This is a genomic window from Collimonas sp. GW821-FHT02H07, assembly GCF_059421505.1.
The window spans coordinates 56723-114393 of the sequence record NZ_JBWKVC010000008.1 but is presented as its reverse complement, the minus strand read 5'-3'; the positions used below and the strand labels follow the sequence as shown (position 1 = coordinate 114393).

The following is a 57671-nucleotide window of genomic DNA, read 5'->3' as shown; positions in this document are numbered from 1 at the left end:
AGCTGAGCAGCTGGAAAGTGCCCATTTCGACCGGGTGATCGATCAGCTCATCGTAGTTGGCGGCGACATAGCTGCCGAACGCGCCGCGCTTGGCTTTCAGCGTCGGCAAAGCGGTGGCGATCCGCCATGCTTCGTAGGCCTCGCCTTGCGGCCGCTGGATCTCCACGATGTGCGGGACATTTTCCTGACCGACCACGCGCAGGAAAACGCTGGTGCCATTGAAGAAAGCATGGGTCTGGTCCAGATGAGCGGTACGCACCGACAGATCCCAGGCGTACACCTGGTAATGCAAGGTCAGCGGACCATCGCAGGGCGCGGCTTGCCAGGAGTGCTTGTCGATTTTACGGAGAGCGATCTTGCGGCCATTCGATTCGGCGCGGATCTGCACGATGTTGCGGGCAAACTCGCGGATCATGTAGCTGCCCGGGATCCATGCCGGCAAGGCGACGATCTGGCCGACCGCGGCCGGATCGGCGATCGTCAGCGTCACGGCAAACAGATGGGCGGCCGGATCGGCGGCGACGATGGTGTACGACAATACGCCGCTGCCGGTTTTAGCGGCTGATTTGCTTGTATTCTTTTTCATCTTCTTATCCTCGAACGTTACCGGCGATTACGGTCAGCATCAGCGCCGCTACCGCGACGCAGGTCAGCCTGAAACGCAATTCAATAAACCAGGATGGCAAGCCGTACCATGGGAACAGGCGCTTGTCGGCCTGGTAAGCGGCAGTGAAACCGGCGATCAGCAAGGCGAAGCCGAAACCGCCTGCCATGGTCGAAAACCAGGCAATGATGGTCGGCGCCACGCCCCAGATCAAGGCTTTGCGGGTGTGATCCGGCGACAGGTTGGCGCGCAGCACCACCGCTCCCCAATGGATCCCGCCCAGGAAAGACAGCGCGGCGATGCCATAGGCCAGCTGGCCGCGGATGAAATCGCGCAGCCAATCGACGTTGACCAGCCAGCTCGCCAGCGTCAGCAGCACGAACGGAATCAGCCCGGCATAACCGAGTAAATGAATAATGCGTTTGTTCAGAAAATGTGGGTTCATCTGGTCAGGATAACGTCAAATGGGCTGCCGGGGCTGCGTAAAAAGACGATAGTGTAGCGGGATTGCGCCTGTTCAGCCGCTCCTCGGCGGCATCACGCTGAAAACACCTGCCGATTTCCTGCTTCACGAGGAGGATTGTCGTATATCGGCGACGGTGTCGATGTCCTGGTGTATGCCGGGATCGTCCAGCGCCACCTCGACCACGGGAAACGATTGCAGCAGACTGCGGGCGCCCTGATCGCCGCGCAAGGCCAGCAGGCGCGCCAGGTGCATACGGCTGAAGCCGACCGGATTGCCGCGCCGCCCCTGGAAAACCGGCGCGGCGATGTCGGCGCCCCGGCGCAGCGCCGCCGCCAGCGCCTGGATGGTTGAGGTTTCAACATACGGCATGTCCGCCAGTGCGATGATCCAGCCGGCCGCATCCGCGGTCTGCTGCACGCCATACGCCAGCGAAGCCGCCATGCCGTTGTCGGCGTTTGCACACTGCACCCAAGGATATTCGGCAATTTGCGCGGTCTGCTCCGGCACATCCGGACGCAACACTATGCAAAGAGGAAGCGCCGCGGCAAGCCTGGCGGCAGCGCTGGCGAGCACCGTCCGGCCGCCGGCCGTCGGCAGCTTTTGCAGCAGCTTGCTCTGGATGCCGGTCGGATCGAAGCGCCGGCCACGGCCGGCGGCCAGCAACAAGCCGACGATCTGGCCGCTATAGCGAGAATGGCTCATGGCGGACGGTGAGCGGCAGGATCCAACTCCAGGCCGATATCTTCATCGACGATATTAACCATGCCGGAGCCCGATGCTGTATGGCGCGAAAATAATAAACCGCGAATTACTTCAAAGAGGAGAATTTAGCTTCCATGGTCTTGGCATCGATCCAGCCCGGCACACGCGAACCATCGGCAAAGATGATCGTCGGCGTACCGGTCACATTCAGCTTTTGACCGAGCGCCAGGACTTTGTCGTTAGGCGCCTGGCAGGATGTCGGCGCGGCGACGGCGGCCTTGCCATCCACCATCAGGTCGGTCCATGCCTTATTGCGGTCGGCGCTGCACCAGACGTTGCGCGCCTTGACCGACGAGTCGTCCGCCAGGATGTTGAAAAGGAAGGTATAAACAGTGACGTTGTCGACTTCCTGCAAAGTGGTCTTGTGGAAGCGCTTGCAATAGCCGCAGTTAGGATCTTCGAACACCGCGATCACGCGCTTGCCGTTGCCCTTGACCCTCTTCATGGCCAGGTCCAGCGGCAGGTCGGCGAACTTGACCTTGTTCAACTCATCGACTCTTTCACGCGTGAAGTCGCGCGAAGACTGGGCGTCCATGATGCGGCCGACGAACACATACTTGGCTGTCGCATCGGTATAGAAAATATCGCTGCCGACGCGTACTTCAAACAAGCCGGCGTACGGCGTCTTGGTTACTTCATCGACCTTGGCTCCCTCGCCCAGGCGCGGCTCGATCAGTTTCTTGACCGCGGCTTCCTGCAAGGTTTCGGCGGAGGCCACGCTGGCCCACAGGGCCATCAACGCCGCCAGCATCACGCTTGTTTTTTTCATCGCTATCATCGCTATTCCAGTTATTCGCTTGTCCGACCCAAAGCGTGGGTCATCAGTTGTCTTTTTAAGACCGGTATCTTGTCCAGCAAGTTCAAACCCGCGTTGCGCAACAGCCGCAATGGGCTGAAATCGAAACCGAACAGCCGCTCCAGGCCATCGGTGGTCATTTGCATCAACAATATCTCTTCCTTGCGCGAACGGGCGTAACGCGCCAGCAGGCGCTCGTCGCCGCAATCGCGATGTGCGCCGCGCTCGGCCAGCACCTGGATCAGCGCAGCGACATCGCCGAAGCCCAGGTTCATGCCATGTCCGGCCAGCGGATGCACCACGTGGCCGGCATCGCCGATCAGCGCGACCCGCGGCGCCACCAGGGCATGCGTCTTGAGCAAAGACAAAGGAAAACCTTGGGCCAGCTCCGGCTGCAACGGTTGCAGCTGCCCGAGCTGGTCTGCCGCCAGCAATGACAGGCGCGCCGCCACCTGCGACAACGGCTCATCCAGCAATGAAAGCGCCAGCGCTTCCGGCGCCGACCAGACCAGCGACACACGCTGGCCGGGCAACGGCAGCAAAGCGACGATGCCTTCGGTTTCGGTGAACCACTGATAGGCAATGCCGTGGTGAGGCCGCTCGCAGGAAAAGTTGGCGACCACGCCGCGCTGTTTATAAGAGCGGTAATCGATGCCGATGCCGCACTGGCTGCGCACCCAGGACTGCGCGCCATCGGCGCCGACGATCAGGGCCGCTGCGATGGTCTCGCCCGAATCCAGCTGCACCATCGCAGCGGCAGCATCGGCCTGCATGCTTTGCACGCGGCCGGTAATCGCGCGCACGTTCGAGGCAAATTTCAGGGCGGCATCCAAGGCCTGATTAAGATTCCGGTCCTCAACAATCCATGCCAGCGCGTCGACGTGTGCGCTATAAGCATCGAAGGAAAGGTTTCCAGTGCCGCTGTCGGTTCCGCCCTTGATTGCCATGCCTTCGACCGCGGCAACCCGCGCCGGGTCCAGTGCGTCCCAGACTTTGACGGTAGACAACAAGGTACGCGCGACATGGTTCAGCGCATACACACGCGTGTCCCAGGCATCCGGCGCGACAGTTGCAGCGGTTCCCGGCGCCATCCCCAGCAAGGTGACGCGCAAGCCCATTTGCGCCAGGCCAAGCGCTGCCGCTTTGCCGACAGCGCCATTGCCAACGATACAAATATCGCACTGATGTTTTGCCATCGGCGATGCGCCAGCAGTTTTCGACATTGATCCGATATCTTTCATGCCGCCATTATAGCGATTACGCTCACAAGGACTCGCGAGCGCCATGAAATAAGGGCCGCCAGGCCGCCGAGGCCGGGCCGGAACGGCTTGCACAGCGCCATGCAAAGTTTTTTTAAAAAAATTCAACAATGGGCTTTGCGGATTAAAAATGTTTTGCTATACTCCTGTCCCTTGGCCTGGTAGCTCAGTCGGTAGAGCAGAGGATTGAAAATCCTTGTGTCGGTGGTTCGATTCCGCCCCGGGCCACCAAAACATCAAAAAGGGCTTAGCTTCGGCTAAGCCCTTTTTGCATTTGCGCGACGATTTCAAACGAGGGCAATCCTCGTGCCGGACTTGCCGGCATTCTATATATCGCCACAGATTGCAACAACAAACGGCAATCCTTTTTTGTGATCCCCCCGAGATTTGGTAAGATCACAAATTAAGACAATATTTTCTATCCCTTTAAAACGAACCAATTGCCGTCTAAACGTTCCTATAAGCCAATCGCCGGCGCTTTTCGCTGCACTACATTAGGCTCATACACCACACTGCTTTATGCTCAAAAACAAATCCCGCAAGCCGATTGAAATAAAAATTGCAACCGTGGTCGCTGTCTCGGCGATCTTGCATGATTCCGATCCCATGGCCCTGGAAGCAGCCTTGCAGGAAATGACGGGCGGCACCGCGGATTTCTTTGACAACGAATTTGCCGTCATCGATGTGGCCGCGCTGGGAACGGACAGACCGCCGATAGATTGGCCGCAATTGATCTCGCTGCTGAAAAAATACCGTTTGAACGCGGTTGCAGTACGCAATGCGCCGGCCGATATGGAAGAAGGCATCCTCGCCAGTGGACTGAGCATCGATCAGATGGTGGCTGCGCGCCAGGAACCCGCCGCAGCGCCGCCTCCCCCGCCAGCCCCAATCGCGGCCCCGGTCAAAGCCGCGGCCAGCACCATGATCATCGATACACCGATACGCGCCGGACAACGCATTTATGCGCGCGACGCCGACCTGGTCATCACCGCCACAGTTAACAATGGCGCCGAAATCATCGCCGACGGCAGCATCCACGTTTACGCGCCCTTGCGCGGGCGGGCGCTGGCCGGCGCCAGCGGCGACACTTCGGCACGCATCTTTGCCGCCAGCATGGAAGCCGAACTGGTCTCCATCGCCGGCGTCTACCGCACTTTTGAAAACGGCCTGCCGCCGGAACAAAAGGGCCAGCCCGCACAAATTCGACTGAGCGGCGACCGGATTGACGTACTATCGCTCAGTTCCGCATCCCGCACTTAGTCCGAACTTAATTACTGAATATCCGCATATCGAACAAGGAGCTCTTCGTGGCAAAAATCATCGTTGTTACCTCCGGCAAAGGCGGAGTTGGCAAGACCACCTCCAGCGCCAGTTTTGCATCGGGTCTGGCCATGCGCGGCCACAAAACCGCCGTGCTCGACTTTGACGTCGGCCTGCGCAACCTGGATCTGATCATGGGCTGTGAACGGCGCGTGGTGTACGACCTGATCAATGTCGTCAACAAGGAAGCAACGCTGACCCAGGCGCTGATCAAGGACAAGCATTGCGAAAACCTGTTTATCCTGCCGGCCTCGCAAACCCGCGACAAGGATGCCTTGACCGAAGAAGGCGTCGAGAACGTCCTCAACGACCTGGTCAAGATGGACTTCGAATACATCATCTGCGACTCGCCGGCCGGCATCGAGCGCGGCGCCGTGATGGCGCTGACCTTTGCCGATGAAGCGATTGTCGTCACCAATCCGGAAGTTTCGTCGGTGCGCGACTCCGACCGCATCCTCGGCATCATCCAGGCCAAGTCGCGCCGTGCGCAAAACGGCGGCGAGCCGGTCAAGGAACACCTGCTGATCACCCGCTATTCGGCGAAACGGGTCGAAGCCGGCGAAATGCTGTCGTATACCGATGTCCAGGATATCCTGCGCATCCCGCTGGTCGGCATCATCCCTGAGTCGGAGTCGGTGCTGCACGCCTCCAACCAGGGTAATCCGGCAATCCACATCAAAGGCAGCGATGTCGCCCTGGCTTATGAAGACGTAGTCTCGCGCTTCCTCGGCGAAGAAGTCCCTACCCTGCGCTTCACCTCCTACGAAAAGCCGGGTCTCCTGCAGCGCATCTTCGGAGGAAAATAAGATGGCATTGCTCTCGTTCTTGTTTCCCAGCAAGCCAAAAACCGCATCGGCCGCCAAGGAGCGCCTGCAGATCATCATTGCCCGCGAGCGCAATGGCCGTTCGGGCCACGATTTCCTGCCGGCGCTGCACAAGGAGCTGATCGAGGTGATTTCCAAGTACACCAAGGTCAATGCGGACGACATCAAGATTTCCCTGGATCGCCAGGGCAATCTTGAAGTGCTGGACGTGAATGTGGTGTTGCCGGACGCCTGAACGGGCGCTGGACGCCGCAGCGCACCAAGCGCTTCACAAAAATCTGCTCACCGGATAGTCAGCAAAGTGCTGCAGCTGATTCTGTTCCCCTTGCAGGCGCAGACCATGGCGCGCTGCCTTGAAGGTGGAATTTTACAATTCCCGTCGTACACTGTATGACAATCGGACCCCAACAAGCCCTGCGTCATCCAGAGTTTTGGCGCATGCTTTGTTAAATTCATCCGACACCGCTTTTTAAATTGATTTGTGGCAATTGCAAGACACTGGAAATATATAGAACATTTATCTACAGCAATGTAGCAATAAGAATAATATACTCCTTGTACACGCCACAACACCGATGCCGGCCCACCATGCCTGGCTCACCTAACATATATAAAATATGAGAATTGCTGTCCTTGATGACGATCCCAGTCAAACCGATCTAGTTTGCCAGGTGCTCACATCCAGTGGCCATATTTGCCACCCGTTTCAAAGCGGGAAAGAAATATTGAACCAGCTGCGGCGGGAAAGCTATGACATGCTGGTTCTGGACTGGCAGGTCCCGGATCTGAGCGGGCCCGAGGTATTGCGCTGGGTAAGAGACAAACTGCCGCGGACCATTCCGGTCCTGTTCATCACCAGCCGCTCCGGCGAGGATGACATCGTGGAAGGCCTGGCCGCCGGCGCCGACGACTACATGATCAAGCCGATCCGGCGCAGCGAACTGGTGGCGCGGGTGCAAGCCCTGCTGCGACGCGCCTATCCGATCCAGAACACCAGCGAACAAATCGTTTTCAACGACTATTTGTTTGAAACCCGTTCGGGTCGCCTGACCCTGGCCGGCAAGCCGATCGAGATTACCCAGAAGGAATTCGACCTGGCCCTGTTGTTTTTTCGCAACCTCGGCCGCCCCCTCTCACGCGCATATATCCTAGAGGCAGTCTGGTCGCGCGATGTCGACATCCCCTCCCGTACCATGGATACACACGTATCGCGGGTAAGGAGTAAGTTACAATTACGACCAGAAAACGGCTATCGGCTAGCACCGGTTTATAGCTATGGGTATCGATTGGAACAACTAACAGGATAAGGCGCGTTGCGGTTGCGCTGATAGACAAATATGCGCAGCACATTCACCAAACTAGCTCTATTGGCGCTGTTGTCGGCGCCTTCCTCGCTGTTATTTGCCGCCCCGCCAGCGCTCGACCCGGCAGCGCTCCAGGTCGATGCCGCCACTATCACCTACCGAGCACAACAGGGCGACACCTTAAGCGTCATCGCCGACCAGCTCACCGGCAACAAGAGCAACTGGGTGCCGCTGGCGAAACTCAATCACATTGGCAATGACCGCGCCATTCCGATCGGCACCGCCATCATCATCCCGGTAGCGCTGCTGCCGGACGATCCCAGCTCGGCCCAGGTGGCAGCCATGTCCGGCACGATCGACGCCACCGGCGCCGACGGCCGCCCGGTCGCTCTCAGCATCGGCACCACACTGACCGAAGGCGCCATCATCAATACCGGCAGCAACAGCTTTCTGACGCTGAGCCTGCCCGACCAGTCGCATATCGCGATCCCGTCCAACAGCCAGGTGAAACTCAGCAAGCTGCGCAGCGCGCGCTATACCAAGAGTCCGCGCACCGAGATTACCTTGTTGAAGGGCCGGGTCGAATCCAAGGTCTCGCCGCTGGAAAAGAACAAAGGCCGCTTTGAAGTTCATTCGCCGCTGGCGGTGGCGGGTGTGCGCGGCACCGATTTCCGCGTCGACCTGGTCGGCGACAGGGTCCTGACCGAGGTCTTGAGCGGCGGCGTCGCCGTGGCGAAAAAGAACAAGCCGGCCGCCCTGACCCTGCGCGCAGGCCAAGGCAATATCACCAGCACCAAGGGTGTTGGCAAGGCAGTAGCACTGCTGCCGCAACCGGAATTCACCGACAGCCGGCCGCAGCTGCAGGAACGGCCGACAGTACGCTTTACCTTCAATCCAGTCAGCGGCGCCGGCGGCTATCGCGCGCAAGTCGCCACCGACGCCAGCCTCAGCAACGTCATCAGCGAAGCTGAGTCGGACAGCCCCGAAATCAAGATCAACGGACTGGAAGACGGCAAGTATTTCGTGCGCATCACCGCGCTGGACCAGGCCGGTTTGCAAGGCAAGCCGCTGATCGCTGCGTTTACCCTGAAGGCCCGGCCGGAACCGCCGATCTCGATCGAACCGAAAAACAAATCGCGCAGCGAAAACCTGATGTTCAGCTGGGCCGAGGTCAGCAATGCACAGGCTTATCATCTGCAGGTAGCCAGCGACGCCGAGTTCAGCCACGTCATCATCGACGAAGCAGCATTGAGCGCAGCGCAGTTCAACGCCGGCAAACTGGCCCTCGGCGCCTACTACTGGCGCGTCGCGACCATCGTTGAAACCGCAGGCGGCCGCGACCAGGGACCTTACGGCGACCCGCAAGGCTTCAGCCTGCTGCCCGCCTTGCAGATTCCTAAGATTGCCGACGCGGTCGACGGCGACCTGTCGTTCCGCTGGACCGGCGAGCCAGGGCAGAAGTTCGTGGTCGAGATCGGCCGCGACGCCGGCTTCTCCAGCCTGCTGCTGACGCAGGACACCGCCACGCCGGAAATCAATGTCCCGCGCCCGGCCAGCGGCACTTACTTCATCCGCATCAAGGCGATCGATCCCGACGGCTACGTCAGCCCGTTTTCGCCGGCGCAAAAAGTGTATATCGGCAGCCGCTGGGTCACCAGCGACGGCTCGCCCTTGCTCAACGTCGGCGGCACTACCCAGGCCGGCTATTAAACCGGGGCCCGCCATGCAAGCACTCGCACAGCGTCCATGATCAAACAGGTGATTCCACTCATCAAACGGGTGGCGTTTCGCCAATGGCTGGCGATTACCGTACTGATGCTGATCGTGGCCGGCAGCATGGGCTATGTGAATGGACTGGGGCGGCTCGACACCACCCTGTATGACCAGTTCATGCGCGCCGACTCGCGGCCGGCGCGCGACGACATCATCATCGTCGCCATCGACGACTACAGCATCAGCAAACTGGGGCGCTGGCCATGGGAACGCAGCCTGCACGCCAAGCTGCTGAACCGCATCATGCACGCCAATCCGCTGGCGATCGGGCTCGATGTCATCATGTCGGAAGCGGAACAGGGACAAACGCCGGGCCAGCGCGCCGACGACCGCGCGCTGACCAAAGCGCTGACCGCCAGCAAGCTGACCGTGCTGCCGATCGTGGTCGCCAGCGCCGGGCCAGGCTTGAAAGCATTGCCGCCGACTCCCGAATTCATGGACGCCGCGCGCGGCCTTGGCCATATTCACCTGGAACTCGATTCGGACGGCGTGGTGCGCAGCGTCTTCCTGCAAGAAGGCCAGGATGGCAAATGGTGGCCGCATTTTGCGGTAGCGCTGGCAGGCGTAGCCGGACAAAAGATCACCGATGCCGCCGGCAACCTGCCCGGCGCCCGCCTGGGTGCAATGCCGCCCGAGGTCGAACAGCACAAGGCGGACAGCTGGCAGCGCGACTACCAGATCCAGATCCCGTTCGCCGGCGGCACCGGCCATTTCCGCTCCGTGCCTTATGCCTCGGTATTGCGCGGCGACGTCCCCGATCAGTTTTTCACCGGGAAATATGTATTGATCGGCGCCACCGCGCTTGGCATGGCGGACACATTTCCCACGCCCGTCTCGGGCACCTCGGGCGTCATGCCGGGCATAGAAATCAATGCCAATATCCTGGCCGGCCTGCTTGACCACAAGGCCATCAGCATCGCCCGTCCCTTGCAGACGGCGCTGTTCAGCATCATTCCGGTACTGATCGCGCTCTCTAGCTATCTGCTGTGGACGCCGCGCATCTCGCTGCTGATTACCGCCGCCCTGATGGTGCTGACCATGGCGGTCAGCTATTTCCTGCTGACGCTGGGGATATGGATCGCACCGACCGCCGCCCTGATCGCGCTGGCGATTGCGCATCCGATATGGAACTGGATCCGCCTGGAATCGGCGATTTCCTATCTCGGGCAGGAATTCATGCTGCTCGACCAGGAGCCGCATCTGCTGCCGGAAGTGAACACCGAACGCGCTCCGCAGCAGGTGGAAGACTTGCTTGAGCAGCGCATCAACGCCATGCGCGTGGCGGCGCGCCGGGTGCGCGATTTGCGCCAGTTCATCTCCGACAGCGTCAACAGCTTGCCGGATGCGACCCTGATCACCACCATCGACGGCCACGTGCTTGTGTCCAATCAATTTGCGCGCGACTACTTCGCCGCCGCCGGCATCCGCAATATCGACGGCGCGCTGCTGCCTTACCTGTTCTCCAACATGAGCACGCCGCAGGCGACCAATACGTCGGCCAACCATACCTTCAGCTGGTGGGACCTGATCGACCTGGAACACGTTTCCACGCTCACCAGCGGCACCGCGGTGCAGGACCAGCAGGGACGCGACCTGCTGATCAAGAGCGGCCCCTGCCACTCGGCACACCAGGTGCTGACCGGCTGGATCGTCAGCATCGTCGACATCACCATCATCCGCGCCGCCGAGCGCAGCCGCGATGAAACCCTGCGCTTCCTGTCGCACGACATGCGCGCGCCTCAGGCTTCGATCCTGGCCTTGCTGGAACTGCAAGGCAACGCCGCCTCAGCCTTGCCGCAAAAAGAATTCTTCGCGCGCCTGGAGCAAGCGGCCCGCAAGACCCTCGGACTGGCCGACAATTTCGTACAGCTGGCGCGCGCCGAATCGTCGGAATACCGGCTGGAAGAAGTGGATTTCCAGGACGTGCTATACGACGCCGTCGATGAAATGTGGAGCCTGGCCAACAACAAGAAAATCGAACTGATCACCGACATCGAGGGGCCGGAGTTCCTGACCAATATCGACCGTTCGCTGATGGCGCGCGCGCTGTGCAACCTGATTTCCAACGCCATCAGCTACAGCCTGCCGGACACCCGGATTACCTGCACCCTGCGCCTGAAATACGTCAAATTGCTGCCGCAGGTGATATGCCGCATCAGCGACCAGGGCTTCGGCATTGCCCCGCACGACCAGGTCAAGCTGTTCCAGCGTTATCAAAGAGTCAGCGCCCCCGGCCAGCCGCACTCGGACGGCACCGGCCTCGGCCTGGTGTTCGTCAAAACCGTGGTGGAACGCCATTTCGGCGAAATCTCGCTGGAAAGCACTTTAGGCGAAGGCAGCACATTTATTGTCACTTTGCCAGCCATCAGCTAAGCCAGGCGCGGCTGTATTACTGGCGGGCATAGCTGGTATTGGCCGCTTGGCGATTCGATCCCGGCGACTAAGAGTATAATCACGCGTTAACAATATTGTTGCTCGAATAAGCACCCTTCCCGTCCGTAACCGTCTCTATGCACCTGCTAACCGTCGGACTCAACCACACCACCGCGCCTGTTTCCCTGCGCGAAAAGGTGGCCTTCCCGGCTGACCAGATCGGTCAGGCGGTGATGGCGGCGCGCGCCTGGTTCAGCGGCGGCAACGACGTCAACATGTCAGACGAAGCGGCGATCCTGTCGACCTGCAACCGCACCGAGCTGTATGCCGCCGGCAACCTGCAGCATGGCGTCGATACCGCCATCGATTCCACCGCGCATTTCCTGGCCCACTATCACCAGCTGCCCTACGCCGACCTGCGTCCGCATCTCTACACGCTGCCGCAGGACAATGCCGTGCGTCATGCCTTCCGCGTCGCCTCCGGACTGGATTCGATGGTGCTGGGTGAAGCGCAGATCCTGGGGCAGATGAAAGACGCGGTGCGCCACGCCGAAGCGGCGGGCGGGCTCGGCACCTATCTGCACCAGCTGTTCCAGCGCACCTTTGCAGTCGCCAAGGAAGTGCGCAGCACCACGGAAATCGGCGCCCACAGCGTTTCCATGGCAGCGGCGGCGGTGCGCATGTCGGAACGGATTTTCGATACCGTCGCCGGCCAGCACGTGCTGTTCATCGGCGCCGGCGAAATGATCGAGCTGTGCGCCACCCACTTTGCCGCGCAAAACCCGAAATCGCTGACAGTCGCCAACCGCACCATGGAACGCGCCGAACTGCTGGCGCATCGCTTCAACGGCCAGGCGATCCGGCTGATCGATTTGCCGACGCAGCTGGGCAAATACGACATCATCGTTTCCTGCACCGCATCCAGCCTGCCCATCATTGGCCTGGGCATGGTCGAGCGCGCCGTCAAGGCGCGCCGCCACAAGCCGATGTTCATGCTGGACCTGGCGGTGCCGCGCGATATCGAGACGGAAATCGGCCGCCTCGACGATATCTTCCTGTACACCGTCGACGACCTCGGTTCGATCGTGCAAACCGGCATGGAAAACCGCCAGGCCGCCGTGGCCCAGGCGGAAGCCATCATTGAAACCCGCGTGCAGTCGTTCATGCACTGGGTCGATAACCGGGTCGTGGTGCCGGTGATCCAGGACCTGCAAGAATCGAGCGAAGCCATGCGCCGGCTGGAACTGGAACGCGCCCGCAAGATGCTGGCCAAGGGTGAAGATATCGAAGTGGTGCTGGAAGCACTGTCCAAAGGCCTCACCGCCAAATTCATGCACGGCCCGCAACAGGCTTTGCACAATGCCCAGGGCGACGAACGCGCGCGCCTGGCAGCCCTCCTGCCGCAACTGTTCCGCACCAAGCGTTAGCGCATCTGCGCTACTCCCGTGCACAGACGCGCTTCGCCGCGTCAAGCTGCCGGCGCTTTGCTCTCCAACGCTTCAACCCGTCTACCTCTGACTGAAATACGCCATGAAACCATCAATGCTCGCCAAGCTCGACCAACTCGCCAACCGTCTGGTCGAAGTCAATGACCTGCTCATGCAGGAAGACGCGACCGCCAGCATGGACAACTATCGCAAGCTGTCGCGCGAACATGCTGAACTGGGGCCGCTGGTGGAACTGTACCAAGCGTATCAGCAGGCCGTCGGCGACATCGAAGCGGCGCAGGAAATGCAGTCCGATCCGGACATGAAGGAATTCGCCCAGGATGAAATCGCGGCGGCCAAGGCGCGCATGGAGCAGCTTGAAGGCGACCTGCAAAAAATGCTGCTGCCGAAAGACCCCAACGACGAACGCAATATTTTCCTGGAAATCCGCGCCGGCACCGGCGGCGACGAATCGGCGCTGTTCGCCGGCGACCTGCTGCGCATGTACACCCGCTTCGCCGAACGCAACCGCTGGCAGGTCGAAATGGTGTCTGAATCGGCGTCGGAAATCGGCGGCTACAAAGAAGTGATCGTGCGCGTGCTCGGCTTCGGCGCCTATTCCAAGCTCAAGTTCGAATCCGGCGGCCATCGCGTGCAACGCGTGCCGGCGACCGAAACCCAGGGGCGCATCCACACCTCGGCCTGCACCGTCGCCATCATGCCGGAGGCGGACGAAGTCGGCGACGTCGACATCAATCCGGCCGATATCCGCATCGATACCTACCGCGCCTCGGGCGCCGGCGGCCAGCACATCAACAAGACCGATTCCGCGGTGCGCATCACGCATATGCCGACCGGTATCGTGGTCGAGTGCCAGGACGATCGCAGCCAGCACAAGAACAAGGCCTCAGCCCTGAAGGTGCTGGCGGCGCGCATCAAGGACGGCCAGCTGCGCGAGCAGCAATCGAAAGAGGCGGCAACCCGCAAATCCCTGATCGGTTCGGGCGACCGCAGCGAACGGATCCGCACCTACAATTTCCCGCAAGGCCGCATGACCGACCATCGCATCAACCTGACCTTGTACAAGCTCGATTTCATCATGGATGGCGATCTCACGGAGCTGACCAATGCCCTGGCGGCGGAACATCAGGCTGACTTGCTGGCGGCGCTGGGAGATGCTGTTTAATAGTAAGATAGAATTTGGCCCCCTAGGGTGCGCACCCAGTGCCCATCGGCCGACGAAAAACATGCAGGCGTAATACATTCACGCGTGGGCACGCTGTGCCCACCCTACGACTCACCATACACCGATAAAAAATGAAAACATCCAAATCCATTTTGCTTGCAGTCGCTTTCATCTGCCTGGTCATCCTCGGCGCTGCCCTGTACTTGCAGCACTACCAGAACATGCAGCCTTGCCCCTTGTGCGTGATCCAGCGCTATGCTTTCGCGGCGATCGCGCTGATCTGCCTGATTTGCGCCGGCCTACCTGCGGGCGCCCAGAAAGCCGGCGCCGGTCTCGGCATCCTGGCCGGACTGGGCGGCGCCGGCACCGCCATCTGGCACCTGTGGATCATCGCCCATCCAGCCATCTCTTGCGGCCGCGATGCACTGGAAGCGCCGATGAACGCCTTGCCGCCCGCGACCATGCTGCCATCGGTATTCCAGGTGGATGCCTTCGCGCTCTGCACCACTGCCTACGATCCGATCATGGGCCTGTCGATACCGCAATGGTCTTTGCTGGGTTTTGTCATACTGCTGGTTATCCTTGTGGCGACTTTGTTCAAACGCGGTAACGGCAGCAATCGCCGCTACTGACCTGCTCTCGGACTGAAGCTGATATGACAGGGATTGCCGACACATTCACGGTAGAAGCCGGCTGCAGTATCGGCGCGCTCTTGAAACAAGCACCGCTGGCGCCGCTGGAAAACCGCATCCTGCTGATACATGCGCTGCAGCTGACCCGCATCCAGCTGATTACACAGGATGAGCGCTGTATCGATGCGCAACAGGCGCAGCAGTTGTCAGCCTTGTTTGGCCGGCGCCTGCGCGGCGAGCCGATTGCCTACATTATCGGCCAGCGCGAATTTTACGGTTTGCAGCTGGAAGTCACGCCGGACGTCTTGATTCCCCGCCCCGAAACTGAACTGCTGGTGGACCTGGCCTTGCAGCATCTGCCGTCGGATAGCAGGCAGCAGCTGAGCGTGCTTGACCTCGGCACCGGTTCCGGCGCCATTGCCATCGCCATTGCTCACAGCCGCCCCGATCTTGAGGTGACCGCACTGGACGTCAGCGGCGCTGCGCTGGCGGTGGCCGGCCGCAATGCGACGCGCCATCTGCAGCCTGAGCACGGACCATTCCGGCTTCTGCAAAGCAATTGGTACAGCGCGCTGGGCGAACAGCAATTCGATATCATCGTCGCCAATCCCCCCTATATCGTCGCCGGCGACCAGCATCTTGTCCAAGGCGACTTGCGCTTTGAACCGCAGGATGCCTTGACCGACCATGCGGATGGCTTGAGCGCTCTGCGCAGCATTATCGACGGCGCCGGCCGTTATCTGAAGAACGGTGGCTGGCTGCTGATGGAACACGGCTACGATCAGGCGCCCGCAGTGCGCGCCCTGCTGCAAGCGAAACAGTTCGATACGGTCCAAAGCTGGCAAGACCTGGCTGAAATTGAACGCGTCAGCGGTGGCAGACGGCGCACCGCAGGCTGATCAAAAAATAAAAAAAGCGCGGCATGCCGCGCTTTCTATTTTCTTGCCGGACCAGAAAATCAGTCCTTCTCGCCCCAGATTGCCGGATACACAACCCCGGCAATGACCGCACCGACCAGCGGCGCCAGCCAGAACAGCCACAGCTGCTGCAATGCCCAGCCGCCGACGAACAGCGCCTGGCTGGTGCTGCGCGCAGGGTTGACCGAGGTATTGGTGACCGGGATGCTGATCAGGTGGATCAGGGTCAGGCACAAGCCGATTGCAATCGGCGCAAAGCCGGCCGGCGCACGCTTGTCGGTGGCGCCCAGGATCACGATCAGGAAGACGAAGGTCATCACGATTTCGCAGATCAAAGCAGCACTCATCGAATACAGGCCAGGCGAATGTTCACCGTAGCCGTTGGCGGCGAAGCCACCGATTTCCGCACCTGGCTTGCCGGTGGCGATCAGGTACAGGATGCCCGCGGCAATGATGCCGCCCACCACCTGGGCGACCCAGTAAGGCAGGATTTCACTCTTGGGGAAACGGCCGGCGGTTGCCAGTCCAAGCGTCACTGCCGGATTCAGATGGCAACCGGAAATATGGCCGATGGCAAACGCCATCGTCAGCACGGTCAGGCCGAAAGCCAGCGCGACGCCGTGGAAACCGATACCGAGGCCCGGAAAACCAGCCGCCAGCACGGCGCTGCCGCAACCGCCGAGAACCAGCCAGAAAGTGCCGAGTGCTTCGGCGCCCAGACGTTTAGAGAGATGCATATTTGACTCCTGAAGAAATACTACTGTGTGATTTACCTGAACGGGCAACGGGCTAGCAGGTTGCATAGCATCGCCCAGTCGCATGCGGCCACAAGCATATTTGCTGACTCATCGACAAACAAGAAAAAAAATTATCATTTAACAATAATTTTCATTTTTCCAGCTATCCTCTCTCAGACTGGATCAATCCTACGTTCTGATAACAGAAATAATATTAATCAGACTAGATAAACCCTACGGTCCGACGGCACAAATAATACCATCGAGAAATATATTGTGGCGGCACGGCAAGCAATTCCGAAGCCTTCAGGCATGCAGAAATTCCGGGGCGCTTACTTTTCGGGCTGTCAAGACTAGCGAAATTATCTGGATTGCGTATGATCCAACGCTTGATTTTCATTCTTAAGAATTCATTCTCATGCTGCCTTCGATCGAACAACGCCTCGCCCTTGAACTTGCCGCCAAACCGGCACAAGTCGCCGCTGCCGTCGCCCTGCTGGACGAAGGCGCGACCGTGCCTTTTATCGCCCGCTACCGCAAGGAAGCCACCGGCGGCCTCGACGACATCCAGCTGCGCCTGCTGGAAGAACGCCTGCGTTACCTGCGTGAACTGGAAGCGCGCCGCGGCGCCATCCTGGCTTCGATCGAAGAACAGGGCAAGATGACGCCGGCGCTGCTGCAGGCAATCACCCTGGCGGAAGACAAGACCCGGCTGGAAGATCTCTACCTGCCGTACAAGCTCAAGCGCCGCACCAAGGCGCAGATCGCCGCGGAAGCAGGCCTGACCGTGCTGGCCGATGCGCTGCTGGCCGATCCGGAACTGAATCCGGAACAGGAAGCCGAGAAATATATCAAGCCGGCCTTCAACACCGACAACGGCGACAACCCCGGCGTCGCCGACGCCAAGGCCGCGCTGGACGGCGCACGGCAAATCCTGATGGAGCGTTTTTCCGAAGATGCAACGCTGCTGCAGGCGCTGCGCGAATACCTGACCGAGCATGGCGTGGTCGAATCCAAGGTAGTGGAAGGCAAGCAGGATGCCGGTGAAAAATTCGCCGACTACTTCGATTATTCGGAAACCATCGGCACCATTCCATCGCATCGCGCGCTGGCCTTGTTCCGCGGCCGCCGCGAAGAAATCCTGAACGTGGTGCTGCGCCTCGATACCGAAGAGGACAAGCCGAAGTGGGATGCGCCGCACAATCCGTGCGAAGGCCGCATCGCCGCCCGTTTCGGCATCAGCAACAAGAGCCGCAACGCCGATAAATGGCTGAGCGACACGGTGCGCTGGAGCTGGCGCGTCAAGGTTTTCATGCACCTGGAAACAGAGCTGATGACCAAGCTGCGCGAAAAGGCCGAAGTCGAAGCGATCAATGTCTTCGCCCTCAACCTGAAAGCCTTGCTGCTGGCGGCGCCGGCCGGCCCGCGCGCCACCATGGGCCTGGATCCGGGCCTGCGCACCGGCGTCAAGGTGGCGGTGATCGACGCCACCGGCAAGGTAGTCGCCACCACCGCGATTTATCCGCACCAGCCGCGCAACGACTGGGATGGTTCTCTGCACACGCTGGCGCAGCTGGCCGAGAAGCACCAGGTCTCATTGATTTCAATCGGCAACGGCACCGCGTCGCGCGAAACCGACAAGCTGGCGCAAGACCTGATCAAGCTGCGGCCGGAACTGAAGCTGACCAAGATCGTGGTGTCGGAAGCCGGCGCTTCGGTCTATTCGGCCTCCGAATTCGCTTCTCGCGAACTGCCTGACATGGATGTCTCGCTGCGCGGCGCAGTGTCGATTGCGCGCCGCCTGCAGGATCCGCTGGCGGAGCTGGTCAAGATCGATCCGAAGTCGATCGGCGTCGGCCAGTACCAGCACGACGTCGGCCAGACGCAGCTGGCGCGCTCGCTCGATGCGGTAGTAGAGGATTGCGTGAATGCGGTCGGTGTCGACGTTAACACCGCATCGGCGCCGCTGCTGGCGCGCGTCTCCGGCCTCAATGCCAGCGTCGCGCAAAGCATCGTCACCTATCGCGACATGAAGGGTATGTTTACTTCGCGCGCGGCGTTGCGCGAGGTGCCGCGGCTGGGTGAAAAAACCTTTGAACAGGCCGCCGGCTTCCTGCGCGTCATGAACAGCGACAATCCGCTGGACGGCTCGGCGGTGCACCCGGAATCCTACCCGCTGGTGGAAAAAATCCTGGCTGACATCAAGAAGGACGTCAAGGGCGTGATCGGCGACAGCAGGCTGCTGACCTCGCTCAATCCTGCCAAGTACGCCGATGAAAAATTCGGCGTGCCGACCATCGCCGACATCCTCAAGGAACTGGAAAAACCGGGGCGCGACCCGCGTCCGGAATTCACCACCGCCACCTTCAAGGACGGCGTCGAGGAAATCCGCGACCTGCGCCCCGACATGATCCTGGAAGGCGTGGTCACCAACGTGGCGGCCTTCGGCGCCTTTGTCGACATCGGTGTGCACCAGGACGGCCTGGTGCATATTTCGGCGCTCTCCAACACCTTCGTCAAGGATCCGCACAGCGTGGTCAAAGCCGGCCAGGTGGTGAAAGTCAAAGTGCTTGAAGTCGATGAAAAGCGCAAGCGTATCGCGCTCACCATGCGCCTGTCCGACAGCGCGCCGGTCGCCGGCGCCAAGCCGGAACAACGGGCCGACCGCAACGACGCCAAGCGCCTGTCCCAGCATCAGCAACGGCAAGCCGCGCCGGCTCCGGCCAATAACGCCATGGCCGCCGCATTCGCCAAGCTCAAGGGATAGCAGTTAAGCAACTTCGTCAGCCGACGCCGGCATACCCGGCGTCGGCTGAATCTCATCACGCCGACAAAATCAGTCTGGACCTAATGCCGGGCCCCTTGTCATCGTATAATCACGGCACAATCGATTTCCAACAGGTTTTATTTTGTCAGCCGCTCCCAACACCTCATCCTCACAATTCATGATGTCCCCGATCGCGGCCGATATGGACGCGGTCAATGCGGTGATTCGCCGTCAATTGCACTCGGAAGTGCCCTTGGTGAATCAGATTGCCGAGTACATCATCAGCGCCGGCGGCAAGCGCCTGCGCCCGGTGCTGGTCTTGCTGATGGCGCGCGCTTGCGGTTATGCCGGCGACAAGCATCACGAACTGGCGGCGGTGATCGAATTCATCCACACCGCCACCCTGCTGCACGATGATGTGGTGGACGAGTCGTCCCTGCGGCGCGGCCGGCAGACCGCCAATGCCCTGTTCGGCAATGCGGCCTCGGTGCTGGTGGGCGATTTCCTGTATTCGCGCGCCTTTCAGATGATGGTGGCGGTGGATAACGCGCGCGTGATGCAAATCGTCGCCGACGCCACCAATGTCATCGCCGAAGGCGAGGTGCTGCAGTTGCTGAACATGCACAACCCGGATGTCTCCGAAGAAAACTATCTGCAGGTGATCCGCTCCAAGACCGCCAAGCTGTTCGAGGCGGCGGCCCAGCTGGGCGTGCTGATCGCCGGCGCCGATGACGCAGCGACTGAGGCGGCAATTGAGGCGGCAGGTGAATACGGACGTTCTCTGGGCACCGCGTTCCAGCTGATCGACGACGTGCTGGACTATTCCGGCAACGCCAGCGATATCGGCAAGAACGTCGGCGACGACCTGCGCGAAGGCAAGCCGACCTTGCCCCTGATTTACCTGATGAGCCACGGCACGCCGGAACAACGAGAGCTGGTGCGCAGCTGCATCGAGAATGGCGACGAACAGCATTTCGATGAAATCCTGGCGGCCATCACCACTTCCGGCGCCCTCGACTACACCCGGAAGGAAGCCGAAAAAGCAGCACAACGCGCCGCGGCAGCAATTGCGGGCTTGCCAAATAGTCAGTTCAAAGATTCTTTGCTACAATTATCCGTGTTCGCAGTGGATCGCAATCACTGAGCGCAATCACTAAAAAATTTGCAAGGGGACTGCCACACCGCCACCGTACGGACGGGCAGCCCTAAAAACCTGTTCAAATCATTGAACGGCTAAATCGGGGTGTAGCTTAGCCTGGTAGAGCGCTACGTTCGGGACGTAGAGGCCGGAGGTTCGAATCCTCTCACCCCGACCATATAACACTTGGTTTATTAACCTTTTCTTTACGGTGACCCTTTGGATGCCGTGCCCATTTGGGTGCAGATTCTTGCACTAGTCGTACTCATCTTCCTCTCAGCATTTTTCGCCATGGCGGAAACTGCTTTGATTGCCGCCAACAAGCATCGCCTGCGTCATCTGGCGAAGCGCGGCAGCAAGTCCGCCACCACCACTCTATGGCTATTGGAACGCACCGATAAGCTGCTGTCGCTGATCCTGATCGTCAATACCCTGGTCAATGCTCTCGCCACCGCGCTGGTGACGGCGATTGCCATTACGACATTCGGCAACCACCAGAATGTGATCACGATTGCCACCGCCGGCGTCGCTTTCCTGCTGATCGTGTTTGCCGAAATCACCCCGAAGGTGATTGGCGCGACCTATCCGGAACGGATTGCGCTGCCGACCAGCTTCGTCCTCAAACCTCTGATGGCGCTGGCCAAGCCCTTGATCTGGTTCGTCAATCTGTTCGTCTCCGGCATCCTTAAAGTACTGCACATCAAAACCGGCAAGCACGCGCAGGAACAGCGCGTCTCGCCGGAAGAGCTGCGCTCGATCGTGCTGGAAGGCGGCAATTTCATGCCGCAAAAGCACAAGAGCATTTTGCTGAATCTGTTCGATCTTGAAAAAATTTCAGTAGAAGACGTCATGACGCCGCGGGCGCAAGTCGAAGCGCTGAACCTGGCGGCATCGGTGGACGACATCAAGCATCAGCTGACGACCTGCTATCACAATAAATTGCCGGTGTACGAAGGTGAAATCAACCAGATCGTCGGCATTTTGCACGTGCGCAAGGCCATGGCGTTGCTCAACCAGGAAGCTGAGCTGACCGTTGATCATTTCCGCCAGCTGCTCAGCACGCCGTATTTCATTCCGGAAGACACTGACGTTTTCACGCAGCTGCAATATTTCCAGGAGAATCACGAGCGGCTCGGCATCATCGTCGACGAGTACGGCGAAGTGCAGGGACTGGTCACGCTGGAAGACATCATTGAAGAAATGATTGGCGAATTCACCACGTCGAAACCAGGCGCCGCCCGCGCCGACAGCTTTGCCTGGAATGCCCAGGGCCAGTGCCTGCTGGAGGGCGCAACAACCCTGCGCGACATCAACAAGCGCCTCGGCCTGAATTTCCCGCTGGACGGCCCCAAGACACTGAATGGCCTGCTGCTGGAATGGTTGCAAGATATTCCAGACAATAATGTCAGCCTGAAAATTGCCGGATGCATCATAGAAATCGTGCAGGTGCAAAACCAGGCGATCAAGGTTGCTAAGTTGATGCGGCCGAATACACTACAAGAACGATAGGAAAACTGCCACAAGGCAATTTTTTCGACACATTTCTTCACAAAACCTTTACAAGTGAGTTTCCCCTAGGGCATCATTGGTCGGTTGTAATGGTTCCGCACATCTTTTGATATTGATCCCCCTATGGCTGCAGTATTTCCGAACGCTAGTACCACCGGTCCGATCTCGGGACTTGCCCGCGCATTGTTGCAAGCCGGCCGCCTGTCGACGGCGCAGATGGAAGCCCTGCACAAGAAAGCCAGCGGCGACCAAACACCGTTCATCGCGGCTTTGCTGGATAGCGGCCATCTCGATGCACGCGCGCTGGCGCTGTTTTGCGCCGAGACATTTGGTTATCCGCAGCTGGACCTGAGCGTACTCAATCTCAGCACGCTGCCGGAAAAAGCCATCGACGCCAAGCTGATGGAAAGCCACTCCGTGCTGCCGCTGGCGAAGCGCGGCAACAAGATTTACGTGGCGCTGTCCGACCCGACCAACATCCAGGCGCTGGACCAGATCAAGTTCCAGACCGAACTGATGGTCGAGCCGATCATCGTCGAGCATCCAGTGCTGGTGAAGCAGATCCAGAAGCTGGTCAAATCGGCCGAACAGAGCCTGAGTGAAATGGTCGGCGACGAACAGGAAATCAATTTCGTCGAAGAGGATACGGCAACGGTTGCCGATCCCACCGCCGATATTGACGATGCGCCGGTGGTGCGCTTCCTGCAAAAAATCCTGACCGATGCGATCAACCAGGGCGCATCCGACTTGCACTTCGAACCGTTCGAAAAATTCTACCGGATCCGTTTCCGGGTCGACGGCGTGCTGCGCGACATGGCGCAGCCTCCGCTGTCGATCAAGGAAAAGCTGGCATCCCGCATCAAGGTGATCTCGAAGCTGGATATTTCCGAAAAGCGGGTGCCGCAGGACGGCCGCATGCGGCTGGTGGTTTCCAAGACGCGCGCGATCGATTTCCGTGTCAGCACCCTGCCCACCCTGTTCGGCGAAAAGATCGTGATGCGTATCCTGGACCCCAGCCAGGCGCAGATGGGGATTGACGCGCTGGGCTACGATCCGGATCAGAAGGCGATCCTGATGGACGCTATCCAGCGCCCTTACGGCATGGTGCTGGTGACCGGCCCTACCGGTTCCGGTAAAACCGTGTCGCTCTATACCTGCCTGAATATCCTGAACCAGCCCGGCATCAATATCTCCACCGCAGAAGATCCGGCTGAAATCAATTTGCCCGGCGTGAACCAGGTCAACATCAACGACCGCGCCGGCCTGACTTTCCCGGTGGCGCTGAAGGCCTTCCTGCGGCAGGATCCCGACATCATCATGGTCGGTGAAATCCGCGACCTGGAAACCGCCGACATCTCGATCAAGGCGGCGCAAACCGGGCATATGGTGTTTTCCACCTTGCATACCAACGATGCGCCGTCGACGCTGACGCGCCTGATGAACATGGGCGTGCCTGCTTTCAATATCGCATCCTCGGTGATACTGATCACCGCGCAGCGGCTGGCGCGCCGCCTGTGCAGCTGCAAGCAGCCGATCACGATACAGGATGAGGCCCTGGCTGAAGCCGGCTTCACCGAGGACGACATGGACGGCAGCTGGTTGCCATACAAGGCGGTCGGCTGCGAACGCTGCAACGGCACCGGCTACAAGGGACGGGTCGGCATCTATCAGATCATGCCGATCACGGAAGAAATAGAACGCATTATTCTGGCCCATGGCACGGCGCTGGAAATCGAAGCACAAGCCAAGCGCGAGGGCGTCAAGACTTTACGCCAGTCGGGACTGATGAAGGTTAAACAAGGGTTGACCAGCCTCGAAGAAGTGCTCGGTTGCACCAATATCTAATTAGGGGAATAGTTCATGGCAACTGCTGCAAGCTCACGTCAGGTCAAGGAATTGGTTTATCTTTGGGAAGGCAAGGATAAAAAAGGCAAGGTAGTGCGTGGCGAACTGCGCGCCGGCAGCGAGACGGTAGTCAACGTCACCATGCGCCGGCAAGGGATCTTGGTTACGAAAGTCAAAAAGAAAACCTTCCGCAGCGGGAAAAAAATCTCAGACAAGGATATTTCTTTATTTACACGCCAACTGGCCACCATGATGAAGGCTGGCGTACCGCTGCTGCAGTCCTTCGACATTGTGGCTAAGGGCCATGCCAACCCATCGGTCTCGAAACTGGTGAATGATATTCGCGGCGATGTTGAGACAGGCACCAGCCTGAGCCAGGCTTTCCGCAAGTTCCCGCTGTATTTCGACCCGCTATTCTGCAATCTGGTCGGGGCTGGCGAGCAAGCAGGTATTCTGGAAGATTTGCTGGAGCGGCTGGCAATCTACAAAGAAAAAACGCTCGCCATTAAAGGCAAGATCAAATCGGCATTGTTTTATCCCATCTCAATTCTGGCAGTGGCATTTATCGTGACCGCGGTCATCATGATCTGGGTGGTACCAGCGTTCAAGCAGGTATTCTCCAGTTTCGGGGCTGATCTGCCGGCGCCGACTCTTATCGTCATGGCAATCTCAGATTTCATGGTAGGTAACTGGTATATTATTTTCCCCACCATATTTGCCGGCTTATACCTGTTTTTCCAATCCTGGAGACGTTCGCTCAAAGTACAGCGCTTCATGGATCAACTATTACTGAAAGCACCGGTCTTCGGTGATGTCATACGCAAAGCCACGATTGCACGCTGGACCCGTACCCTGGCGACGATGTTTGCCGCCGGTGTGCCTTTGGTCGAATCACTCGACTCGGTCGGCGGCGCATCGGGGAATGCAGTATATCTGGATGCGACCAAGAAAATCCAGAGCGAAGTCAGCACCGGCACCAGCCTGACTGCAGCCATGGAAAACGCTAACGTGTTCCCGAACATGGTGACACAGATGGTTTCGATCGGCGAGGAATCCGGCTCCCTGGATCAGATGCTGGGCAAAGTGGCTGACTTCTATGAAGCGGAAGTGGATGATGCAGTAGCTTCCCTGTCCAGCCTGATGGAACCCCTGATCATGGTGATCTTAGGCGTCCTGATCGGCGGCCTGGTAATCGCCATGTACCTGCCTATCTTCAAATTGGGCTCAGTGGTCTGATGCAGGACGGTATTTTTTTCCTGGCGGCGGGAAGCCTGCTTCCCACCGTCATCGCAGCTATCTTTGGCCTGCTGATCGGCAGTTTCCTGAATGTCGTGATTCATCGGCTGCCGATCATGATGCAACGCGATTCGGATAACTACGTCGCCCATGAAAGCGGCCAGCCGCTGCCGCATACCGACCGCTACAACCTGGTGGTGCCACGTTCCGCCTGTCCGCAATGCAAGCACCAGATCGGCGCCCTGGAAAACGTGCCGGTGCTGAGCTATCTGGCTTTGCGCGGCAAATGCGCCTCCTGCAAGACGCCGATTTCAGCGCGCTATCCGATCGTGGAAGCGTTTACCGGCGCCTTGTCGGCGCTGCTGATCTGGCATTTCGGCAGCGGCTGGGCTGGGCTGGCAACGCTGGTCTTCGCCTACCTGCTGATCGCCATGACATTTATCGACGCCGATACGCAGCTGCTGCCCGACGATCTGACCCTGCCCTTGCTGTGGCTGGGCTTGCTGCTGAACCTGTCCGGCCTGTTTGTGCCGCTCAGCGACGCAGTGATAGGCGCCGCTGCCGGTTACCTGAGCCTATGGGTGATCTACTGGGCATTCAAGCTACTGACCGGCAAGGAAGGCATGGGCTACGGCGATTTCAAGCTATTGGCGGCGCTGGGCGCGTGGCTGGGCTGGAAAATGCTCCCTATTATCATCCTGTTTTCGTCGCTGGTAGGCGCCGTGGTCGGCATCGTCCTGATCATCGTTGCCCGTCGCGGACGCGACATTCCCATCCCATTCGGCCCCTACCTGGCAGCCGCCGGCTTGCTGGCGCTACTGTACGGCCGCACAATCATGGAAACTTATTTCAATTTCGTTGCCTAACATCGCATGAACCCGCACGATGCCAGCAATCCCGTCCAGCCGGCAGCAGCCAAGCCGAGATTCAGCGTCGGCCTGACCGGCGGCATCGGCAGCGGTAAAAGCACGGTGGCCGACATGTTCTCGGAACGTGGTGCGGCGGTCATCGACACCGATCTCATCGCCCGTCAACTGACGAGCCCTGGCGGCATCGCCATCGAACCGATCAGAGCCCGGTTCGGCGATGCCTTCATCGATGCCAGCGGCGCCATGGACAGAGAGCTGATGCGCGCCCATGTATTCTCAGACCCGGCGGCAAAGCAACAGCTGGAAGCCATACTGCATCCCTTGATCCGCACCGAGACCGCCAATGCTGGCGAGCGCGCGGCCGGTTCGTATTTGATCTTCGCCGTACCGCTCTTGGTTGAATCCGGCAACTGGAAACAGCGAGTTGGGCGCATACTAGTCGTAGACTGCGACGAACAGGTCCAGCTGCAGCGCGTCATGCAGCGCAGTGCACTGACTGAACCGCAGGTACGCGCCATCATGGCGACGCAAGCTACCAGGCAGCAGCGCTTGCAGGCCGCGGACGACGTGATCGTCAATGACGGTGAGCGGGCGGCGCTATTGCCGCAGGTGGAGCGCTTACACGCCTTATATGAGGCATTTGGCCGATCGTTATAAATGGTATAAAGCCATACGCGCTTGCCGAGCAAAACCATCGCGTAATGCAAGCTAATTACTTGCGGGGCAGAGTCGCTCGTATAGAGTCGCCCGGACAGAGTTTGTGAGCCGCCCTAGCGCGACGAATTACTCCGCCGCCAACTTAATTGGGATTGGATATTTGTAATTTCTGTTCGCATCGTTCAGAATCATGTCTTATCTGGCTCAAATTTTTAAGGGATGTCACTTTGATCGTCTACGAATATCCTTTCAACGAGCGCATTCGCACCCTGTTGCGGCTGGAAGACCTGCATGAAAGATTCGGCTTCTTCGTGCATCAGGAAAGCCCGCTGCAGCACCATATCGCGCTGTCCACCATTTTTGAAATGCTGGAGGTCGCCGGACGCGCCGACTTGAAATCGGATCTGCTGCAAGAACTGGAACGACAAAGACAAACCCTGCTCGGCTTCAAATCGAATCCGAATGTGGCGCCGGACATGCTGGACGCCATCCTGCAAGAGATCGACCGTATCAGCACAGCCTTGATGGCGACCCAGGGCAAGACTGGCCAGCACATACGCGATAACGAGTGGCTGATGAGCATTCGCGGCCGCACCATCATTCCCGGCGGCGCCTGCGAATTCGACCTGCCCTCCTATTACGCCTGGCAGCAGCATCCTGCCGAGCAGCGTTTTGCCGATATCATCAGCTGGTTCGGCCCGCTAGCCCCGCTGTTCGACGCGATCAGCATCGTCCTGCGATTACTGCGGGAAACCGGAAGTTCGGTAAAAATAGATGCACAAAACGGCAGTTACCAGCAAATGCTGCAAGGTAAGTCTTACCAGATGCTGCGTCTGATCATCGATGAGCAACTGCTGGCCATTCCTGAAATTTCCGCCAACAAATACATGCTGTGGATACGCTTTACCTCGCAAGGCGGCGACCTCAAGCCCAAGGCTTACGAAGGCGATGTGCCATTTGAGCTGACCTTGTGTAACTTTTAATTGATTTTTTGAACAGAGTTGTATGACTACTACCGTCGATTGCCCGACCTGCGGCACAAAAGTTGAATGGATTGCGGCGAATAAATTCCGGCCGTTTTGCTCGGAACGCTGCAAGCAGATTGACCTGGGCGCCTGGGCTGAAGAGAAATATGCCATTCCGGCAGTCAATCCGCCCGACGAGATCGACGACGATGGCAAGCTGAAGCAATAATTTATCGCAATTTCTGCATAAATAGGCGCTTAAGCCGCCACTTCCCGCCGCAATTCATCCAGCCACTCAATCAAGGGAATGGCCGCCGGCAGCAGAGGCTCGACGCCGACGCTACCCTGCCAGGAAAAGGCCTGGCCTTCCAGGCTTTGCGGTTCGCCGCTCCAGTCGCGGCTGATGTAGAAGTGCAGGCGCACATGGGCGTGGGCGTATTGATGCTCGATGCCGCACCATGGCTCGGCGGCGTGAATCTCTATCCCCAGCTCTTCCAGCAGTTCGCGCCTGAGCGCATCGAAAATCGACTCTCCCGGCTCGACCTTGCCACCAGGAAATTCCCAATAACCAGCCATCGGCTTACCCTCCGGCCGCTGGCCAAGCAGCACGTCGCCATTCGGTTTCATCAAGATGCCAACGGCGACGTTGACCGGCAATATTTGTTCTGTCGTCATCAAAATCCTGCTTAATCGTTGCTGTTCATGCGGCCGGCATAATCACGCGCGAACTGCCAGGCCACCCGGCCGGAACGCGAGGCGCGCTGCAAGGCCCAGCGCAAGGCATCGGCGCGCGCTTCGGCAATCTGCTCGGCATTGCAGCCGAAATGACCAAGCCAATGGCTGACAATGTCCAGATAGTCGTCTTGCTTGAATGGATAAAACGATACCCACAGGCCAAAGCGCTCCGAAAGTGAAATTTTTTCCTCGACGGTTTCGCCCGGATGCAGGTCACCGTCTTCGGTAGTCTTGTAGGTGGCATTGTCGGACATCCGCTCAGGCAGCAGGTGGCGGCGGTTGGAAGTGGCATAAATCAAGACATTGTCCGACTGCGCAGCGATGCTGCCGTCCAGCGCCACCTTGAGCGCCTTGTAGCCGCTCTCGCCTTCTTCAAACGAGAGATCGTCGCAGAATATGATGAAACGCTCGGGACGCGCCGCCACCAGATCAACGATATCCGGCAGTGCCGCCAGATCGTCCTTGTCCACCTCGATCAGGCGCAAACCCTGGGGCGCGTACTGGTTCAAACAGGCTTTGATCAGGGATGACTTGCCGGTGCCGCGGGCGCCGGTCAACAGCACGTTATTGGCCGGCCGGCCATCGACGAACTGGCGGGTATTCTGGTCGATCTGCTGCTTTTGCACCTCGATATTATGCAAATCCGCCAAAGCGATATCCGAGATATGGCCCACCGCCTGCAAATAACCGCCAGCCGCGCCGCCACGATGGCGCCAGCGGAAAGCTGTCGCGGCGCTCCAGTCCGGCACGGCATTGGCGCTTGGCAGGATCGACTCAAGGCGGCCCAACAGGGCCTCGGCGCGGATAAGAAACTGGTCTAGTTGGGTCATGGCTCAAGAAATCAGGAATGCAGGCAATCGGATGACGCTCGCTGACCACCATTTTGACGCAAAGCACAATGATAGTAGATGAATATTATTCGTCGAAGCGGCTGCAAGGCTGCGGCCGGGACAGATCCGGCCGCAACCCTTTTTACAACATATCAGGAACGGTAATCCGCATTGATCGAGACATAGTCGTGCGACAGGTCGCAAGTCCAGACGGTCGCGTCGGCGTCGCCGCGCGCCAGTTGCACGCGCACCGTGATTTCGCTTTGCTTCATCACGCGCTGGCCATCCGCCTCCTGGTATTCAGGATTGCGGCCGCCATTCTTGGCCACCAGCACATCATCCAGATACAGGTCGAGCTTGCTGACATCCAGGTCATCGACGCCGGCATAGCCGATCGCCGCCAGGATGCGCCCCAGGTTAGGATCGGAGGCAAAGAACGCCGTCTTCACCAATGGCGAATGGGCGATCGAATAAGCGATCTTGCGGCACTCGGCGACATTCTGGCCTTGCTCTACCGTCACCGTGATGAACTTGGTGGCGCCTTCGCCGTCGCGGATGATCATTTGCGCCAGTTGCTGCGAAATATCGGTGACGGCAGCGGCCAGCTCCGCATATTCCGGACTATCGACGCTGGTGACTTCCAGTTCGCCGGCGCCGGTGGCGATCAGCATGAAGGAATCGTTGGTGGAGGTATCGCCGTCGATGGTGATGCAATTGAAGGAGCGGTCGGCCGCCTGCCGCACCATCTTTTCCAGCACCGGCTGCGCCACTTTCGCATCGATCGCCAGGAAACCCAGCATGGTCGCCATGTTCGGCTTGATCATGCCGGCGCCCTTGCTGATGCCGGAAAAATTGACTGTTTTGCCGGCGATGACCATGCTGCGCGAGGCCGCTTTCGGCTGCGTGTCGGTGGTCATGATAGCTTCCGCGGCATTGAACCAGTTATCGCCCTGCAGGTTGCCGATCGCCAGCGGCAAGCCGGCAATGATGCGCTCGACCGGCAGCGGCTCTAGAATCACGCCGGTAGAAAACGGCAAGATCTGCGCCGCGTGGCAGCCCAGCAATTCCGCCAGCGCTTCGCAGGTCGCATTGGCTGCGGCCAGGCCGGCTTCGCCGGTGCCGGCGTTCGCGTTACCGGTATTGATCAGCAGCGCGCGGATAGGCTCGCCGGAAATCTCTGCAGCCGCCAGGTGCGCCTTGCTGACTTGCACCGGTGCGGCGCAAAAGCGGTTTTGGGTGAACACCCCGGCCACGGTGGCGCTGGGCGCCAGTTTCATCACCAGCAGATCCTTGCGGTCCGCCTTGCGCACGCCGGCTTCGGCATGGCCAAGCTCGATGCCGGCAACGGGCAGCAGGTCAGCAGCAACAGGAACAGGGGAATTGACAGCCATGGGAATCCTTAACTAAATATAAACATTAACGTTGATAACGACAGTGATTCAGCGCCGCTAAATAGCGCCGGCAAGCAGTCTGCTGCTCTGCCAGACGGCTATTTTAAGGTGTATGGCCAGGCCATGTGCAATCTACCGCAACAAAAGCAAAGGGCGGAGATTTCTCCGCCCTGCACTGCTTCAACTACAGCCGATCATGCCTGGCCGGCCGCACCCGCTTACATCAGTTGCCCATGGCATTGCTTGTACTTCTTGCCGCTGCCGCAAGGGCAAGGATCATTGCGGCCGACCTTGGGCACTTCATTGGCATGCTGCTGCGACTCATCGTGGTGGGCGGTCGGCGCCAGCAGTGCTTCCGGCGCTGCCGTCGGATCAAAGTCGGCATGCTGGTAATGGACGTTTTCCACATGCGACTGCGCCAGCTCCTCTTCCACCGCGGCGATTTCTTCGCGATTTTCGATGCGCACCGTCATCACTACCTTGACCACTTCATTCTTGATCAGGTCCAGCATCTGGCCGAACAGTTCAAACGCTTCGCGCTTGTATTCCTGCTTCGGGTTCTTCTGTGCGTAGCCGCGCAGGTGGATACCCTGGCGCAGATGGTCCAGCGCCGCCAGATGTTCGCGCCAATGGCTGTCGACGCTCTGCAGCATGACGCTGCGCTCGAAGCCGGCGAACGATTCCTTGCCGACGATCTCGGTCTTGGCGGCATAGCTGGTTTCGGCAGCCTTCAGCACGCGTTCCAGCAATTCTTCATCGGTCAGATTCGGCTCCGACTTCAGCATTTCGCCCAGCGGCACTTCCAGATGCAGCTCGTTGGCCAGAGTCGCTTCCAGCGCCGGAATATTCCATTGCTCTTCCAGCGACTCCGCCGGCACGTGGGTGCGGAAAGTGTCGTCCAGCACGCCTTCGCGCAGCGAGGCCACGGTCTCGGACACGCCTTGCGATTCCAGCAATTCGTTACGCTGCTGATAGATCACCTTGCGCTGGTCGTTGGCGACGTCATCGTATTCCAGCAATTGCTTGCGGATATCGAAGTTGCGCGCTTCCACCTTGCGCTGCGCCGATTCGATCGAGCGCGACACGATGCCGGCTTCGATCGGCTCGCCTTCCGGCATTTTCAGGCGGTCCATGATGGCGCGCACGCGGTCACCGGCAAAGATGCGCAGCAAGGCGTCGTCCAGCGACAGGTAGAAACGCGAGGAGCCCGGATCGCCCTGGCGCGCGGCGCGGCCGCGCAACTGGTTATCCACCCGGCGCGATTCGTGGCGTTCGGTACCGATGATGTGCAAGCCGCCGGCATGTACCACATGGTCATGCAGCGATTGCCACTCGTCGCGCAACTTGTCGGAACGCAGCTGCTTTTCGGTTTCGCTCAGCGTTTCATCGGCTTCGATGAACTGGATCTGTTTCTCGACATTCCCGCCCAGCACGATGTCGGTACCGCGACCAGCCATGTTGGTGGCGATCGTGATCGCCTTAGGACGGCCAGCCTGGGCAATGATTTCCGCTTCGCGCGCATGCTGCTTGGCGTTCAGCACATTGTGCGGCAACTTGGCTTTGCTCAGGATCTCGGCCAGCAGCTCCGAGTTTTCGATCGAGGTGGTGCCGACCAGCACCGGCTGTCCGCGCTCGTAGCAGTCCTGGATATCCTTGAGCATCGCATTGTATTTTTCCTGCGACGTCTTGTAGACCTGGTCTTGTCGGTCTTTACGCTGGTTCGGGCGATTTTGCGGGATCACCACGGTTTCCAGACCATAAATTTCCTGGAATTCGTACGCTTCCGTATCGGCGGTGCCGGTCATGCCGGCCAGCTTGCCGTACATGCGGAAATAGTTCTGGAATGTGATCGAGGCCAGGGTCTGGTTCTCGTTCTGGATCTTGACGCCTTCCTTGGCTTCCACCGCCTGGTGCAAGCCGTCCGACCAGCGGCGGCCGGTCATCATGCGGCCGGTGAATTCGTCGACGATGACGATTTCGCCGCCCTGCACCACGTAGTGCTGGTCCTTGAAGTACAGCGAATGCGCGCGCAGCGCGGCGTACAGGTGATGGATCAGGCTGATGTTGGCAGCGTCGTACAGCGAAGCGCCTTCCGCCAGCAGGCCCATGCCGGTCAGGATCTGCTCAGCCTTTTCATGGCCGGCTTCGGTCAGCAAGACCTGGTGCGCCTTCTCGTCCTTGGTGTAATCGCCAGGCAATTCAACCTTGCCCTTGCCGTCCGGCGTTTCTTCACCGATCTGCTGGGTCAGCAGCGGCGGCACTTCGTTGATCTTGTAGTACAGGTCGGTATGGTTTTCAGCCTGGCCGGAAATGATCAGCGGGGTACGCGCTTCGTCGATCAGGATCGAGTCGACTTCATCGACGATGGCGAAGTTCAAGGTGCGCTGGACGCGGTCGGCGGCGTCGTACACCATGTTGTCGCGCAGGTAGTCGAAACCGAATTCGTTGTTGGTGCCGTAGGTGATGTCCGCGCTATAAGCGACCTGCTTGGCGTCGTGCTCGACCGAAGACAGGTTGACGCCGGTGGTCAGGCCGAGCCAGCCGTACAGGCGCCCCATCCATTCGGCATCGCGCTGCGCCAGGTAATCATTGACGGTCACCACGTGCACGCCCTTGCCGGACAGCGCATTCAGGTAGGCCGGCAGGGTCGCCATCAGCGTCTTGCCTTCGCCGGTGCCCATTTCGGCAATTTTGCCATAATGCAAAACCATGCCGCCGATCAGCTGGACATCGAAATGGCGCATTTTCAAGACACGCTTGCCGGCTTCGCGGCACACCGCGAAAGCTTCAGGCAACAGGTCGTCGAGCTTGGCGCCATCGGCTATGCGTTGCTTCAGCTCGGGCGTCTTGGCCTGCAGCTCGGCATCGGACAGCTTTTCGAATGCCGGTTCGAGTGCGTTGATTTGTCGGACGACTTTTTTATATTGTTTGAGCAGGCGCTGGTTGCGGCTACCGAAAATCTGGGTCAGTAATGACATGCTTGGATTCTAAAAAAGAGCGCCGGCGACATTCCGTGACATCTTGTGAATGAACACGTGAGCACGAATCCGGGCTGTGGCTAAATAATCGGAGAATTTTATCATGCAGTCCCCGACACATTGGGGTTATGCGCCAGGAAACAATAGCAAGTTGCGCAAATTGTGACGCATTCGCACGGCCTGCGCCTAATCTTCCGTACATCTTGCTTACATTGCATTACTTCAGTACAACAACAGCTGTTACTTTCTTGCCAATGTCGCCATCTTGGCCAAATCGGTGCCGGCGTTCAGGAATTTGCGCGGATCCTGCGCCACGCCCTTGATCCTGACTTCGAAATGCAGATGCGGTCCGGTGGAACGCCCGGTGGTGCCGATATCGGCAATATGCTGGCCGCGCTGCACGATATCGCCCACCTTCACCAGCAGGCGCGAGGCGTGCGCATAGCGGGTGATGATATCGTTGCCATGATCGATATCGAGCATGTTGCCGTACTGCGGGTGATATTCGGCGTCGATGACCACGCCGCCCGCTGCCGCCACGATCGCGGTGCCCACGGTTGCCGGGAAGTCCAGTCCTTCATGGAAGGCGCTGCGGCCAGTGAAGGGATCGAGGCGCCAGCCGAAACTCGATGAGTTGTAGGCGACATTGACCGGCTGGTTGGTCGGCAGCAGCTTGGACTTGATCCGGTCGCTCATCAGCACGGTTTCGACCACGTTCATGTAATCGGTGCGATAGCCGACGTCGCGCGACATGGCCTCCAGCGCCTGCTGGAACTCGCTCATGCTCATGTCATGGGGCGCGCGGCCGCTCAGGCTGCTGGATTCGGCGCCGCCGCGTCCCGGCGCTTCCTTGAAGTTGAATTCTTCCGGCTTGACGCCGGCCAGTCCCTGCACCCGCTCGCCCAAGGCGTCGAGACGCATCAGCTGTGCTTGCATTTCACCCAGCTTGATCGCCATCGCCGCCAGGTTTTCTTTCAGATACTTGTCCTTGTCCGGCATGCCGCCGGCGGCAGTGCTGACCACGGCCTTGCCGGCAAACGGCAGGCTGAGAGAATAATGGATCGTGAGGAAATACAGCAAGACAGTCGCCAGCAATACCGAGAACAGGAAGGCGGCGACCATCAATGCCAGGTGCCTGGCGCCCAAAGTGATGGATTTTGCGCGATTAAAGCGCGGGTGCAACAGAATTACCTGCATTGCTGCTCCCGTGATGCGCCGGCGGGATCACAGGTGTGATAATGTTTCACCATCATGCGTAGACTCTCACCTTCTTCATACCGGCCATCGGCAATCAGCTCCAGGCCACAAACCAAAACATCCAGGGACGCCACGGATTTTTTACGGGGAAATGACAGGATGGCGGCGCTACTGCCCGCTGTCACACGCATGGCGGCCTTGCAAAAGCAATGCGCCGCCGAATTGCCACCCATGTTCAGTGCTTGCGAAGTGCTGCAATGTGAAGCAGGACAACTCGTCTTGTCAGCGCCCAATGCCGCTCTTGCAACTAAACTGAAGCAACAACTGCCGCGCCTGCAAAACCAGTTGCAATCAGGAAATTGGCAGATTAATGCAATCCGAATCAAAGTGCAAGTAAGCCAAAACGTCGTCAAAGCGCCCCCGCCCAAGCAAGCCCTTCTTTCCTCCAACGCGGTGTTGGCATTCGCTTCACTGATGGAAGATCTGGCGCCGTCGGCTGCCAATGAAGCGCTGAAAAATGCCATCGCGGCGATGGTCAATCGTCATCGCAGCAAAAATAGTAAAGACTGACCGTAAAGACTGGATTCTTTTTATTTCAGGACAATAAAATCTTGCATAAAAAACATTATACGCCAGCTGCCGTTTCCTCCCACAGGTTTAGTCATCAAAAATATCCACGAACTTAATTCAAGCGCCTTGCGCGCTGAAGCATAGTGCGCGGCAAAAAGCATTCTCTCCCTTCAAAAACGTTGTTGCAGCCGGACAAGACGGATATCCTGTTGCCTGCCGGCAGAAACAACGGCCCCCATTGAACTTCGAACCACGATAGACAGATTGATGAACAGTATTGGTGAACTGCTGGCTGCCGAGCATATCCTGCTTGATCTGGATGTATCGCACAAAGAACAGGTTTTCGAGGCGGCCGAACAACTCTTCCGCGGCCGCCATGGCCTGTCCAGTAATCAGGCGCTGAATGCGCTGGCGGAGCGCGAGGCGCTGGGTTCGACCGGGCTGGGCGCCGGCGTCGCGGTGCCGCACGCGCGCATCCGCGGCCTGGCGCAGGCAGTGCTGGCGTATATGCGGCCACGCACGCCGATTCCCTTCGACGCGCCTGACGACCGGCCGGTAACGGACATCATCGTCATCCTGATCCCCGAACACGCCACTGACCAGCATCTGAAACTGCTGGCAGAAGTCGCCGAAATGTTCCAGGACCGGCGCTTCCGCGAACGACTGGCCTCGTGCAGCGACGCAGCCGCCGCCCACCGCGCCTTTACCAGCTGGCCTGAATAAGAAATAAAAATGCCCAAACGCGCTTATCCCGATATCACGGCGCCCCAGCTGCGGACTGGCTGGCGCTTCGGCTGGGTCGACATCCTGGTCGTGCTGGCGATGCTGCTGCTGTTCTGGCTGGTGTTCTCGCTCAGCGGCGACATGCGCGTGCATTTCGACGAACTGCATCCGCCGCCGCTGTCGCTGGAAGTCGGGATGATTCCGTATTACACCGCACGCACCGTGTTGCGGATGTTCATCGCCTTCGGCGCTTCCCTGCTGTTCACCTTTATCTGGGGCTACATCGCAGCCAAGAGTCCGCGCGCGCGCAAGGTCATGCTGCCGATCCTGGATATCCTGCAATCGGTGCCGGTGCTGGGGTTCCTGTCGATCACGGTGACCGGCTTCCTGGCCCTGTTCCCGGGCAGCCTGCTGGGCGTCGAATGCGCCAGCATCTTTGCGGTGTTCACGGCGCAAGCCTGGAACATGACTTTCGGCTTTTACCATTCGCTGGTGACGATTCCGGCCGAGCTGTCGGAAGCCGCGTCCATCTTCCGCCTCAACCGCTGGCAGCGTTTTACCACGCTGGAACTGCCGACATCGGCCATCGGCCTGATGTGGAACTCGATGATGAGCTTCGGCGGCGGCTGGTTTTTCGTGGCGCAGAGCGAAGCGATCACGGTGCTGAACAAGAATATCAAGCTGCCAGGACTGGGCTCGTATATGGCCGCTGCGGTCGAGGCCGGCAACACCCGCGCCGCGCTGTATGCGATCGGCGCCATGATTTTCACCATTCTCTTGATCGATCAGCTGGTGTGGCGGCCGCTGGTGGCCTGGGCCGAGAAATTCAAGCTGGAAAATACCGAGGCGAAAGACAGTCCGCAATCCTGGATGCTGGATCTGCTGCAGCGTTCCAACTTGATCGGCTGGCTGTTCGGGCGCATCGGGCGCATCGTCGCGCGCTTCAGCCAGCGCCTGTCCTCGGTTGCCAGCGATGTCACGGAAAGCGTGACGCGCAATGCACCGACGCTCTTCAAGCAGGGATTGCGCGTGGCGATCTGGCTGGCTGCCGCCGCCGGCATTGCGTGGCTGGTGATCGACGCCTTCGGCGTTGCCCGCGAGATCAAGACCGAGATGACCGGCGCCGCGATGCTGCACGTGGTCTGGCTGGCTGTCCTGACCTTCCTGCGGGTGCTGGCGATGATGATCGTCGCCACCCTGATCTGGACTCCGATCGGGGTCTGGATAGGCTTGCGGCCGCGGGTAGCGCGCATCGCCCAGCCGCTGGCGCAGATTGCCGCCTCGTTTCCGGTCAACATGACTTTTCCCTTCATCGTGGTGTTTTTCATCACGGCGAATATCCCCATCAACGTCGGCAGCATCCTGCTGATGGCATTGGGCACCCAGTGGTATATCCTGTTTAATGTAATCGCCGGCGCCATGGCGATTCCTACCGACTTGCGGGAAGCGGCGCAAATCTTCGGCTTGCGTAAATGGCGTCTGTGGAAGACCGTGATCATTCCGGCGATTTTCCCGTTCTGGGTGACCGGCGCCGTCACCGCCACCGGCGGCGCCTGGAATGCCAGCATCGTGGCCGAGGTGGCGTCATGGGGCAACAACAAACTGGTGGCTGACGGCCTCGGCGCCTACATTGCGCAGGTCACCGAGAAAGGCGACAAGCCCGCCATCTATTTCAGCATCGTGGTGATGTCGCTGTTCGTGGTGCTGATCAACCGTTTCCTGTGGCGCCGGCTGTATGCGCTGGCAGAGCATAAATTCAAGCTCGATTAATTGCTCAGTAAGCACGCACTGAGCATCCGATAAGCGTTCCAAGGATGTGACCGATGTCTGACTCCGTTTCCACTGCTTCCACCGCTGCGCCGTCTGCCGGCGCCAGCCGCAGCTCTGCAGCACCGCTGATCGAACTGCAGCATGTATCGAAAGCCTATACCACTGGCGGCGGCGAACCCGTCACCATTCTCGACGACATCAGTCTTGCCGTGCGCGAAGGCGAAATGCTGGCGCTGCTGGGGCAGTCGGGCAGCGGCAAATCGACCATCCTGCGCCTGATCGCCGGGCTCACGGATCCCACCAGCGGCGCCGTGCTCAGTCATGGCAAGGCGTTGGAAGGCATCAATCGCAAGCTCTCCATCGTGTTCCAGAGCTTCGCCCTGTATCCGTGGCTGACGGTGCAGCAGAATGTCCAGGTCGGCCTGACCCAGCGCCGCCTCAGCGCGCGGCAGGAACAGGAAGAAATTGAAAAGGTGCTGACGCTGATCGGCTTGTCCGGCTTCGAGAATGCCTTCCCCAAGGAGCTGTCCGGCGGCATGCGCCAGCGCGTCGGCCTGGCGCGCGCGATCGTCGCCAAGCCTGAGGTGCTGTGCATGGATGAAGCCTTCAGCGCGCTCGACGTGCTCACTGCCGAGAACCTGCGCGCCGAAGTGGTCGACCTGTGGAACAACGGCAGCGAGACCGGCATCAAGAGCATTTTCTTCGTCACCCACAACATCGTCGAAGCGGCCTATATGGCTTCGCGCATCGTGATCATTTCTTCGCATCCGGGGCGCATCAAGAATGTGATCGCCAACCCGCTGCCCTATCCGCGCGACGTCAAGTCGAAGGAATTCGCCGCCCTGGTCAACCAGATCCACGACGCGATCACCGCGCTGGCGCTGCCGGATGAACCGGGCGACGAAATCGAGGCGGCGGAGGCCGGCGCTGACCAAACGCAGGAACAGGAGGTGCAGGCGGTCGCCGTGCAGGACGCAGGCGCCGGCCGCGTCGAACCGATTCCTAATGTACCGGTGGGGCGAATTGTCGGTTTGCTGGAGATTCTCCAGAACAATCAGGAGACCATCAATATCTACGAGCTGAGCACCCGCATCGGCACCGACTTCGGCGAAACGATTGCGATCGTCAAGGCTGCCGAGATGCTGGACCTGGTGGATACGCCGAAACACGAAGTCACCATGACCACGCTCGGCTGGTATTTCCTGGCCGCGCCGCTGGCGGCGCGCAAGACGCTGTTCAGGAAGCAGATTTTACGCTTGCGCCTGTTCCAGATGCTGACGGAGCGCCTCAACGAAAATCCTGGGGCGCGGGTAAAAGAGGATGAGATTCTGGAACAACTGGCGAGCCTGCTGCCCTACGACCAGCCGGAGAGCCTGTTCGCCACGCTGATTTCCTGGGGCCGCTACGCAGAGATTCTGGACTACGATCAGCGCACGGGCAGCGTCCACCTGGAGGTGCATGAGGAACATGAAGCAAAGGGAACAAGCGCGGAATAGGCGCTTGTTTTGATGCGCAGCGTTTAACGGAGAAGGAGAACGGGCCTAGTTCAAAGCCCACTCTTGTCCGACTTGCCGCTGATAGGCGCCCGGCGCTTCGGTGAGTTCATCGAAGCTGACTACTTCATACGCATCCGGCTGCGCCAGCAAGGCGCGCAGCAGCTGGTTGTTCAAGCCGTGCCCCGATTTGTGGGCAGTGTAGCTGGCCAAGAGCGGATGGCCGATCAGGTACAGATCGCCAATGGCATCCAGGATCTTGTGGCGCACGAATTCGTTTTCGTAACGCAAGCCGTCGCTGTTCAAAATCCGGTATTCATCCATCACAATCGCGTTTTCCAGCGAGCCGCCACGCGCCAGGCCCAGGCCGCGCATGGTTTCCACGTCCTGCATGAAACCGAAGGTACGCGCGCGCGCCACTTCCTTCACATATGACTCGACGCTGAAATCGACTTCCGCGGTCTGGCCGGTGCCGTCGACCGCGGGATGGTTGAATTCGATAAAGAACTTGAGCTTGAAACCGTTGCAAGGATCCAGCCGCGCCCATTTCTCGCGCTCGCCCTGGCCTTCGCGCACTTCCACGCTTTTCTTGATGCGGACGAATTTCTTGGCGGCGTTCTGTTCTTCCAGTCCGGCTTGCTGCAGCAGGAACACGAAGGAAGATGCCGAACCGTCCATGATCGGGATTTCTTCCGCGGTGACGTCGACATACAGATTATCGATGCCCAGTCCGGAACAGGCCGACATCAGATGCTCGATGGTCGACACCCGTGCGCCGTCCTTGACCAGCACGGAAGCCATGCGGGTATCGCCGACTTCGGTGGCTTTCGCCGGGAAATCGATAACAGGATCAAGGTCGACACGGCGAAAGACAATCCCGGTATCGATGGCGGCCGGGCGCAGGGTCAGCTCGACCTTGGTGCCGGAATGGACGCCAATGCCTGTCGTCTTGACAATTTTCTTGATGGTGCGTTGTTTCAACATGATGACATTATAAGTCTGACTGATAATTATTCTGTAACGATGTGTACCCGGTGTGGGATAAAAAACACGCTTGGCGGTCCAGCGTATTTTTTCCTATCGCAACCATATCGGCAGGCTATCAACAAAGCCGCGATTGCCCGGCTACAGATGCAAAAAGCGGCGCACTCGGCGCCGCCTTGCTTACCGACAAGAGTAAATCTTATGCCAGCTGGCCCAGCAGTGTTTCTGCATTGGACACTTCAAATGCGCCGCCTTGCTCAACGTTCAATTGCTTGACCACGCCGTCGTCGATCAGCGCCGAGAAACGCTGCGAACGCGTACCCATGCCGAACTTGCCGAAATCCGCGTCCAGGCCCAGCGCCTTGACGAAATCTGCATTGCCGTCAGCCAGCAGACGCACGATGCCGGTCGCCTTTTGATCACGGCCCCAGGCGCCCATGACGAAAGCGTCGTTCACCGAAATCGCCCAGATTTCGTCAACGCCCTTGGCCTTGAATTCTGCCGCGTGCTGGATGTAGCCAGGCAGATGCTTGGCCGAGCAGGTCGGCGTGAATGCGCCAGGAACCGCGAACAGGGCGATCTTCTTGCCCTTGACCAGATCGCTGACATTGAATGTATTTGGGCCGAGCGCGCAACCTGCGGTTTCGGTTTCGATGAATTCTGCTAATTTGCCTTCCGGCAGGCGATCGCCGATCTTGATGGTCATGATAAGTCCTTGTCTAGTGAATGAAGCCTCCAGACCGGCGCCACGACCTGAGCCGTGCACCGATCTGCCGAGACACCGTATGTTAGCGCATGCTAAAAAGAAAACGCCGCGCCTTGCGACGCGGCGTGGAATCCGCAGTATGCCTTGTTCCGCAAATTCATGCAGGGCCTGGCGGCTGATAGCGGGTATATCCATCCGCTATCGGCCGCCAGCCCCGCGCAAGAACGCGCGGACCGGCTTAGTCGGCCTGTTTGCGCAGGAAAGCCGGGATGTCGTAGGTTTCCATGCCGTTCTTTTCCAGTGCGCGCACCGTGTCGGAAGCCGATTCGCGACGCCATACCGCCGGCGCCTTCATGCCTTCGAACGACGAGCTGCCATGGCCAACCGACGGCTGGCCGTGCATCAGCGGCTCATTGTGGGTGCCGGTACGCATCATCGGCGCCTGCACCAGCTGCACCGCCTTGCGCGCACGGCCGAGGCCAGTGGCAACCACGGTGACGCGGATATCGTCGCCCATCGCTTCGTCGTAGGCAATACCCTGGGCAATCGAAGCATCCGGCGCCGCAAACGCACGCACGGTCGCCATGACTTCCTTGATTTCCTTACCCTTCAGGCTGCGGCTGGCGGTGACGTTGACCAGCACGCCGCGCGCGCCGGACAGATCGATGCCGTCCAACAGCGGCGAAGCGACTGCCTGCTCCGCCGCCAGGCGGGCGCGATCGACGCCGGAAGCGGTGGCGGTACCCATCATCGCCTTGCCCTGTTCGCCCATGATGGTCTTGACGTCGTTGAAGTCGACGTTGATATGGCCAGGCACATTGATGATTTCAGCAATCCCGGCAACGGCATTGTTGAGCACATCGTCGGCGTGCTGCAGCCACTCCATCATGCTGTCGTCTTCATAGATCTCTTCGAGCTTTTCGTTGAGAATGATGATCAGCGAATCGACGTGCTGCGACAACGCTTCCAAGCCTTCGTCGGCGATGTCCATGCACTTCTGGCCTTCGTAAGAGAAAGGCTTGGAAACCACCGCCACGGTCAGCGCACCCTGCTCCTTGGCGATCTGCGCCACCACCGGCGCGGCGCCGGTGCCGGTGCCGCCGCCCATGCCGGCGGCGATGAACACCATGTGTGCGCCGCGCAATGCGTCTTCGATGCGGCCGCGCGATTCTTCCGCCAGCTGGCGGCCCACCGACGGCTTCATCCCGGCGCCCAGGCCGGTCTCGCCGATCTGGATGACGTTATGCGCCTTCGACTGCTTGAGCGCCTGTGCATCCGTGTTGGCAGCGATGAACTCCACTCCCGACACACCCTTGTTGATCATATGTTGGACCGCATTGCCGCCGGCGCCGCCGACACCGACGACTTTAATCACGGTGCCCAAAGTTGCATTGTCAAGCATATCGATTTCCATGATATTTCCTCATAAAGATGCAGCATTCAGTCAATAGGCATCACGCGGTGTGAGGCCTAGCAACTGACAACTGCGTGTTGCACAAACAACATTAAAATTAAACTTCACGGTGATCTGCGAGTACAAAGTGCTTCGCCATCCACTTGCCCGGGCGACTCTTAAACTCTGTCCCGCAGAAATAAAAACTAAAAATTACCCAGAAACCATTCCTTCATCCGCTGCCAGATCGCCTTCGCCGATCCTTCCTGGCGCGTCACGATATAACCGCGCAGGTATTGCTTCTTCGCTTCCAGCAGCAGTCCCAGCACCGTCGAATAGCGCGGGCTGCGCACCACGTCGGCCAGCTGGCCGCGGTATTCCGGCGTACCCAGGCGCGCCGGCTTGAGGAAGATATCTTCCGCCAGTTCGATCATGCCTGGCATCATGGCCGAACCGCCGGTCAGCACCACGCCGCTCGACAGCACTTCTTCGTAACCCGACTCGCGCACCACCTGATGCACCAGCGCGAACAATTCCTCCACCCGCGGCTCGATCACCGCCGCCAATGCCTGGCGCGACAAGGTGCGCGGATTGCGGTCGCCCAGGCCCGGCACCTCCAGCGTTTCGCCCGGATCGGCCAGGATCTGCTTGGCGACGCCGTAGCGCAGCTTGATCTCTTCGGCTTCATTGGTGGGCGTGCGCAGCGCCATCGCAATGTCGTTGGTGATCTGGTCGCCGGCAATCGGGATCACCGCGGTATGGCGGATCGCCCCTTCGGTGAACACCGCGACGTCGGTGGTGCCGCCGCCGATATCCACCAGCACCACGCCCAGCTCCTTCTCGTCCGGCGTCAGCACCGCATCGGCCGAAGCCATCGGCTGCAGGATCAGGTCAGACACTTCCAGTCCGCAACGGCGGATGCACTTGACGATGTTCTGCACCGCGGACACGGCGCCGGTGACGATGTGCACCTTGACCTCAAGTCGGATACCGCTCATGCCGATTGGTTCGCGCACATCTTCCTGGCTATCGACAATAAATTCCTGCGGTACGGTATGCAGCAGTTGCTGATCGGTCGGAATATTGACCGCCTTGGCCGTTTCAATAACGCGCGAGACGTCCGCTGCGCTGACTTCCTTGTCCTTGATCGCCACCATGCCGCTGGAATTGAAGCTGCGAATATGGCTGCCGGCGATCCCGGTATAGACATTGCGGATCTTGCAATCGGCCATCAGCTCGGCCTCTTCCAGCGCGCGCTGAATCGATTCCACGGTGGCTTCGATGTTCACCACCACGCCTTTTTTCAAACCCTTGGATTCAGCCTGGCCCAGGCCGATCACTTCATGGCGCCCATCCGACAATACCTCGGCTACCACCGCCACCACTTTCGAGGTGCCGATGTCGAGACCGACGATCAAGTTTTTTGCGTCTTTTGTCATAATGTTTCGCTTATTTTTTCTTGCTTCCCAATCCGCCCGTCATGCCGCTAGCCTTCAGCGCCAAGCCATTCGGATACCGCATATCTACACTCTCGATCCGGTTCTGCAAACGCGACAGCAACTGCGGATAAATCTGCACCAGCCGCGCCACCCGGTCTTTCAGCGTGGTCTTGTTCTGTTCCCGTCCCAGCTCCACCGTCATGCCGTTGTCCAGCTTGACCGTCCATGCGTAGCGGCTCGATAAAGCCACGTCCACCGGGTTCAGCTTGAGCGGCGCAAACCACTGGCGGAAATCCGCCAGGCGCGCCACTACATCCTTCTCGCTGCCGGCAGGGCCGGACAGGCGCAGTAATTCGCCGTCTTCTTCCGCCTCGGCCAGGTTGGCGGTAAACAAGTCGCCACGCACCGACATCAAGCGGCCGTCGTCATCCCAGGTCGCCAGCGGCTCATGCTCCTCAACCGTCACGATCAGCGTGTTCGGCCATTCGCGCTGCACCGTCGCCTTGCGCACCCACGGCACCGATTCGAATGCCGTGCGCACCGTATCCAGGTTCGCCGTAAAGAAATTACCCTTGATGCGCGGCAGCGCGGCAGCGCGCACGATCAGCGGATTGACCCGCCGCAGCTCGCTCTGGCCGACGCCTTCAATGCGGATGGTCTTCAGCGTAAACATCGGACGCTGCGCCAGCCACCAGATGCCGGACGCCAGCAATGCGAGCGCTGCCAGTCCTAGCAAGGTGCCGGAGATCGCGTTCAACATTTTGACGTCTTGCCACATGGTTATCGACTTTATCGCTTGGATCGTTAGGTAAATCTTTAATTAATTTCTTTCAATCTTCTTTCTCTGCTTGCCGCTCATACCGGCTTCCAGTCCGCGGTTGGCGCCAGGTCGAGCGCCGCCGAGGCCAGGATTTCAACACACAAATCTTCATAGCTGACGCCGTCCGCCTTGGCTGCCATCGGCACCAGCGAATGGCCGGTCATCCCTGGCGATGTATTGATCTCCAGCAGGAACGGCTCGTTATCCGCATCGCGCAGCATGAAATCGACGCGCGCCCAGCCTTCGCAGCCGATCGCCCTGAACGCCTGCACCGCCAGCGCCTGAATGCGCTGGGTCAGCGCGGCATCCAGCGGAGCCGGACATAAATACTTGGTGTCGTCGGTAAAATACTTGTGCTGATAGTCGTAATTGCCTTCAGGCGCGCGGATCTCGACGATAGGCAGAGGGCGCGCTGTGCGGCCGGCGCCCAGCACCGGCACCGTCAGCTCGCGGCCGCGGATGAATTCTTCCGCCAGCACCACCTCATCGTACTTGGCGCACAAGGCAAAACCCTCGCTCATGTCGGAATAGCCGGCGACCTTGGCGATACCGATGGTCGACCCTTCATGCGGCGCCTTCAGCATCAGCGGCAAGCCCAGCACATCCGGCACCTGGCGCAACTCTTCGCGGGTCGCGCTGTGCGCATCGAGCACCAGGAAGCGCGGTGTCGGCAAGCCCGCGCTTTGCCAGACACGCTTGGTCATCACCTTGTCCATCGCAATCGCCGATGCCATCACGCCCGGGCCGGTATACGGAATGCCCAACTGTTCCAGCGCACCTTGCAGCGTGCCGTCTTCGCCGTAGCGGCCATGCAAGGCGATGAACACGCGGTCGAATTTTTCCGCCGCCAGTTCCGCCAGGCTGCGCTCGGCCGGATCGAATAGATGGGCGTCGACGCCGCGGCTTTTCAGTGCCTTCAGCACGCCGTTGCCGGACATGATGGACACTTCGCGCTCGGCCGAACGGCCGCCGAACAGCACGCCGACTTTTCCGAATTGATGACCTGTCTTTTTTTTGCTCATCGCATCACTCATATTCATTGCTCTACCAATTGCGCCAGCTTGCCCGGCACGCCGCTAATCGAACCGGCTCCCATGGTCATCACGACGTCGCCGTCGCGGACGATATTCAAGATCGATGCCGGCATGTCGTTGATATCTTCCACAAACACCAGCTCGCCCATGCCAGCCACCCGCAAGGCATGCGCCAGCGCGCGGCCGTCGGCAGCGACAATCGGCGCTTCGCCGGCGGCATACACTTCCGCCAGCACCAGCACGTCGACGGTCGACAATACTTTGACAAAATCCTCAAACAGGTCACGGGTGCGGGTATAGCGATGCGGCTGGAATACCAGCACCAGCCGCCGTCCCGGATAGGCGCCGCGCGCCGCCTGGATGGTGGCCGCGGTTTCCACCGGGTGATGGCCGTAGTCGTCGACCAGCGCAAATTCGCCCTTGGACTTGCCGGCGGCATCCTGCAGCTTGATTTCGCCGTAGCGTGTAAAGCGCCGGCCAACGCCGTTAAACTCGGTCAACGCCTGCTGGATCGCGCTATCGGCGACACCCAGCTCACGCGCAATCGCAATCGCCGCGCAGGCGTTCTGCACATTGTGCATGCCAGGCTGGTTCAGGCTGATCGGCATCGCCGCATAGCCTTTCTGGATCACGGTGAACTGCATGTGGCCGCCGACCGCCTTGGCGTCGATCGCGCGCACGTCGGCTTCTTCGTGGAAGCCGTAGGTGGTGATCAGCTTGGAAATCTGCGGCATGATTTCACGCACATTGGCGTCATCCATGCACAGCACGGCGACGCCGTAGAACGGCAGCCGCTGGGTAAACTCGACGAAGGCCTGTTTCAGCTTGCCGAAATCGTGATCATAGGTATCCATATGATCGGCATCGATATTGGTGATCACCTCGATCACCGGCGACAGATTCAGGAACGAGGCATCCGATTCATCGGCTTCGGCCACGATAAAGTCGCCGGAACCGAGCTTGGCGTTGGCGCCGGCGCTGGTGAGACGGCCGCCGATCACAAAGGTCGGATCCAGTCCGCCCTGCGCCAGCACGCTTGCCACCAGGCTGGTGGTGGTGGTCTTGCCGTGGGTGCCGGCGATGGCGATGCCGCGCTTGAGGCGCATCAGTTCCGCCAGCATGACCGCACGCGGCACGATGGGGATATGCCTTTCGCGGGCCGCGACGACTTCCGGATTATCGGCCTGCACTGCGGTCGATGTGACGATGGCGTGGGCCTGGTCGATATGCTTGGCGGCGTGGCCGCGGCTGACCTTGGCGCCCAGTCCGGCCAGGCGGCGCGTCGCCGCATTGTCGCCGAGATCGGAGCCGGAAATGGTATAGCCGAGATTCAGCAGCACCTCGGCAATGCCGCTCATGCCGCTGCCGCCGATGCCTACGAAATGGATATTTTTAACTTTATGTTTCATGATGTACTCACTGCGGACCTGCCAATTCTTCCAAAACCCGCGCGATTGCTTCATTCGCATCGCGCCGGCCGTTTTCATATGCTGCCTGCGCCATCGTCTGGCAGTCCTGACGCGAGATCCGTGTCAACAACGCGGCCAGGCGCTCTTTGCTTAAATCCGTTTGCGGCAAATGAATCGCCGCTTTCTGCGTCGCCATCCAGCGCGCATTGTCGCGCTGGTGCGAAGTGGTCGAAGCCACCAGCGGCACCAGCACGCTGGCGACGCCGGCCGCGGTCAATTCCGACACCGTGATCGCCCCGGCGCGGCAAATCACCAGGTCGGCATCAGCGTAGCGGCGCGGCATGTCATCGATGAACGCCACCACTTCCGCCGTCACGCCCGCCGCCGCATAAGCGCCGCGCAAGGCTTCGATATGCTGCTTGCCCGACTGATGCGTGACGCTGGGCCGCTGCTCGGCGGGGATCAATGCCAGCGCCGCCGGCAAGCAATCATTCAATGCCTTGGCGCCAAGACTGCCGCCCACTACCAGCAGACGCAAGGGACCTATGCGCCCGCTGTAGCGCTGCTCCGGCAAAGACAGCGCCAGGATTTCCTTGCGCACCGGATTGCCGGTGACCAGCGCCTTGCTGGCCGCCTTGCCAAAATCGGCAGGGAAACCGAACAGCACGCGCTGCGCCAATGGCGTCAGGGTTTTGTTCGACAGCAGCAAGGCCGCGTCGGCATTCACCAGCACCAGCGGCACGCCGCGCAAACGCGCCATGGCGCCGCCCGGCACCGTCACATAGCCGCCCATGCCCAGCACGACATCGGCCTGGCGTCGGCCCAGGATGCCGAAGCAAGCCGGAAAACTCAGCAACATCCGCCAGGCGCCGCGCACGGTATGCGCCAATCCTTTGCCGCGCAAACCCGCAAACACAATCTTGTCCATCTCGATGCCATGCTGCGGCACCAGGTCGGATTCCATGCCATGCGTGGTGCCCAGCCAGCTGACCTGCCAGCCGCGCGCGCGCATGGTCTCGGCAATCGCCAGGCCCGGAAATATATGGCCGCCGGTGCCCGCAGCCATGATGACGAGACGTTTTTGTTGCATGTTCATGCCCGGCCTCCGCGCATCAGAACCCGGTTTTCATAATCGATGCGCAGCAGGATCGCCAGGCCGATGCAATTGATCAGCACGCCGGAACCGCCGTAGCTCATCAGCGGCAAGGTCAAGCCCTTGGTCGGCAGCAGACCCAGGTTGACGCCCATGTTGATGAAGGTCTGCACGCCGATCCAGATGCCGATGCCCTTGGCTGTCAGGCCGGCGAAAGTCTGTTCCATCGCGATGGCTTGGCGGCCGATTTCAAACGAGCGTTTGATAATCCAGTAAAACAGCATCACCACCACCAGCACGCCGGCAAACCCCAGCTCTTCGCCGATCACCGCCAGCAGGAAGTCGGTATGCGCTTCCGGCAAATAGTGCAGTTTTTCGACGCTGGCGCCGAGACCGACGCCAAACAGCTCGCCGCGGCCGAAGGCGATCAGTGAGTGCGACAGCTGGTAAGCCTTGCCCAGGGCATTTTCTTCGGCCCATGGATTCAGGTAGGCGAAAATCCGCTCGCGACGCCATGGCGACAGCCAGATCACCAGCGTAAACATGCCTGCCAGCATGGCGCCGATGCCGCCAAACCAGATGCCGTTGATCCCGCCCAGGAACAGGATCCCCATGGCGATGCAGACGATCACGCCGAGCGCGCCGAGATCCGGCTCCAGCATCAGCAACAGGCCGACCAGGCCGACCGCCGCCGTCATCGGTAGGAATCCCTTGGTCAGCTTGTGCATCACCTCCTGCTTGCGCACCGTGTAGTTGGCGGCGTACAGCACGATGAACAGCTTCATCAGTTCCGAAGGCTGCAAATTGAAGACGCGGAACGACAGCCAGCGCTTGGCGCCGTTGACGCCGCGCCCCAGGCCCGGCACCAGCACCATCGCCAGCAGGATCAGCGTGACCACGAACAGATACGGCGCCCAGCGCTGCCAGGTGGCAATCGGGATGCGGAAGGTCACCAGGCCGGCCACCAGCGAGACGCAGATGAAGATCGCTTGCCGCACCAGGAAATGGGCATTCGTGTAGTTCGAATACTTGGGCGAATCCGGCAAGGCGATCGAGGCCGAATACACCATCACCAAGCCGAACAGCATCAGGATGATCACCACCCACACCAGCGGCTGGTCGTATTCCATCATTTTCGAACGCTGGACGCCAGGCTTCTGGCTGTCGATCGCGCGCGGCCGCGGCGCAGCATTGCTCACTGAGCTATCCGCAGGCTTGCCTGAAAATGACGGAAAGGCGAATTTCATAGTCCGACCTCGCCGCGCGACAAGGCCAGTTCGCGCACGGCATCGACGAACACTTGCGCCCGGTGCGCATAGTTGCGGAACATGTCGAAACTGGCGCAGGCTGGCGACAGCAGCACGGCGTCGCCAGGATGGGCCAGCTCTGCTGCGCGGGTCACGGCTTCTTCCAGCGTCGCGCAGTCGATGATTTCCAGTGCGCCAGCCGTGCTTTCCACCGCAGCGCGAATTGCCGGCGCGTCGCGGCCGATCAGCAGCAGCGCCCGGCCGTAAGCCGCCAGCGGCCCCGCCAGCGGTGCAAAATCTTGTCCTTTGCCGTCGCCGCCGGCGATCAGCAGCAAACGGCTAGGATTGGCGCCCGCGCCATCGCCGTCGCAACCGCGCCCCAGGCCGTTCAGCGCGGCGACCGTGGCGCCGACGTTGGTGCCCTTGCTGTCGTCGTAGTATTCGACTCCGCCTATGGTGGTCACCAGCTCGACCCGATGCGGTTCGCCATGGTATTCGCGCAAGCCGTGCAGCAAGGGTGCGAACGGCAGGTCGATCGCGCGGCACAGGGCCAGCGCCGCGAGCGCATTGGCGGCATTATGGCGGCCGCGGATGCGCAAGGCGTCGGCCGGCATCAGGCGCTTGACCGTCACCGGCAGCAAGGCCAGCTGTTCTTTTTTGTTACGCCGCTTCTCGACACGTTCGTCTTCATCGCCGGGCACCGCGACCGACAGCCATTGCATGCCATTGTCGCTGACCAGTCCAAAGCAATCGCCTTCATGCGGTTCATCGAAACCGAAACTGATGCTGTTGCCGCTGGCGAACTGCATCGTCAAAGGATCGTCGCGATTCAGCACACGCACGGTATTGGCGCCGAAGATGCGCGCCTTGTCGGCGACATACGACGCCATGTCGCCGTGCCAGTCCAGGTGATCCTGGGTGATGTTCAGAATGGTCGCGGCATCTGCATGCAGGCCGCAGGTAGCGTGCAGCTGGAAGCTGGACAGTTCCAGCACCCAGACCTGGGGCAAGGCGTCGCGCTCCAGCGCGCTGCGCAAGACATCCAGCGCAGCCGGGCTGATATTGCCGGCAACCTGCACTGTCAGGCCGGCGCGTTCGCACAGCAAGCCGGTCAGGCTGGTGACGGTAGTCTTGCCGTTGGTGCCGGTGATGGCAATCACTTTAGGCGCATAGCCCTGGCTCTCGCGCAATGCCGCCAGGGCTTGCGCGAATACTTCGATCTCGCCCCATACCGGGATGTCGCGGTCGGTGGCGGCGGACAGGATGTCTTTCAGCTCGCGTGTCGGCGCCAGGCCCGGGCTGGTGACCGCAAAATCGATGCCGTCCAGCAGGCTGGCGGCAAAACCCGCTTCAGCATTCTCATCGGGACCGCAAAATTCGACGTCCGGAATGGCCTGCTGCAGCAACGGCAGCCTTTCGGGCGCACTGCGGGTATCGGCCACGCGCACGGTCGCACCGCAATGTGCCAGCCACAAAGCGGATGCCAGGCCCGATTCTCCAAGCCCTAATACCAGAACATGTTTACCCGTATAGTTCATTTGTACTGCCCACTACCTTAACTTCAGAGTTGAAAGTCCAAACAACACCAGCATCATCGAGATGATCCAGAAGCGCACCACAACCTGCGTTTCCTTCCAGCCTTTTTGTTCATAGTGATGGTGCAACGGCGCCATCAGCAGCACCCGGCGCCCGACGCCGAAGCGCTTCTTGGTGTACTTGAAATAGATTACCTGCAACATCACCGACAAAGTTTCAACCACGAAAATACCGCCCATAATGAACAGCACGATTTCCTGGCGCACGATGACAGCCACCGTGCCAAGGGCGCCGCCCAGGGCCAGCGCGCCGACGTCGCCCATGAACACCTGCGCCGGATAGGCGTTGTACCAAAGGAAGGCGAGTCCGGCGCCGGCCATGGCGCCGCAGAAGATCAGCAATTCGCCGGCGCCCGGGATATGCGGGATCAGCAGGTATTTGGCGAAAGTGACGTTGCCGGTCAAATAAGCAAACAGTCCCAGCGCCGCGCCGACCATCACGGTCGGCATGATCGCCAGGCCGTCAAGGCCATCGGTCAGGTTGACGGCGTTGCTGGTGCCGACGATGACGAAATAGGTCAAGGCCATGAAACCCCACACGCCCAGCGGATAGCTGACGGTCTTGAAGAACGGCACGATCAGGTCGGCCTTGGGCGGCAGATCCAGGCTGAAGCCAGACTCGACCCAGGCCACGAACAAATCCCAGACCTGGGTATTGTTCGGCGCCGACACCGAGAACGCCAGGTAGATCGCGGCGACCACGCCGATCACCGATTGCCAGAAATATTTTTCGCGCGAACGCATGCCGTTCGGATCCTTGTAGACCACCTTGCGATAGTCGTCGACCCAACCGATGGTGCCGAAGCCCAGCGTCACGATCAGCACGATCCAGACGAAACGGTTGCCGAGATCGCTCCACAGCAAGGTCGAAATACCGATCGCGATCAGGATCAGGACGCCGCCCATGGTCGGCGTACCGGATTTGATCAGGTGCGTTTGCGGGCCGTCGGTACGCACCGCCTGGCCGACCTTGAGGCGCGCCAGCATGCGGATCACGCCCGGTCCCGCGATCAGGCCGATCATCAGCGCCGTCAGGGTCGCGAACACCGCGCGGAACGTGATGAAGTTGAAGACGCGCAGGAAACTGAAATCCTGCTGAAAATTTTGTGCCAGCCATAGCAGCATGTTAGTGAGTCCCCTCGGATGTTGTGCCAACCAGGTGCTGGACGGCGCGCTCCATTTTCATGAAGCGCGAGCCTTTGACCAGCACGGTCGTATTCGGTGTCATGGTGGCATCGAGCGCGGCTAGCAACGCTGCGATGTCGGTAAAGTGCCGGGCCTGGGGGCCGAAAGCGATGCTCGCCTCTGCCGCCATCTCGCCCAGCGTGAACAGCTGCGTAATGCCGCGTTGTTGCGCATAAGCGCCGATTTCATGGTGAAACTGGCGGCCGTCGTTGCCGACTTCCCCCATCTCGCCCAGCACCAGCAGACGCGGTGCGGCAGCCTGCGCCAGGACGTCGATCGCGGCTCGCACCGAATCCGGATTGGCGTTGTAGGTATCGTCGATCACCAGCGCGCCGGCGCAGCTTGCGCGGGTTGCCAGCTTGCGCTGCAGGCGGCCGCTGACCGGCGCGAACGATTCCAGACCGCGTTTGATGGCAGCGGTGTCGACGCCGATCGCCAGCGTGCAGGCAATGGCGGCCAGCGCATTGCGTACATTGTGCTCGCCGGCAGCCGCCAGTTGCACCAGGAACGAAGGCTGGCCGGGAACGCTCACCGTCAGGTCGCTGCCGAAACCGTCGGCGCCATTGCTGTAGCTGCAATGGACGTCCGCCGCCGGCGTCAGGCCGAAAGTGAGGCTGCCGCCTTTGTCTGCGCAGTAGCTGCGCCACAGTTCTGTATACGGATCATCCGCCGGAAACACCGCGATGCCATTGGCCGCCAGGCCGCGGATCACGCTGCCGTTTTCCTCGGCAACCGCTTCGACGCTGGCCATGAATTCCTGATGTTCGCGCTGGGCATTGTTGACCAGAGCGACAGTCGGTTCGGCAAGCGCCGTCAGCACGGCGATTTCGCCGGGATGGTTCATGCCCAGCTCAATCACGGCGGCCTGATGCTCCGCTTGCAACCGCAACAAGGTCAGCGGCACGCCGATCTCGTTATTGAAATTGCCGCGCGTCGCCAGCGACTTGTCGACGCCAAAGGCCGCGACCAGGATCGCGGCGATCATTTCCTTGACGGTGGTCTTGCCGTTGCTGCCGGTGACGGCGATCAGCGGCAGCCTGAATTGCTGGCGCCAGCGCTGCCCTATCGTGCCCAAGGCCAGCCGGGTATCGGCCACCACCAGCGCCGGCACTGTCAGGCCGGCGGGAGCTTGCTCGACCACTACCGCGGCGGCGCCCTGGGCGATGACCTGATCGAGGAAATCGTGAGCGTCAAACCGCTCGCCACGCAAGGCGACGAACACGGAACCGGGGGTCACCGCGCGGCTGTCGGTGAACAAGCCGCTGATCACAGCCTGGCCGGCGGCGCCTGCGCTGGCAGGCAGGCCCAGCCATGACTGCAGTTGCGCCAATGTGGTATTCATAGGCTGCCGCCCTTCATCGTCGCCCGCGCAGCGAGCGCCAGGGCAGTATGGTCGGCGTCTAAAAACGGCAATTTCTTTCCTTTGATTTCCTGATATGTTTCATGTCCTTTTCCTGCCAGCAGCACGACGTCGGCCTTGGCCGCATGGCGTACCGCCCACAGGATCGCCGCAGCGCGGTCTTCCAGCGCCTGCGCTTTCTGCGGCGCCTTCATTCCGGCCAGAATCTGGCTGATGATGGCGGCCGGCTCTTCGCCGCGCGGATTGTCGCTGGTGACGATGACGTGATCCGCCAGTTCCGCCACCGCGCCCATCTGCGGCCGCTTGCCGGGATCGCGATCGCCGCCGCAACCGAATACGCACCACAATTCGCCATTGCGTTGCTGCGCAACCTGGCGCAGCGTACTCAAGGTCTTTTCCAGCGCATCCGGCGTGTGGGCATAATCGATCACGATCAACGGCGCATCCTGGCCGCCGAATTGCTGCATTCGACCCGGCACGGCGACCAACAGTTCAATCGCATCGAGCGCCGCCTTCCATTCAATGCCATGGGCCAGCAGCACGCCCAGGATACCCAGTGCATTGCTGACATTGAACTGGCCCACCAGCTGCGTCTTCAACTGCCCGGAACCGAATGGCGATTCGACGTGGAAAACGGTGCCGCTGGCGCTGGTGCGAATCGCCGAGGCGCGCAGGACGGCAACGTCCGCCGACGCATCCAGCTCGGCACAGGTATAGCCGATCACAGGAATGCCCCGCTTCTTTTTCTGCAGATGGCTGACCAGGCGCAAGCCCATGTCGTCATCCAGATTGATCACGGCCTTCTGCAAACCCGGCCAGTCGAACAATATGCGCTTGGCGGCTTCATAGTGCTGCTCGTCGCCGTGGTAATCCAGGTGGTCGCGGGTGAAATTGGTGAACAGGGCGATGTCGACATGCATGCCGTTCAGGCGCCCTTGCTCCAGGCCGATCGAAGATGCCTCGATCGCCAGCGCCTTGACGCCTTGCTTGCGCATGGCGCTCAAGGTCTGCTGCAACAACAGCGCGTCCGGCGTGGTGTTGCCGGTCTCTTCAAATTCGCCGCGCTGCCCCTGCGCATAGACGCCCGTGCCGAGCGTACCGATCACGCCGGTAGCCTGCCCCAGATGCGACAGCGCGTGTCCCAGCCACTGGCTGCAGGAAGTCTTGCCATTGGTGCCGGTGACGGCCACCACCAGCATGTCCTTGTCGGCCTGCTGATAGTAGGCGGCGGCGATCTGGCTGGACAGCTGTTTCAGCCTGCTTACCGCCAGATGTGCCGCCGTCCACGCTGCGTCCCAGCTGAATTTCTCGCTCTCGTACAGTACCGCCGAAGCGCCGTTTTTCAGCGCCTGCGCGATATAGGCGCGGCCGTCCGCGGCATCGCCCGGATAGGCGAAAAACACGTCTCCCGCCTTGACCTTGCGCGAGTCCGACACCAGCTCGGCGCCGGCCGGCGCAACGCTGCCCAGCCACTGCTGGATGTCTTGCAATCGTTTCGCTATGGAAGTCGTCACAAACCCTCCTGCGGACCGTCGGTCGGGATGATGATGTCGGTAACGCTGGAATCGGGCGGCACGTTCAGCGCGCGCAAGGCGTTCGCCGCCACCGTCGCAAACACCGGCGCGGCGACGTCGCCGCCGAAGTGCGAGCCGACCGCCGGCTCATCCACCATGACGGCAATAATCAGGCGCGGATCGGAAGCCGGCGCAAAGCCGACGAAATCGGCAATGTATTTTTTGACGTACTTGCCGCCTTCGATCTTGTAAGCGGTGCCGGTCTTGCCGCCGACGCGGTAGCCCGGCACTTGCGCTTTCGGTGCGGTGCCGCCGGGCGCGGTGACTCTTTCCAGCATCGCGCGCATGGTGAGCGCGGTCTTTTCAGAGACCACGCGCTGGCCGACCGGCGGCTCGATCACCTTCTGGAACGACAGCGGGATCAGGTCGCCGTTGCGGGCAAAAATGGTATAGGCATGCGCCATCTGGATCAGCGATACGGAAATGCCGTGGCCGTAGCTCATGGTGGCCTGTTCGATCGGACGCCATGACTTGAACGGCCGCACGCGGCCGGCAACAGCGCCGGGGAAGCCGAATTTCGGCTGCTGGCCCAGGCCTACGGTGGTAAACATCTCCCACATCTCTTCGGCCGGCATTTGCAGCGCAATCTTGGCAGTGCCGATATTCGACGACTTCTGGATAATCTGCGCAACGCTCATGGTCTGCACCGGGTGCGGATGGGAATCGCCCACGGTCGCGGTGCCGATGGTCATCTTGTCCGGCACCTGAAAAGTCGTGGTGGCTTGCACCCGGTTGGTGTCCAGCGCCAGGGCGACCGTAAACGGCTTCAAGGTCGAGCCGGGCTCGAAGGTATCGGTCATCACGCGGTTGCGCAGCTGTGCGCCAGTCAGCACCGAGCGATCGTTAGGGTTATAGCTTGGCAGGTTGGCCAGCGCCAGCACTTCGCCGCTCTTGGCGTCGACCACCACGATGCCGCCCGCTTTGGCCTTGAACTTCTCGACCGCTTCCTTGAGCTGGGTGAAGGCGATGTACTGGATCTTACTGTCGATCGACAGCACCAGGTCTTTGCCGTCATGTGGCTCCTTGACCGCCTCGATATCTTCCACGATGCGGCCCAGCCGGTCCTTGATCACGCGGCGGCTGCCGGTAGCGCCCGCCAGATTTTTTTGCTGCGACAGTTCCATGCCGTCCTGGCCGGCATCTTCGACGTTGGTGAAGCCGACCACGTGCGCCGCTACCTCGCCCTCAGGATAGAAGCGCTTGTATTCCTTGCGGGTTTCTATGCCGTCGATGCCGAGCTTGACGATCTGGTCAGAGATATCCTGTTCGACCTGGCGCTTGAGGTAGACGAAATTGCGGTCGGAATCGAGCTTCTTGCTCAGCTCGGCGCTGCTCATGTCGAGCAGCTTGGCCAGGGCCTGCAATTTTTCCTTGGGCGCGTCCTTGACGTCGTCAGGAATCGCCCAGATCGCCTTGACCGGCACCGACGACGCCAGCACCTGGCCGTTGCGGTCGGTGATCTTGCCGCGCGTGGCGGGCAACTCCAGCGTACGCGCATAGCGCGAAGCGCCCTGCTTTTGCAGGAAATCGGTGGAAATGCCCTGCAGCCACAAAGCCCGCACGATCAGCGCCAGGAAGGCTGCGAACATGGCGAACAGCACCACCCGCGAGCGCCATACCGGCAGCTTGACCTTCAGCACCGGGCTGGCCGAAAACGGCACGCCCTTGCCGGCCGCGATACGGCCGGTATGCGAGCTGCGCGGGGGATTGCGCGTCATTTTTCCCCCACTGTCAGATATTGGGTGCGGGCAGCGGTCAGCGGCACCATGTTGAGGTCGCGCGTGGCGGCGGCTTCAATCCTGGCGTTCTTGCCCAGGGTCGATTGATCCAGCTGCAATTGCGCCCATTCGATATCCAGTTGGCGCGACTGGCTGGCGGCGCGCTCCAGCTCGATGAACAGCTGGCGCGCCTGATACTGGGAATTGACCAGCGCCAGCGCGCACAGCACCAGCGCCAGCGCCAGGATGAAATTGAGGCGGCCGCTCATGCCTGCGCCTCTTTCACGGCCAGGCGCTCGCCGACGCGCATGATGGCGGAACGGGCGCGTGGATTTTCAGCGACTTCCGCATCCGATGGCTTGACGCGGGAGATCAGCTTCAATTCCGGCTGCGGCAGATCCACCGCGCGGATCGGCAGGCGACGGTCGGGCTGCGGCAGCCGGGCTTTCGAGGCCAGGAACTGCTTGACGATCCGGTCTTCCAGCGAATGAAAGCTGATCACGACTAATCTCCCTTGCTGGCCCATCTGCCGAAATGCCTGGTCCAGTACTATCTCGAGTTCTTCAAGCTCTTGATTGATGAAAATCCGTATAGCCTGAAAGGTACGAGTGGCCGGGTCTTTGCCTTTCTCGCGGGTCTTGACGGCGTTTGCCACGATCTGGGCAAGCTGTCGTGTGCCAGTAATGGGCTTGATTGTCCGGCCAGCAACAATCGCCTTTGCAATCTGAACAGCAAACCGTTCTTCCCCATAATCACGTACCACCTTTCCGATTGTTTGTTCATCCGCGCTGGCCAGCCATTCTGCTGCCGATATGCCGCGCGTCGTATCCATCCGCATGTCGAGCGGGCCGTCGGCGCGGAAGCTGAACCCCCGGCTGGCGTCGTCCACCTGCGGCGATGAAATGCCCAGGTCCAGCAGCACGCCATCGACTTGTTGTATGCCTCTTTCCCGCAGGGCCTGCGCCATCGTCGCAAAACTGTCGTGCACGATCTCGAAACGCGGATCGGCGATAGTGCTGGCGGTGGCGATGGCTTGCGGGTCCTTGTCGAACGCGATCAGA

Annotated in this window: 50 protein-coding genes and 2 tRNA genes (2 of these 52 running past the window's edge); 25 read left to right on the top strand and 27 right to left on the bottom strand. The window is 60.1% G+C overall.

Annotation, left to right across the window (positions count from 1 at the left end; genetic code table 11):
* The 5 genes from AC07V8_RS14210 to AC07V8_RS14190 form a co-directional block, all read right to left on the bottom strand.
* Positions 1-586 carry the 5' portion of a M61 family metallopeptidase gene (locus tag AC07V8_RS14210; protein WP_494678783.1) on the bottom strand. The gene continues 1268 nt to the left of window position 1, outside the view, so 586 of the gene's 1854 nt are visible here — the first part of the coding sequence; it begins with the start codon at positions 584-586; the stop codon falls past the left edge of the window.
* A 4-nt stretch (positions 587-590) separates the two neighbouring features.
* Positions 591-1049 carry a DUF3429 domain-containing protein gene (locus tag AC07V8_RS14205; protein ID WP_494678782.1) on the bottom strand — a complete coding sequence of 153 codons (459 nt, stop codon included), beginning with the start codon at positions 1047-1049 and terminating at the stop codon, positions 591-593.
* 123 nt (positions 1050-1172) lie between these two features.
* Positions 1173-1772, bottom strand: a complete 600-nt coding sequence (locus AC07V8_RS14200) for a nucleotidyltransferase family protein (protein ID WP_494678781.1) — start codon at positions 1770-1772, stop codon at positions 1173-1175.
* A gap of 106 nt (positions 1773-1878) precedes the next feature.
* Entirely contained in the window at positions 1879-2601 is a 723-nt protein-coding gene (locus AC07V8_RS14195; protein ID WP_494678780.1) for a DsbC family protein, read from the bottom strand.
* Between the two features lie 20 nt (positions 2602-2621).
* A complete protein-coding gene (locus tag AC07V8_RS14190) occupies positions 2622-3851 on the bottom strand; it encodes a UbiH/UbiF family hydroxylase (RefSeq protein WP_494721469.1) in 1230 nt (409 codons plus the stop codon).
* A 191-nt stretch (positions 3852-4042) separates the two neighbouring features.
* Here AC07V8_RS14190 and AC07V8_RS14185 point away from each other — a divergent pair.
* The 11 genes from AC07V8_RS14185 (at position 4043) to prmC (ending at position 15625) form a co-directional block, all read left to right on the top strand.
* Positions 4043-4118 (top strand) — tRNA-Phe (locus AC07V8_RS14185).
* A gap of 288 nt (positions 4119-4406) precedes the next feature.
* Positions 4407-5147 (top strand): septum site-determining protein MinC, encoded by a 741-nt coding sequence (gene minC / locus AC07V8_RS14180; RefSeq protein WP_494678778.1) that lies wholly within the window; start codon positions 4407-4409, stop codon positions 5145-5147.
* Positions 5148-5194: 47 nt separating this feature from the next.
* Entirely contained in the window at positions 5195-6013 is an 819-nt protein-coding gene (gene minD, locus AC07V8_RS14175) for a septum site-determining protein MinD (RefSeq protein ID WP_494678777.1), read from the top strand.
* A gap of 1 nt (position 6014) precedes the next feature.
* Positions 6015-6266: a cell division topological specificity factor MinE gene (gene minE, locus AC07V8_RS14170; RefSeq protein ID WP_494678776.1), complete on the top strand. Its 252-nt coding sequence runs from the start codon at positions 6015-6017 to the stop codon at positions 6264-6266.
* A 382-nt stretch (positions 6267-6648) separates the two neighbouring features.
* Complete coding sequence (locus AC07V8_RS14165; RefSeq protein WP_098494190.1) at positions 6649-7338, top strand: response regulator transcription factor; 690 nt, start codon at positions 6649-6651, stop codon at positions 7336-7338.
* A gap of 30 nt (positions 7339-7368) precedes the next feature.
* On the top strand, positions 7369-9045 hold the full coding sequence (locus tag AC07V8_RS14160; RefSeq protein ID WP_494678775.1) for a FecR family protein: 1677 nt from the start codon (positions 7369-7371) through the stop codon (positions 9043-9045).
* Positions 9046-9093: 48 nt separating this feature from the next.
* Positions 9094-11481 (top strand): CHASE2 domain-containing protein, encoded by a 2388-nt coding sequence (locus AC07V8_RS14155; protein WP_494678774.1) that lies wholly within the window; start codon positions 9094-9096, stop codon positions 11479-11481.
* A gap of 137 nt (positions 11482-11618) precedes the next feature.
* Entirely contained in the window at positions 11619-12908 is a 1290-nt protein-coding gene (gene hemA / locus AC07V8_RS14150) for a glutamyl-tRNA reductase (protein ID WP_494678773.1), read from the top strand.
* Between the two features lie 103 nt (positions 12909-13011).
* A complete protein-coding gene (gene prfA, locus AC07V8_RS14145; RefSeq protein WP_494678772.1) occupies positions 13012-14094 on the top strand; it encodes a peptide chain release factor 1 in 1083 nt (360 codons plus the stop codon).
* A gap of 131 nt (positions 14095-14225) precedes the next feature.
* Positions 14226-14726 (top strand): disulfide bond formation protein B, encoded by a 501-nt coding sequence (locus tag AC07V8_RS14140; RefSeq protein WP_494678771.1) that lies wholly within the window; start codon positions 14226-14228, stop codon positions 14724-14726.
* 23 nt (positions 14727-14749) lie between these two features.
* On the top strand, positions 14750-15625 hold the full coding sequence (gene prmC / locus AC07V8_RS14135; protein WP_494678770.1) for a peptide chain release factor N(5)-glutamine methyltransferase: 876 nt from the start codon (positions 14750-14752) through the stop codon (positions 15623-15625).
* 59 nt (positions 15626-15684) lie between these two features.
* Here the strand turns inward: prmC and aqpZ are convergent, their stop codons facing one another.
* The gene (gene aqpZ, locus AC07V8_RS14130) at positions 15685-16380 is read right to left on the bottom strand and encodes an aquaporin Z (protein ID WP_494678769.1); all 696 of its coding nucleotides are present in this window, start codon (positions 16378-16380) and stop codon (positions 15685-15687) included.
* 418 nt (positions 16381-16798) lie between these two features.
* On the opposite strand from aqpZ, the gene AC07V8_RS14125 reads away from it, so the two are divergent.
* The 10 genes from AC07V8_RS14125 (at position 16799) to yacG (ending at position 27595) form a co-directional block, all read left to right on the top strand.
* Positions 16799-19147: a Tex family protein gene (locus AC07V8_RS14125; RefSeq protein ID WP_494678768.1), complete on the top strand. Its 2349-nt coding sequence runs from the start codon at positions 16799-16801 to the stop codon at positions 19145-19147.
* A gap of 181 nt (positions 19148-19328) precedes the next feature.
* A complete protein-coding gene (gene ispB, locus AC07V8_RS14120) occupies positions 19329-20291 on the top strand; it encodes an octaprenyl diphosphate synthase (RefSeq protein WP_494678897.1) in 963 nt (320 codons plus the stop codon).
* Positions 20292-20386: 95 nt separating this feature from the next.
* Positions 20387-20463, top strand: a tRNA-Pro gene (locus AC07V8_RS14115).
* Positions 20464-20504: 41 nt separating this feature from the next.
* Positions 20505-21794 (top strand): HlyC/CorC family transporter, encoded by a 1290-nt coding sequence (locus tag AC07V8_RS14110; protein ID WP_494678767.1) that lies wholly within the window; start codon positions 20505-20507, stop codon positions 21792-21794.
* A 123-nt stretch (positions 21795-21917) separates the two neighbouring features.
* On the top strand, positions 21918-23639 hold the full coding sequence (gene pilB / locus AC07V8_RS14105; RefSeq protein WP_494678766.1) for a type IV-A pilus assembly ATPase PilB: 1722 nt from the start codon (positions 21918-21920) through the stop codon (positions 23637-23639).
* Positions 23640-23654: 15 nt separating this feature from the next.
* Positions 23655-24875, top strand: a complete 1221-nt coding sequence (locus tag AC07V8_RS14100; RefSeq protein ID WP_494678765.1) for a type II secretion system F family protein — start codon at positions 23655-23657, stop codon at positions 24873-24875.
* A complete protein-coding gene (locus AC07V8_RS14095; RefSeq protein ID WP_494678764.1) occupies positions 24875-25741 on the top strand; it encodes a prepilin peptidase in 867 nt (288 codons plus the stop codon). The genes AC07V8_RS14100 and AC07V8_RS14095 overlap by 1 nt, the downstream gene beginning before the upstream one ends.
* Positions 25742-25747: 6 nt before the next feature.
* On the top strand, positions 25748-26401 hold the full coding sequence (gene coaE, locus AC07V8_RS14090; protein WP_494678763.1) for a dephospho-CoA kinase: 654 nt from the start codon (positions 25748-25750) through the stop codon (positions 26399-26401).
* A 227-nt stretch (positions 26402-26628) separates the two neighbouring features.
* A complete protein-coding gene (gene zapD / locus AC07V8_RS14085; protein WP_494678762.1) occupies positions 26629-27384 on the top strand; it encodes a cell division protein ZapD in 756 nt (251 codons plus the stop codon).
* Between the two features lie 22 nt (positions 27385-27406).
* Positions 27407-27595, top strand: coding sequence for a DNA gyrase inhibitor YacG (gene yacG, locus AC07V8_RS14080; protein ID WP_494678761.1), 189 nt, complete (start codon positions 27407-27409; stop codon positions 27593-27595).
* 29 nt (positions 27596-27624) lie between these two features.
* Here yacG and AC07V8_RS14075 read toward each other — a convergent pair whose 3' ends face one another.
* The 5 genes from AC07V8_RS14075 to AC07V8_RS14055 all read right to left on the bottom strand — a co-directional run bounded on the left by AC07V8_RS14075 (position 27625) and on the right by AC07V8_RS14055 (position 34497).
* Positions 27625-28041 carry an NUDIX domain-containing protein gene (locus AC07V8_RS14075; RefSeq protein WP_494678760.1) on the bottom strand — a complete coding sequence of 139 codons (417 nt, stop codon included), beginning with the start codon at positions 28039-28041 and terminating at the stop codon, positions 27625-27627.
* An 11-nt stretch (positions 28042-28052) separates the two neighbouring features.
* Complete coding sequence (locus AC07V8_RS14070; RefSeq protein ID WP_494678759.1) at positions 28053-28931, bottom strand: ATP-binding protein; 879 nt, start codon at positions 28929-28931, stop codon at positions 28053-28055.
* Between the two features lie 152 nt (positions 28932-29083).
* A complete protein-coding gene (argJ, locus tag AC07V8_RS14065) occupies positions 29084-30322 on the bottom strand; it encodes a bifunctional glutamate N-acetyltransferase/amino-acid acetyltransferase ArgJ (protein WP_494678758.1) in 1239 nt (412 codons plus the stop codon).
* A 218-nt stretch (positions 30323-30540) separates the two neighbouring features.
* The gene (gene secA, locus AC07V8_RS14060) at positions 30541-33300 is read right to left on the bottom strand and encodes a preprotein translocase subunit SecA (RefSeq protein ID WP_494678757.1); all 2760 of its coding nucleotides are present in this window, start codon (positions 33298-33300) and stop codon (positions 30541-30543) included.
* 240 nt (positions 33301-33540) lie between these two features.
* The gene (locus AC07V8_RS14055; protein WP_494678756.1) at positions 33541-34497 is read right to left on the bottom strand and encodes a M23 family metallopeptidase; all 957 of its coding nucleotides are present in this window, start codon (positions 34495-34497) and stop codon (positions 33541-33543) included.
* A 159-nt stretch (positions 34498-34656) separates the two neighbouring features.
* On the opposite strand from AC07V8_RS14055, the gene AC07V8_RS14050 reads away from it, so the two are divergent.
* From AC07V8_RS14050 to AC07V8_RS14035, 4 genes are all read left to right on the top strand, one after another.
* On the top strand, positions 34657-35067 hold the full coding sequence (locus AC07V8_RS14050; protein ID WP_494678755.1) for a DciA family protein: 411 nt from the start codon (positions 34657-34659) through the stop codon (positions 35065-35067).
* A 267-nt stretch (positions 35068-35334) separates the two neighbouring features.
* Positions 35335-35790 (top strand): PTS sugar transporter subunit IIA, encoded by a 456-nt coding sequence (locus AC07V8_RS14045; RefSeq protein WP_494678754.1) that lies wholly within the window; start codon positions 35335-35337, stop codon positions 35788-35790.
* A gap of 9 nt (positions 35791-35799) precedes the next feature.
* Positions 35800-37560, top strand: a complete 1761-nt coding sequence (locus AC07V8_RS14040; protein WP_494678753.1) for an ABC transporter permease — start codon at positions 35800-35802, stop codon at positions 37558-37560.
* A 53-nt stretch (positions 37561-37613) separates the two neighbouring features.
* Positions 37614-39056: an ABC transporter ATP-binding protein gene (locus tag AC07V8_RS14035; protein WP_494678752.1), complete on the top strand. Its 1443-nt coding sequence runs from the start codon at positions 37614-37616 to the stop codon at positions 39054-39056.
* 45 nt (positions 39057-39101) lie between these two features.
* On the opposite strand, the gene lpxC is transcribed toward AC07V8_RS14035, so the two are convergent.
* From lpxC to rsmH, 16 genes are all read right to left on the bottom strand, one after another.
* Positions 39102-40037, bottom strand: a complete 936-nt coding sequence (lpxC, locus tag AC07V8_RS14030; RefSeq protein WP_494678751.1) for a UDP-3-O-acyl-N-acetylglucosamine deacetylase — start codon at positions 40035-40037, stop codon at positions 39102-39104.
* Between the two features lie 199 nt (positions 40038-40236).
* Positions 40237-40743: a peroxiredoxin gene (locus AC07V8_RS14025; RefSeq protein WP_211445143.1), complete on the bottom strand. Its 507-nt coding sequence runs from the start codon at positions 40741-40743 to the stop codon at positions 40237-40239.
* Between the two features lie 238 nt (positions 40744-40981).
* On the bottom strand, positions 40982-42157 hold the full coding sequence (gene ftsZ, locus AC07V8_RS14020; protein WP_494678750.1) for a cell division protein FtsZ: 1176 nt from the start codon (positions 42155-42157) through the stop codon (positions 40982-40984).
* 185 nt (positions 42158-42342) lie between these two features.
* Positions 42343-43575, bottom strand: coding sequence for a cell division protein FtsA (gene ftsA, locus AC07V8_RS14015; RefSeq protein WP_211445145.1), 1233 nt, complete (start codon positions 43573-43575; stop codon positions 42343-42345).
* Between the two features lie 10 nt (positions 43576-43585).
* On the bottom strand, positions 43586-44353 hold the full coding sequence (locus AC07V8_RS14010) for a cell division protein FtsQ/DivIB (RefSeq protein WP_494678749.1): 768 nt from the start codon (positions 44351-44353) through the stop codon (positions 43586-43588).
* Positions 44354-44430: 77 nt separating this feature from the next.
* Positions 44431-45417 (bottom strand): D-alanine--D-alanine ligase, encoded by a 987-nt coding sequence (locus tag AC07V8_RS14005; protein ID WP_494678748.1) that lies wholly within the window; start codon positions 45415-45417, stop codon positions 44431-44433.
* Positions 45418-45431: 14 nt separating this feature from the next.
* Positions 45432-46838, bottom strand: coding sequence for a UDP-N-acetylmuramate--L-alanine ligase (gene murC / locus AC07V8_RS14000; RefSeq protein WP_494678747.1), 1407 nt, complete (start codon positions 46836-46838; stop codon positions 45432-45434).
* A gap of 7 nt (positions 46839-46845) precedes the next feature.
* Positions 46846-47934: an undecaprenyldiphospho-muramoylpentapeptide beta-N-acetylglucosaminyltransferase gene (gene murG, locus AC07V8_RS13995; RefSeq protein ID WP_494678746.1), complete on the bottom strand. Its 1089-nt coding sequence runs from the start codon at positions 47932-47934 to the stop codon at positions 46846-46848.
* On the bottom strand, positions 47931-49178 hold the full coding sequence (gene ftsW, locus AC07V8_RS13990) for a putative lipid II flippase FtsW (protein WP_494678745.1): 1248 nt from the start codon (positions 49176-49178) through the stop codon (positions 47931-47933). The genes murG and ftsW overlap by 4 nt, the downstream gene beginning before the upstream one ends.
* Positions 49175-50716, bottom strand: coding sequence for a UDP-N-acetylmuramoyl-L-alanine--D-glutamate ligase (gene murD / locus AC07V8_RS13985; RefSeq protein ID WP_494678744.1), 1542 nt, complete (start codon positions 50714-50716; stop codon positions 49175-49177). Before murD ends, ftsW begins: the two co-directional genes overlap by 4 nt.
* Positions 50717-50728: 12 nt before the next feature.
* Entirely contained in the window at positions 50729-51898 is a 1170-nt protein-coding gene (gene mraY, locus AC07V8_RS13980; protein ID WP_038493304.1) for a phospho-N-acetylmuramoyl-pentapeptide-transferase, read from the bottom strand.
* Position 51899: 1 nt separating this feature from the next.
* Entirely contained in the window at positions 51900-53300 is a 1401-nt protein-coding gene (locus AC07V8_RS13975; protein ID WP_494678743.1) for a UDP-N-acetylmuramoyl-tripeptide--D-alanyl-D-alanine ligase, read from the bottom strand.
* Positions 53297-54832 carry a UDP-N-acetylmuramoyl-L-alanyl-D-glutamate--2,6-diaminopimelate ligase gene (locus AC07V8_RS13970; protein ID WP_494678742.1) on the bottom strand — a complete coding sequence of 512 codons (1536 nt, stop codon included), beginning with the start codon at positions 54830-54832 and terminating at the stop codon, positions 53297-53299. The genes AC07V8_RS13975 and AC07V8_RS13970 overlap by 4 nt, the downstream gene beginning before the upstream one ends.
* Positions 54829-56610 carry a peptidoglycan D,D-transpeptidase FtsI family protein gene (locus AC07V8_RS13965; protein ID WP_494678741.1) on the bottom strand — a complete coding sequence of 594 codons (1782 nt, stop codon included), beginning with the start codon at positions 56608-56610 and terminating at the stop codon, positions 54829-54831. The genes AC07V8_RS13970 and AC07V8_RS13965 overlap by 4 nt, the downstream gene beginning before the upstream one ends.
* Positions 56607-56879: a cell division protein FtsL gene (gene ftsL / locus AC07V8_RS13960; protein WP_211445155.1), complete on the bottom strand. Its 273-nt coding sequence runs from the start codon at positions 56877-56879 to the stop codon at positions 56607-56609. Before ftsL ends, AC07V8_RS13965 begins: the two co-directional genes overlap by 4 nt.
* A protein-coding gene (gene rsmH, locus AC07V8_RS13955) for a 16S rRNA (cytosine(1402)-N(4))-methyltransferase RsmH (RefSeq protein ID WP_494678740.1) crosses the window boundary here: on the bottom strand, positions 56876-57671 show its 3' portion. 170 nt of this gene lie beyond the right edge of the window; only the last 796 of its 966 coding nucleotides appear in the window; its start codon lies off the right edge, out of view; the stop codon is at positions 56876-56878. Before rsmH ends, ftsL begins: the two co-directional genes overlap by 4 nt.

Bases quoted from the DNA above. Each gene is read 5' to 3' on its own strand.
- AC07V8_RS14205 (WP_494678782.1), bottom strand. From the start codon at position 1,049: ATGAACCCACATTTTCTGAACAAACGCATTATTCATTTACTCGGTTAT.
- AC07V8_RS14200 (WP_494678781.1), bottom strand. From the start codon at position 1,772: ATGAGCCATTCTCGCTATAGCGGCCAGATCGTCGGCTTGTTGCTGGCC.
- AC07V8_RS14195 (WP_494678780.1), bottom strand. From the start codon at position 2,601: ATGAAAAAAACAAGCGTGATGCTGGCGGCGTTGATGGCCCTGTGGGCC.
- AC07V8_RS14190 (WP_494721469.1), bottom strand. From the start codon at position 3,851: ATGTCGAAAACTGCTGGCGCATCGCCGATGGCAAAACATCAGTGCGAT.
- minC (WP_494678778.1), top strand. From the start codon at position 4,407: ATGCTCAAAAACAAATCCCGCAAGCCGATTGAAATAAAAATTGCAACC.
- minE (WP_494678776.1), top strand. From the start codon at position 6,015: ATGGCATTGCTCTCGTTCTTGTTTCCCAGCAAGCCAAAAACCGCATCG.
- AC07V8_RS14165 (WP_098494190.1), top strand. From the start codon at position 6,649: ATGAGAATTGCTGTCCTTGATGACGATCCCAGTCAAACCGATCTAGTT.
- AC07V8_RS14160 (WP_494678775.1), top strand. From the start codon at position 7,369: ATGCGCAGCACATTCACCAAACTAGCTCTATTGGCGCTGTTGTCGGCG.
- hemA (WP_494678773.1), top strand. From the start codon at position 11,619: ATGCACCTGCTAACCGTCGGACTCAACCACACCACCGCGCCTGTTTCC.
- prfA (WP_494678772.1), top strand. From the start codon at position 13,012: ATGAAACCATCAATGCTCGCCAAGCTCGACCAACTCGCCAACCGTCTG.
- AC07V8_RS14140 (WP_494678771.1), top strand. From the start codon at position 14,226: ATGAAAACATCCAAATCCATTTTGCTTGCAGTCGCTTTCATCTGCCTG.
- prmC (WP_494678770.1), top strand. From the start codon at position 14,750: ATGACAGGGATTGCCGACACATTCACGGTAGAAGCCGGCTGCAGTATC.
- aqpZ (WP_494678769.1), bottom strand. From the start codon at position 16,380: ATGCATCTCTCTAAACGTCTGGGCGCCGAAGCACTCGGCACTTTCTGG.
- AC07V8_RS14125 (WP_494678768.1), top strand. From the start codon at position 16,799: ATGCTGCCTTCGATCGAACAACGCCTCGCCCTTGAACTTGCCGCCAAA.
- ispB (WP_494678897.1), top strand. From the start codon at position 19,329: ATGTCCCCGATCGCGGCCGATATGGACGCGGTCAATGCGGTGATTCGC.
- pilB (WP_494678766.1), top strand. From the start codon at position 21,918: ATGGCTGCAGTATTTCCGAACGCTAGTACCACCGGTCCGATCTCGGGA.
- AC07V8_RS14100 (WP_494678765.1), top strand. From the start codon at position 23,655: ATGGCAACTGCTGCAAGCTCACGTCAGGTCAAGGAATTGGTTTATCTT.
- AC07V8_RS14095 (WP_494678764.1), top strand. From the start codon at position 24,875: ATGCAGGACGGTATTTTTTTCCTGGCGGCGGGAAGCCTGCTTCCCACC.
- coaE (WP_494678763.1), top strand. From the start codon at position 25,748: ATGAACCCGCACGATGCCAGCAATCCCGTCCAGCCGGCAGCAGCCAAG.
- yacG (WP_494678761.1), top strand. From the start codon at position 27,407: ATGACTACTACCGTCGATTGCCCGACCTGCGGCACAAAAGTTGAATGG.
- AC07V8_RS14075 (WP_494678760.1), bottom strand. From the start codon at position 28,041: ATGACGACAGAACAAATATTGCCGGTCAACGTCGCCGTTGGCATCTTG.
- AC07V8_RS14070 (WP_494678759.1), bottom strand. From the start codon at position 28,931: ATGACCCAACTAGACCAGTTTCTTATCCGCGCCGAGGCCCTGTTGGGC.
- argJ (WP_494678758.1), bottom strand. From the start codon at position 30,322: ATGGCTGTCAATTCCCCTGTTCCTGTTGCTGCTGACCTGCTGCCCGTT.
- secA (WP_494678757.1), bottom strand. From the start codon at position 33,300: ATGTCATTACTGACCCAGATTTTCGGTAGCCGCAACCAGCGCCTGCTC.
- AC07V8_RS14055 (WP_494678756.1), bottom strand. From the start codon at position 34,497: ATGCAGGTAATTCTGTTGCACCCGCGCTTTAATCGCGCAAAATCCATC.
- AC07V8_RS14050 (WP_494678755.1), top strand. From the start codon at position 34,657: ATGGCGGCGCTACTGCCCGCTGTCACACGCATGGCGGCCTTGCAAAAG.
- AC07V8_RS14045 (WP_494678754.1), top strand. From the start codon at position 35,335: ATGAACAGTATTGGTGAACTGCTGGCTGCCGAGCATATCCTGCTTGAT.
- AC07V8_RS14040 (WP_494678753.1), top strand. From the start codon at position 35,800: ATGCCCAAACGCGCTTATCCCGATATCACGGCGCCCCAGCTGCGGACT.
- AC07V8_RS14035 (WP_494678752.1), top strand. From the start codon at position 37,614: ATGTCTGACTCCGTTTCCACTGCTTCCACCGCTGCGCCGTCTGCCGGC.
- lpxC (WP_494678751.1), bottom strand. From the start codon at position 40,037: ATGTTGAAACAACGCACCATCAAGAAAATTGTCAAGACGACAGGCATT.
- AC07V8_RS14025 (WP_211445143.1), bottom strand. From the start codon at position 40,743: ATGACCATCAAGATCGGCGATCGCCTGCCGGAAGGCAAATTAGCAGAA.
- ftsZ (WP_494678750.1), bottom strand. From the start codon at position 42,157: ATGGAAATCGATATGCTTGACAATGCAACTTTGGGCACCGTGATTAAA.
- ftsA (WP_211445145.1), bottom strand. From the start codon at position 43,575: ATGACAAAAGACGCAAAAAACTTGATCGTCGGTCTCGACATCGGCACC.
- AC07V8_RS14010 (WP_494678749.1), bottom strand. From the start codon at position 44,353: ATGTGGCAAGACGTCAAAATGTTGAACGCGATCTCCGGCACCTTGCTA.
- AC07V8_RS14005 (WP_494678748.1), bottom strand. From the start codon at position 45,417: ATGAGCAAAAAAAAGACAGGTCATCAATTCGGAAAAGTCGGCGTGCTG.
- murC (WP_494678747.1), bottom strand. From the start codon at position 46,838: ATGAAACATAAAGTTAAAAATATCCATTTCGTAGGCATCGGCGGCAGC.
- murG (WP_494678746.1), bottom strand. From the start codon at position 47,934: ATGAACATGCAACAAAAACGTCTCGTCATCATGGCTGCGGGCACCGGC.
- ftsW (WP_494678745.1), bottom strand. From the start codon at position 49,178: ATGAAATTCGCCTTTCCGTCATTTTCAGGCAAGCCTGCGGATAGCTCA.
- murD (WP_494678744.1), bottom strand. From the start codon at position 50,716: ATGAACTATACGGGTAAACATGTTCTGGTATTAGGGCTTGGAGAATCG.
- mraY (WP_038493304.1), bottom strand. From the start codon at position 51,898: ATGCTGCTATGGCTGGCACAAAATTTTCAGCAGGATTTCAGTTTCCTG.
- AC07V8_RS13975 (WP_494678743.1), bottom strand. From the start codon at position 53,300: ATGAATACCACATTGGCGCAACTGCAGTCATGGCTGGGCCTGCCTGCC.
- AC07V8_RS13965 (WP_494678741.1), bottom strand. From the start codon at position 56,610: ATGACGCGCAATCCCCCGCGCAGCTCGCATACCGGCCGTATCGCGGCC.
- ftsL (WP_211445155.1), bottom strand. From the start codon at position 56,879: ATGAGCGGCCGCCTCAATTTCATCCTGGCGCTGGCGCTGGTGCTGTGC.